The 56,623-nt window shown below is 31.6% G+C and carries 65 protein-coding genes and 1 tRNA gene (1 of these 66 cut by a window edge); 35 read left to right on the plus strand and 31 right to left on the minus strand.

The genetic code is table 11. The features are described from left to right. Both GRQ01_RS00005 and GRQ01_RS00010 read left to right on the plus strand, forming a co-directional pair. Positions 1-299: methyl-accepting chemotaxis protein (locus GRQ01_RS00005; RefSeq protein ID WP_227656217.1), on the plus strand; the 299-nt coding region annotated here is incomplete at its 5' end. A gap of 37 nt (positions 300-336) precedes the next feature. Further along, positions 337-1,050: a class I SAM-dependent methyltransferase gene (locus tag GRQ01_RS00010; RefSeq protein ID WP_158333803.1), complete on the plus strand. Its 714-nt coding sequence runs from the start codon at positions 337-339 to the stop codon at positions 1,048-1,050. Positions 1,051-1,094: 44 nt separating this feature from the next. On the opposite strand, the gene pyrC is transcribed toward GRQ01_RS00010, so the two are convergent. The 4 genes from pyrC to GRQ01_RS00030 are packed head-to-tail and all read right to left on the minus strand — an operon-like array spanning position 1,095 to position 4,225. Further along, a complete protein-coding gene (gene pyrC / locus GRQ01_RS00015; RefSeq protein WP_158333804.1) occupies positions 1,095-2,102 on the minus strand; it encodes a dihydroorotase in 1,008 nt (335 codons plus the stop codon). After that, a complete protein-coding gene (locus tag GRQ01_RS00020) occupies positions 2,092-2,337 on the minus strand; it encodes a replication/maintenance protein RepL (RefSeq protein WP_158333805.1) in 246 nt (81 codons plus the stop codon). The genes pyrC and GRQ01_RS00020 overlap by 11 nt, the downstream gene beginning before the upstream one ends. Next, positions 2,334-2,690: a diacylglycerol kinase gene (locus tag GRQ01_RS00025; RefSeq protein WP_158333806.1), complete on the minus strand. Its 357-nt coding sequence runs from the start codon at positions 2,688-2,690 to the stop codon at positions 2,334-2,336. Before GRQ01_RS00025 ends, GRQ01_RS00020 begins: the two co-directional genes overlap by 4 nt. Next, positions 2,687-4,225 carry a phosphoethanolamine transferase gene (locus GRQ01_RS00030; protein WP_158333807.1) on the minus strand — a complete coding sequence of 513 codons (1,539 nt, stop codon included), beginning with the start codon at positions 4,223-4,225 and terminating at the stop codon, positions 2,687-2,689. The genes GRQ01_RS00025 and GRQ01_RS00030 overlap by 4 nt, the downstream gene beginning before the upstream one ends. 114 nt (positions 4,226-4,339) lie before the next feature. On the opposite strand from GRQ01_RS00030, the gene GRQ01_RS00035 reads away from it, so the two are divergent. Then, the gene (locus tag GRQ01_RS00035; RefSeq protein ID WP_158333808.1) at positions 4,340-5,098 is read left to right on the plus strand and encodes an exodeoxyribonuclease III; all 759 of its coding nucleotides are present in this window, start codon (positions 4,340-4,342) and stop codon (positions 5,096-5,098) included. A gap of 17 nt (positions 5,099-5,115) precedes the next feature. Here GRQ01_RS00035 and GRQ01_RS00040 read toward each other — a convergent pair whose 3' ends face one another. From GRQ01_RS00040 to moaC, 3 genes are read right to left on the minus strand one after another with little or no spacing between them, the layout of a single operon-like run. Next, positions 5,116-6,252, minus strand: coding sequence for a hypothetical protein (locus tag GRQ01_RS00040; protein WP_158333809.1), 1,137 nt, complete (start codon positions 6,250-6,252; stop codon positions 5,116-5,118). A 22-nt stretch (positions 6,253-6,274) separates the two neighbouring features. Then, positions 6,275-6,538 (minus strand): HP0495 family protein, encoded by a 264-nt coding sequence (locus GRQ01_RS00045; protein ID WP_203121080.1) that lies wholly within the window; start codon positions 6,536-6,538, stop codon positions 6,275-6,277. Next, a complete protein-coding gene (moaC, locus tag GRQ01_RS00050) occupies positions 6,516-6,989 on the minus strand; it encodes a cyclic pyranopterin monophosphate synthase MoaC (protein ID WP_158333810.1) in 474 nt (157 codons plus the stop codon). Before moaC ends, GRQ01_RS00045 begins: the two co-directional genes overlap by 23 nt. Before the next feature lie 92 nt (positions 6,990-7,081). Between moaC and GRQ01_RS00055 the strand changes: the two genes are divergently transcribed. Continuing rightward, positions 7,082-7,240, plus strand: a complete 159-nt coding sequence (locus tag GRQ01_RS00055) for a highly acidic protein (RefSeq protein ID WP_158333811.1) — start codon at positions 7,082-7,084, stop codon at positions 7,238-7,240. An 81-nt stretch (positions 7,241-7,321) separates the two neighbouring features. Here GRQ01_RS00055 and cheQ read toward each other — a convergent pair whose 3' ends face one another. The 4 genes from cheQ to rpmI all read right to left on the minus strand — a co-directional run bounded on the left by cheQ (position 7,322) and on the right by rpmI (position 9,651). Continuing rightward, the gene (gene cheQ / locus GRQ01_RS00060) at positions 7,322-7,801 is read right to left on the minus strand and encodes a cheVAW transcriptional regulator CheQ (protein ID WP_203121082.1); all 480 of its coding nucleotides are present in this window, start codon (positions 7,799-7,801) and stop codon (positions 7,322-7,324) included. Positions 7,802-7,823: 22 nt separating this feature from the next. Then, positions 7,824-8,687 carry a cheVAW transcriptional regulator CheP gene (gene cheP, locus GRQ01_RS00065; protein WP_158333813.1) on the minus strand — a complete coding sequence of 288 codons (864 nt, stop codon included), beginning with the start codon at positions 8,685-8,687 and terminating at the stop codon, positions 7,824-7,826. A 324-nt stretch (positions 8,688-9,011) separates the two neighbouring features. After that, a complete protein-coding gene (gene rplT, locus GRQ01_RS00070; RefSeq protein WP_158333814.1) occupies positions 9,012-9,365 on the minus strand; it encodes a 50S ribosomal protein L20 in 354 nt (117 codons plus the stop codon). A gap of 94 nt (positions 9,366-9,459) precedes the next feature. Continuing rightward, complete coding sequence (gene rpmI / locus GRQ01_RS00075) at positions 9,460-9,651, minus strand: 50S ribosomal protein L35 (protein WP_158333815.1); 192 nt, start codon at positions 9,649-9,651, stop codon at positions 9,460-9,462. A 149-nt stretch (positions 9,652-9,800) separates the two neighbouring features. On the opposite strand from rpmI, the gene GRQ01_RS00080 reads away from it, so the two are divergent. The 3 genes from GRQ01_RS00080 (at position 9,801) to GRQ01_RS00090 (ending at position 13,368) form a co-directional block, all read left to right on the plus strand. Next, positions 9,801-10,943: a hypothetical protein gene (locus GRQ01_RS00080; protein WP_158333816.1), complete on the plus strand. Its 1,143-nt coding sequence runs from the start codon at positions 9,801-9,803 to the stop codon at positions 10,941-10,943. Positions 10,944-11,205: 262 nt separating this feature from the next. After that, the gene (locus GRQ01_RS00085; protein WP_203121085.1) at positions 11,206-12,387 is read left to right on the plus strand and encodes a NifS family cysteine desulfurase; all 1,182 of its coding nucleotides are present in this window, start codon (positions 11,206-11,208) and stop codon (positions 12,385-12,387) included. 9 nt (positions 12,388-12,396) lie between these two features. Then, complete coding sequence (locus GRQ01_RS00090) at positions 12,397-13,368, plus strand: iron-sulfur cluster assembly scaffold protein (protein ID WP_158333817.1); 972 nt, start codon at positions 12,397-12,399, stop codon at positions 13,366-13,368. A 17-nt stretch (positions 13,369-13,385) separates the two neighbouring features. On the opposite strand, the gene GRQ01_RS00095 is transcribed toward GRQ01_RS00090, so the two are convergent. Together GRQ01_RS00095 and GRQ01_RS00100 are read right to left on the minus strand one after the other, a co-directional pair. Next, complete coding sequence (locus tag GRQ01_RS00095; protein ID WP_158333818.1) at positions 13,386-15,266, minus strand: mechanosensitive ion channel family protein; 1,881 nt, start codon at positions 15,264-15,266, stop codon at positions 13,386-13,388. Beyond that, positions 15,263-15,898, minus strand: a complete 636-nt coding sequence (locus GRQ01_RS00100) for a carbonic anhydrase (RefSeq protein WP_158333819.1) — start codon at positions 15,896-15,898, stop codon at positions 15,263-15,265. The genes GRQ01_RS00095 and GRQ01_RS00100 overlap by 4 nt, the downstream gene beginning before the upstream one ends. Positions 15,899-16,067: 169 nt before the next feature. Between GRQ01_RS00100 and GRQ01_RS00105 the strand changes: the two genes are divergently transcribed. The 7 genes from GRQ01_RS00105 (at position 16,068) to GRQ01_RS00135 (ending at position 21,201) form a co-directional block, all read left to right on the plus strand. Further along, a complete protein-coding gene (locus GRQ01_RS00105; RefSeq protein ID WP_158333820.1) occupies positions 16,068-16,763 on the plus strand; it encodes a Bax inhibitor-1/YccA family protein in 696 nt (231 codons plus the stop codon). A gap of 100 nt (positions 16,764-16,863) precedes the next feature. Next, positions 16,864-17,211, plus strand: coding sequence for a preprotein translocase subunit SecG (secG, locus tag GRQ01_RS00110; RefSeq protein WP_158333821.1), 348 nt, complete (start codon positions 16,864-16,866; stop codon positions 17,209-17,211). A gap of 10 nt (positions 17,212-17,221) precedes the next feature. Beyond that, the gene (gene frr / locus GRQ01_RS00115; RefSeq protein ID WP_158333822.1) at positions 17,222-17,779 is read left to right on the plus strand and encodes a ribosome recycling factor; all 558 of its coding nucleotides are present in this window, start codon (positions 17,222-17,224) and stop codon (positions 17,777-17,779) included. Between the two features lie 2 nt (positions 17,780-17,781). Then, the gene (gene pyrE / locus GRQ01_RS00120) at positions 17,782-18,390 is read left to right on the plus strand and encodes an orotate phosphoribosyltransferase (RefSeq protein ID WP_158333823.1); all 609 of its coding nucleotides are present in this window, start codon (positions 17,782-17,784) and stop codon (positions 18,388-18,390) included. Continuing rightward, on the plus strand, positions 18,391-18,813 hold the full coding sequence (locus tag GRQ01_RS00125) for an RDD family protein (protein WP_158333824.1): 423 nt from the start codon (positions 18,391-18,393) through the stop codon (positions 18,811-18,813). A gap of 2 nt (positions 18,814-18,815) precedes the next feature. After that, complete coding sequence (locus tag GRQ01_RS00130; protein ID WP_158333825.1) at positions 18,816-19,838, plus strand: ribonucleotide-diphosphate reductase subunit beta; 1,023 nt, start codon at positions 18,816-18,818, stop codon at positions 19,836-19,838. Continuing rightward, complete coding sequence (locus tag GRQ01_RS00135; protein WP_158333826.1) at positions 19,825-21,201, plus strand: nicotinate phosphoribosyltransferase; 1,377 nt, start codon at positions 19,825-19,827, stop codon at positions 21,199-21,201. Before GRQ01_RS00130 ends, GRQ01_RS00135 begins: the two co-directional genes overlap by 14 nt. On the opposite strand, the gene GRQ01_RS00140 is transcribed toward GRQ01_RS00135, so the two are convergent. Further along, positions 21,170-21,718: a gamma carbonic anhydrase family protein gene (locus GRQ01_RS00140; RefSeq protein ID WP_158333827.1), complete on the minus strand. Its 549-nt coding sequence runs from the start codon at positions 21,716-21,718 to the stop codon at positions 21,170-21,172. The genes GRQ01_RS00135 and GRQ01_RS00140 overlap by 32 nt on opposite strands. 90 nt (positions 21,719-21,808) lie before the next feature. On the opposite strand from GRQ01_RS00140, the gene GRQ01_RS00145 reads away from it, so the two are divergent. Then, positions 21,809-22,438, plus strand: coding sequence for a protein-L-isoaspartate(D-aspartate) O-methyltransferase (locus GRQ01_RS00145; RefSeq protein ID WP_158333828.1), 630 nt, complete (start codon positions 21,809-21,811; stop codon positions 22,436-22,438). Between the two features lie 3 nt (positions 22,439-22,441). On the opposite strand, the gene GRQ01_RS00150 is transcribed toward GRQ01_RS00145, so the two are convergent. The 8 genes from GRQ01_RS00150 to uppP all read right to left on the minus strand — a co-directional run bounded on the left by GRQ01_RS00150 (position 22,442) and on the right by uppP (position 30,610). Further along, positions 22,442-23,629 carry an acetylornithine/succinylornithine family transaminase gene (locus GRQ01_RS00150; protein WP_203121088.1) on the minus strand — a complete coding sequence of 396 codons (1,188 nt, stop codon included), beginning with the start codon at positions 23,627-23,629 and terminating at the stop codon, positions 22,442-22,444. Further along, a complete protein-coding gene (gene argB, locus GRQ01_RS00155; RefSeq protein WP_158333831.1) occupies positions 23,626-24,465 on the minus strand; it encodes an acetylglutamate kinase in 840 nt (279 codons plus the stop codon). The genes GRQ01_RS00150 and argB overlap by 4 nt, the downstream gene beginning before the upstream one ends. A gap of 9 nt (positions 24,466-24,474) precedes the next feature. Beyond that, positions 24,475-24,921, minus strand: coding sequence for a GNAT family N-acetyltransferase (locus tag GRQ01_RS00160; protein ID WP_158333833.1), 447 nt, complete (start codon positions 24,919-24,921; stop codon positions 24,475-24,477). 9 nt (positions 24,922-24,930) lie between these two features. Beyond that, complete coding sequence (gene argC / locus GRQ01_RS00165) at positions 24,931-25,959, minus strand: N-acetyl-gamma-glutamyl-phosphate reductase (protein WP_158333834.1); 1,029 nt, start codon at positions 25,957-25,959, stop codon at positions 24,931-24,933. Positions 25,960-26,051: 92 nt separating this feature from the next. Then, entirely contained in the window at positions 26,052-27,140 is a 1,089-nt protein-coding gene (locus GRQ01_RS00170) for a DNA adenine methylase (protein WP_158333837.1), read from the minus strand. A gap of 216 nt (positions 27,141-27,356) precedes the next feature. Continuing rightward, complete coding sequence (gene infC, locus GRQ01_RS00175; RefSeq protein ID WP_158333838.1) at positions 27,357-27,875, minus strand: translation initiation factor IF-3; 519 nt, start codon at positions 27,873-27,875, stop codon at positions 27,357-27,359. Beyond that, complete coding sequence (thrS, locus tag GRQ01_RS00180) at positions 27,872-29,680, minus strand: threonine--tRNA ligase (RefSeq protein WP_158333839.1); 1,809 nt, start codon at positions 29,678-29,680, stop codon at positions 27,872-27,874. Before thrS ends, infC begins: the two co-directional genes overlap by 4 nt. Positions 29,681-29,806: 126 nt before the next feature. Continuing rightward, the gene (gene uppP / locus GRQ01_RS00185; RefSeq protein WP_158333841.1) at positions 29,807-30,610 is read right to left on the minus strand and encodes an undecaprenyl-diphosphatase UppP; all 804 of its coding nucleotides are present in this window, start codon (positions 30,608-30,610) and stop codon (positions 29,807-29,809) included. Between the two features lie 215 nt (positions 30,611-30,825). On the opposite strand from uppP, the gene GRQ01_RS00190 reads away from it, so the two are divergent. The 6 genes from GRQ01_RS00190 to purF all read left to right on the plus strand — a co-directional run bounded on the left by GRQ01_RS00190 (position 30,826) and on the right by purF (position 36,040). Continuing rightward, a complete protein-coding gene (locus GRQ01_RS00190; RefSeq protein ID WP_158333843.1) occupies positions 30,826-31,011 on the plus strand; it encodes a hypothetical protein in 186 nt (61 codons plus the stop codon). A gap of 186 nt (positions 31,012-31,197) precedes the next feature. Further along, positions 31,198-31,539, plus strand: coding sequence for a hypothetical protein (locus GRQ01_RS00195; protein ID WP_158333844.1), 342 nt, complete (start codon positions 31,198-31,200; stop codon positions 31,537-31,539). 98 nt (positions 31,540-31,637) lie between these two features. After that, a complete protein-coding gene (locus tag GRQ01_RS00200) occupies positions 31,638-32,732 on the plus strand; it encodes a hypothetical protein (RefSeq protein WP_158333845.1) in 1,095 nt (364 codons plus the stop codon). Beyond that, the gene (locus tag GRQ01_RS00205) at positions 32,729-33,910 is read left to right on the plus strand and encodes a replication-associated recombination protein A (protein ID WP_158333846.1); all 1,182 of its coding nucleotides are present in this window, start codon (positions 32,729-32,731) and stop codon (positions 33,908-33,910) included. The genes GRQ01_RS00200 and GRQ01_RS00205 overlap by 4 nt, the downstream gene beginning before the upstream one ends. Positions 33,911-33,973: 63 nt before the next feature. After that, positions 33,974-34,702, plus strand: a complete 729-nt coding sequence (gene dapB / locus GRQ01_RS00210) for a 4-hydroxy-tetrahydrodipicolinate reductase (protein WP_158333847.1) — start codon at positions 33,974-33,976, stop codon at positions 34,700-34,702. Then, complete coding sequence (gene purF, locus GRQ01_RS00215) at positions 34,703-36,040, plus strand: amidophosphoribosyltransferase (protein WP_158333848.1); 1,338 nt, start codon at positions 34,703-34,705, stop codon at positions 36,038-36,040. 3 nt (positions 36,041-36,043) lie between these two features. Here the strand turns inward: purF and fliI are convergent, their stop codons facing one another. Together fliI and folE are read right to left on the minus strand one after the other, a co-directional pair. After that, positions 36,044-37,384 (minus strand): flagellar protein export ATPase FliI, encoded by a 1,341-nt coding sequence (gene fliI / locus GRQ01_RS00220; protein ID WP_158333849.1) that lies wholly within the window; start codon positions 37,382-37,384, stop codon positions 36,044-36,046. After that, positions 37,384-37,956, minus strand: coding sequence for a GTP cyclohydrolase I FolE (gene folE / locus GRQ01_RS00225; RefSeq protein ID WP_158333850.1), 573 nt, complete (start codon positions 37,954-37,956; stop codon positions 37,384-37,386). Before folE ends, fliI begins: the two co-directional genes overlap by 1 nt. A 130-nt stretch (positions 37,957-38,086) precedes the next feature. On the opposite strand from folE, the gene tig reads away from it, so the two are divergent. From tig to GRQ01_RS00255, 6 genes are read left to right on the plus strand one after another with little or no spacing between them, the layout of a single operon-like run. Further along, a complete protein-coding gene (gene tig / locus GRQ01_RS00230) occupies positions 38,087-39,412 on the plus strand; it encodes a trigger factor (protein WP_158333851.1) in 1,326 nt (441 codons plus the stop codon). After that, a complete protein-coding gene (clpP, locus tag GRQ01_RS00235; protein ID WP_158333852.1) occupies positions 39,412-39,996 on the plus strand; it encodes an ATP-dependent Clp endopeptidase proteolytic subunit ClpP in 585 nt (194 codons plus the stop codon). Before tig ends, clpP begins: the two co-directional genes overlap by 1 nt. A gap of 34 nt (positions 39,997-40,030) precedes the next feature. After that, on the plus strand, positions 40,031-40,585 hold the full coding sequence (gene def / locus GRQ01_RS00240) for a peptide deformylase (protein ID WP_158333853.1): 555 nt from the start codon (positions 40,031-40,033) through the stop codon (positions 40,583-40,585). Next, positions 40,554-42,059, plus strand: coding sequence for a YifB family Mg chelatase-like AAA ATPase (locus GRQ01_RS00245; protein ID WP_158333854.1), 1,506 nt, complete (start codon positions 40,554-40,556; stop codon positions 42,057-42,059). Before def ends, GRQ01_RS00245 begins: the two co-directional genes overlap by 32 nt. A 52-nt stretch (positions 42,060-42,111) precedes the next feature. Further along, on the plus strand, positions 42,112-42,678 hold the full coding sequence (gene purN / locus GRQ01_RS00250) for a phosphoribosylglycinamide formyltransferase (RefSeq protein ID WP_158333855.1): 567 nt from the start codon (positions 42,112-42,114) through the stop codon (positions 42,676-42,678). A gap of 56 nt (positions 42,679-42,734) precedes the next feature. Then, on the plus strand, positions 42,735-43,454 hold the full coding sequence (locus GRQ01_RS00255; protein ID WP_158333856.1) for a TerC family protein: 720 nt from the start codon (positions 42,735-42,737) through the stop codon (positions 43,452-43,454). A gap of 42 nt (positions 43,455-43,496) precedes the next feature. On the opposite strand, the gene GRQ01_RS00260 is transcribed toward GRQ01_RS00255, so the two are convergent. Both GRQ01_RS00260 and GRQ01_RS00265 read right to left on the minus strand, forming a co-directional pair. After that, positions 43,497-44,861, minus strand: coding sequence for a hemolysin family protein (locus GRQ01_RS00260; protein WP_158333857.1), 1,365 nt, complete (start codon positions 44,859-44,861; stop codon positions 43,497-43,499). A gap of 98 nt (positions 44,862-44,959) precedes the next feature. Next, on the minus strand, positions 44,960-46,159 hold the full coding sequence (locus GRQ01_RS00265; protein WP_158333858.1) for a putative transporter: 1,200 nt from the start codon (positions 46,157-46,159) through the stop codon (positions 44,960-44,962). Positions 46,160-46,383: 224 nt separating this feature from the next. Between GRQ01_RS00265 and GRQ01_RS00270 the strand changes: the two genes are divergently transcribed. The 4 genes from GRQ01_RS00270 to GRQ01_RS00285 are packed head-to-tail and all read left to right on the plus strand — an operon-like array spanning position 46,384 to position 51,136. After that, positions 46,384-47,388: a Fe(3+) ABC transporter substrate-binding protein gene (locus tag GRQ01_RS00270; protein ID WP_158333859.1), complete on the plus strand. Its 1,005-nt coding sequence runs from the start codon at positions 46,384-46,386 to the stop codon at positions 47,386-47,388. Next, positions 47,388-49,004, plus strand: coding sequence for an ABC transporter permease (locus GRQ01_RS00275; protein WP_158333860.1), 1,617 nt, complete (start codon positions 47,388-47,390; stop codon positions 49,002-49,004). The genes GRQ01_RS00270 and GRQ01_RS00275 overlap by 1 nt, the downstream gene beginning before the upstream one ends. Next, positions 48,988-49,896, plus strand: coding sequence for an ABC transporter ATP-binding protein (locus GRQ01_RS00280; protein ID WP_203121097.1), 909 nt, complete (start codon positions 48,988-48,990; stop codon positions 49,894-49,896). The genes GRQ01_RS00275 and GRQ01_RS00280 overlap by 17 nt, the downstream gene beginning before the upstream one ends. Positions 49,897-49,930: 34 nt before the next feature. Then, entirely contained in the window at positions 49,931-51,136 is a 1,206-nt protein-coding gene (locus GRQ01_RS00285) for a saccharopine dehydrogenase family protein (protein ID WP_158333862.1), read from the plus strand. 256 nt (positions 51,137-51,392) lie between these two features. On the opposite strand, the gene GRQ01_RS07590 is transcribed toward GRQ01_RS00285, so the two are convergent. The 5 genes from GRQ01_RS07590 to miaA all read right to left on the minus strand — a co-directional run bounded on the left by GRQ01_RS07590 (position 51,393) and on the right by miaA (position 53,855). Next, positions 51,393-51,605 (minus strand): hypothetical protein, encoded by a 213-nt coding sequence (locus GRQ01_RS07590; RefSeq protein ID WP_227656218.1) that lies wholly within the window; start codon positions 51,603-51,605, stop codon positions 51,393-51,395. A gap of 60 nt (positions 51,606-51,665) precedes the next feature. Beyond that, on the minus strand, positions 51,666-51,824 hold the full coding sequence (locus GRQ01_RS00295; protein ID WP_227656219.1) for a hypothetical protein: 159 nt from the start codon (positions 51,822-51,824) through the stop codon (positions 51,666-51,668). 66 nt (positions 51,825-51,890) lie between these two features. After that, a complete protein-coding gene (gene sodB, locus GRQ01_RS00300; protein WP_158333863.1) occupies positions 51,891-52,544 on the minus strand; it encodes a superoxide dismutase [Fe] in 654 nt (217 codons plus the stop codon). Positions 52,545-52,779: 235 nt separating this feature from the next. Then, positions 52,780-52,854, minus strand: a tRNA-Glu gene (locus tag GRQ01_RS00305). A gap of 137 nt (positions 52,855-52,991) precedes the next feature. Next, complete coding sequence (miaA, locus tag GRQ01_RS00310) at positions 52,992-53,855, minus strand: tRNA (adenosine(37)-N6)-dimethylallyltransferase MiaA (RefSeq protein WP_158333864.1); 864 nt, start codon at positions 53,853-53,855, stop codon at positions 52,992-52,994. 70 nt (positions 53,856-53,925) lie between these two features. On the opposite strand from miaA, the gene mqnP reads away from it, so the two are divergent. The 4 genes in view from mqnP to moaA are tightly spaced (at most 12 nt apart) and all read left to right on the plus strand, a layout consistent with a single transcriptional unit that may run on beyond the window. Then, positions 53,926-54,810, plus strand: coding sequence for a menaquinone biosynthesis prenyltransferase MqnP (gene mqnP, locus GRQ01_RS00315; RefSeq protein WP_158333865.1), 885 nt, complete (start codon positions 53,926-53,928; stop codon positions 54,808-54,810). Then, positions 54,801-55,298, plus strand: coding sequence for a hypothetical protein (locus tag GRQ01_RS00320; protein WP_158333866.1), 498 nt, complete (start codon positions 54,801-54,803; stop codon positions 55,296-55,298). The genes mqnP and GRQ01_RS00320 overlap by 10 nt, the downstream gene beginning before the upstream one ends. Continuing rightward, positions 55,295-55,807, plus strand: a complete 513-nt coding sequence (locus GRQ01_RS00325; RefSeq protein WP_158333867.1) for a hypothetical protein — start codon at positions 55,295-55,297, stop codon at positions 55,805-55,807. The genes GRQ01_RS00320 and GRQ01_RS00325 overlap by 4 nt, the downstream gene beginning before the upstream one ends. A 12-nt stretch (positions 55,808-55,819) precedes the next feature. Next, positions 55,820-56,623 carry the 5' portion of a GTP 3',8-cyclase MoaA gene (moaA, locus tag GRQ01_RS00330; RefSeq protein ID WP_158333868.1) on the plus strand. It continues 159 nt past the right edge of the window, so only the first 804 of its 963 coding nucleotides appear in the window; its start codon is at positions 55,820-55,822; the stop codon falls past the right edge of the window.

Below are 56,623 nucleotides of genomic sequence, written 5' to 3' on the forward strand. Positions count from 1 at the left end.
AACATGGTAGAGGATTTGCTGTTGTGGCTGATGAAGTAAGAAAACTAGCAGAAAGAACTCAAAAGTCTTTATCAGAAATTGAAGCTAATACAAATTTATTAGTTCAATCTATCAATGATATGGCAGAATCTATTAAAGAACAAACTGCAGGTATTACTCAAATCAATGAAAGCGTAGCCCAAATTGATCAAACTACTAAAGACAATGTAGAGATTGCAAATGAATCTGCTATTATTTCTAATACTGTAAGTGATATTGCTAATAATATCTTAGAAGATGTGAAGAAGAAGAGGTTTTAAGACCATTTAAAAACTTGGATATTGTTTGGGAAAATGTATGAATTTATGGAATGAAAAAGCCAAAACCTATACAAGATATCAAGAAAAACTTGACAATATCCAAAAACAAAGTTTTAAAGAATTTTCAAAACTTGGCATAGATTTTTTTCAAAAAAATATCATCGATATAGGTTGTGGTACGGGGATTTGGACCCTACATTTAGCTAAAAAAGCCAAAATGATTTTAGCTTTAGATAGTGCTAATGCTATGCTTGAAATCTTAAAAGAATATGCTAAAAATTTAAAACTTAAAAATATTGTTTGTGAAAATTCAAGCTTTACAACCTGGGCACAAAAAAACCCAAACGCACAATTTGATATTGCCTTTTTAAGCATGTCCCCTGCTTTAAAAGATAAAAAAGATTATGAAAAGTTCTTAAATCTAGCCCAAACAAAAATCTATCTTGCTTGGACTGATCGTAGAAAAAGCGATTTTTTAGATCCTATTTTTAAGCATTTTAATACTCAATTTCAAGGTTTTTACAAAAAAGATTTAGAAAATTACTTATTAGAAAAAAACATCCCTTTCCATAAAGCCATTTTCAATCAAACCCGCAAAATACAAAGAAAACGCGAAGAAGCTATAGAAAATGCTTTATGGCATTTAAAGATGAATGGCATTGTAAGTTCTAAAGAAGAACTTTATTCTTTCATAAACGAAGATGTAATAGAAACCATAAAAGCCAAAATTAAACTCTTAATCATACAATAAAAATGATTTTACAAGCATAAACAAGCTTTTTTATATGAATTTAATCAATACCTTACTTGAAATTTTAAAGTTTTCCCTGCCATATAAGGTACTACTTGATTATACGCATCTTCATACAAATAGGGCACTTGCCATTCTTTTTTTTCTAAAACAAGAATCTTGTCTTTTTCAATTTTAAGATTATGGATTTTACAAGCATTAGCACTAAGGAATTTTTGTAAATTTTCTTGGGAACTATTTTTTTCAAAAAGTTCAGCCAAAACAGGCAAAATCACAGAGGCACTAAACACACCAGCAGCACAGCCACAACATTCTTTATCATTTTTTGGATGAGGCGCGCTATCACTACCAAACATAACCTTATCATAACCACTAAAAGTCAACTCACAAAGGGCTTGTTTATCTTCATAACGCTTAGCAATAGGCTTACAAAAAAGATGAGGATGCATTTTGCCCCCAATAACATCATCTAAAGTGATCATTAAATGATGCAAAGTAATGGTTGCATATAAATTCTCATAATCTTTTAAAAGTTTACATAAAGTCGTAGTAGTAATGTGCTCCATAACAATTTTAAGTTCTGGAAAATGCCTTGCAAGTTTTTCATAAATTTTTGCAAAATTGCTTTCCCTATCCATAACAAAATCATTGGTCTCACCATGTACTAGCAAAGGAATGCCCAAAGCACTCATGGCTTTTAAAGTAGGTTTTAAACTCTCTATATCGAAGCTTACAACCCCCTTGCTTGAATTTGTTGTAACACCGGCAGGATAAAGCTTAATGCCAAAAATTTCATCTTTTGCTTCTTCTAAAAATTTCTCATCATAAGACTTAAAAAAAAGCGTCATTAAAGGATTAAAACTCTCATCCTTGCAAGCATGAAGTATGCGGTTTTTATAAGCTTTTAAACTTTTTAAATCGCAAATAGGAGGCACTAAATTAGGCATAATTACAGCAGCACTAAAGTTTTTAGCACTAAAAGGTGCTATAAGCTGCAACATCTTATCATCTCTTAAATGCAAATGCATATCTAATGGGTTTTTAAGCTTCATTTTTTTCTCCTAATTTTAATTGATAAAAGCCGTTTTTAAGACGTTTGAAAAGTTTTTTTTCTTCTAAAAACTTAAAAGTAGCTATGATAGTAGGTTTACTTTGTTTTAATTCTTTTTCAAGTTCGCTAATTTTTATTAAGATAAAACCATTCTCATCACAATTTTGACACAAAAATTGCAAAAGCTCAAAGCGTTTTTTTCCTAGTATTGCTAGCATTAATTTTTCAAATTTCATAAATACACACTATATAAAGCAAAAGCCCAAACAAAAAAGGCCAAAAACACACTAAAAAGCACCCCTGCACTCGCACAATCCTTAGCAATCTTTGCTTTTTCATGCCACTCATCAATGATTAAATCCACACAAGCTTCAACAGCTGAATTAAAAGCTTCAGCAATTAAAATAAGTATTAAAACACTGATTAAAACCAAATGCGTAGCCATACTCACTGGCAAAAAAAAACTTATAATAAAAACAGGGATAATAATGCTAAGTTCTATTTGGAATGCTCTTTCGTTTTTTAATAAAGTTAAAAAGCCCTCTAAAGCATACTTAGCATTGCTTAAAAAATGATATTTAGGTTTCATGGATTAGCCTTAAGCTTAGGACTTAATAAATCATATTGAGGTTCATAAACCCTTGTTTTAATATCAAAATATCCTAAAAGCGTGCTAAAAAGATTGTCTTGAGAAAGTTTTAAATTTTTATGCAATCTTGCTTGCTTCATTAAATCCTCATCATTACTCCAAAAAATAGCAGGAATATGAAATTGATTTTGCGGAGCTATGACATAAGGCATACCATGCAAATAAATCCCATTTTCCCCTAAACTCTCACCATGATCAGAAAGATAAAGTAAAGAACTTTTATAATCTTTATATTCTTTTAATAATTTAATGATTTGACTTAAAAGATAATCAGTATAAAGCAAAGTATTATCATAAGTATTAATCAAAGCTTCATTATCACATTTTGAAAGCTCGTTTGTATCGCAAGTTGGGGTAAATTTTTTAAATTCAATAGGATAGCGTTTATAATAACTAGGCCCATGAGAACCTTGTAAATGAAGGACTATGATGTTTTGCGTATTTAAATGATTGAGTTTTTCTTTCAAACGAGGGAGTAAAATGGCATCAAAAGTACTAGAGAGTATTTGTTTTTGATCCAATCTATCACAAACCCCTTTACATCCTCCTGAGTTATTATCTATCCATGTAGTATCAACCCCCGTTTTCTTAAGTATATCCATAGCATTTTCTTGAAATTCAAAACTAGAATAATCTTCACGCTTAGAAAAAGAAAACATACAAGGCAAACTCACTGCTGTAGCTGTCGCACAAGAGTAAAAATTATTAAAAAACACAACCTTGTCTTTTTTAGTATAAAAATTAGTATCATTTTTAGCATATCCTCCAAGAGAATAATTAGCCATTCTAGCTGTTTCACCTACAACCAAAATCAATAATTTTTTAGTATTATTATCATCTTTGTAAGCATCCTCTGCTATGATTTTAAACTCAGGCTTAGCCTGCATAAAACGGACAGAATAACGATACACAGAATAAAGAGGATAAAAAGGAATATTATACATTCTTATTTCATTATGATTTCTAAAAAAAGGTATAAAAGTTTTACTTAAAGGAAATAAAATAGCACAAACAACCATTAAAGCCAAAACTATATTAAGAATTTTAATTTTTATATAAGTTTTAAAATCATTATAATAAGTGATCTTAAGCTTAAAAAGCCAAAGAATCAATAATATTATCAAAAAAACCACCAAAATTAATTTAAAATTTAATAAGTCTTTAATTTCTTTAAGATCTGTTTGAACAATATTTTGTATCATATCAGAACTTATAAGCACGCCATAAAAACTGATAAAATAAACACTTAAAAAAGAAGATAAAATAAAAAGCACACAGAAAAATTTAGTAAAAAATCGCACAAAAAGTAAAGAACAAATTGCATGAACCAAAGCAAAATAAGCTATGATAAAAGTAATAGTAATAAAAAGATTGTGATCATTTTTCTCATATACTAAATAAAATAAATTAAAATTTAATAATGTAATCATGAAGGAATTTAAAAAAGTAAACTGCAACCAAGTAATTTTAAACATATCAAACCCCCTTTAAGACTGAATTTTTATTGTATTAAATTTTTTTTAATAGATCATGTATTTAAGTGTTTTTATGCTATGATTTTGCCTTTAATGAAACAATTAAGGAAAATAATGAAATTAATTTCGTGGAATATCAATGGTTTAAGGGCGATTTGTGATAAAAATGGCCTTGATTGGATAAAAGAAGAAAAAATCGATTTTATAGGTTTTCAAGAAATCAAAGCCTATGAAGAAAAATTTCCTAAAAAAATTTATGAATATCCTTTTAAATATATGTATTTTAACTGTGCAAAAAAAGCAGGGTATTCAGGGGTCATGAGTCTTTGTAATTTTGAAAGTGAGGTTAAAAAATGTGAGTTTTTTAACGATGAAGAAGGCAGGGTTTTAGAACACCGCTTTAAAAATATTGTGCTTTTTAATATCTATTTCCCTAATGGACAAAAAGACGAAGAACGCTTAAATTTTAAAATGAAATTTTATGCTGATTTTTTAGCATACTTAAGCAAACTTTTAAAAGATGGTTTTGAAATCATTATTTGCGGTGATGTCAATACTGCTCATAAAGAAATCGATCTTACCCACCCTAAAGCTAATGCAAACACATCAGGATTTTTAGCTATAGAAAGGGCTTGGATTGATGATTTATTAAATTTAGGTTTTATTGATACTTTTAGACAAATTAATGGCGATATCAAAGAAAAATATTCTTGGTGGAGTTATAGAATGAAAGCAAGAGAAAGAAATGTAGGCTGGAGAATTGATTATTTTTTCATTTCTAAAGGCTTAAAAGATAAGCTTAAAAATGCTTTTATAAAAGATGATATTTTCGGTTCAGATCACGCACCTGTAGGCATAGAAATTGATATTTAATATCCCTTTTTGGGATATTATTTTTTCACTAGATTTTTAGCCTTTTTCCAAAGTCTTATTCCTAGCTCTTTTGCTTTTTTTGAATTTAAATCCTTATACCTTTCAGATGCCATTTTTTCAATTTCTAGTAATTCTTGTTTAATGGTGCTTATCTTTTTTTGAGTCAATTTGTTTAAATCATTGATTTTTTGATTTTTCTTAAATTCGTTTAAGGATAAAATAAATTGCTCCCTACTCTCACTTACCATTCTTTTAAATTTTGCAAAAAGATTATCAAGCTCATGGTTTAAAAGATATTCTACAATGTCTTTAGAAGGGTTTTGCTGGTTTTTAATTTCACTTTTTAAAAGACCTATAAATTCATCTTCAATACCTATTAATTCTTTGCTTTTAAGGGTGATATCTTCCTCAAAACTTGTATAATTTAATGAATTTTTAAATTTCTCTATCGCTAAAGAAATACCATCTCTAGTCCCTTTAATCACACCCAAACAAAGATCTTTAGCATAAGCCATAGATGCATTAGCTATTTCAAAAGCTACATTTAAAATAATGCTTGAAATTTTTAAAATACGCTCTTTTTCAAAATCAGTCTCACAAATGGTACTATAGACCAAATTCTTAGCAATTTCTCTGCTGGTTAATTCTATATCTTCAGCCTTTTCTAAAGTAGTTAAAAAAGCACTTTCTGCAGTTTCTTTTAAAATTCCTAAAATCTCTAAATCAAACAAAAATGCATCACTTAAACTTTCATTGATCTCATCTTTAAAATTTGATTGTTGAATGATATTTTCAAAGCTGATAAAACGATCGCTGATTTGATTTTTAAGCAAAGTTTTTTGATGCTCGATTTGCTTGTTTAAAAGCTCTGCTTCATTTATATAGGCATAAAGCTTATTTTGCACATCCTCTACACTGGCTTTAACTAATGCTCTAATGATTTTTGTAGTATTTTCATCATCAAGTAAATTAAGTTTTTTCAATACAGCTAAAAAATCAAGTAAAAGCGAATTTAAGATTTCTTGAGTATGATGCGGATTTTTTAAAACCTGTTTGTAAGCAAGATTAAAACTTAAATCTTCTAATAAATACTTTACTTCATTTTTATCTATATTGATTAAAGAATTTTCAAATATAATTAAAGTATTTTTCATTGACTTTCCTTTGTTTTATTATTTATAATACGAATTTAGCTCTGACTTTTAATTTTTCAAAAATATCTAAACGCTCCTTTTTACTCTCAACATAAACACTTAATAAATAGCTTTGATATTTTGCATTTTTACTTAAATGACTCCGCTCAAAACGGTAGGACTTTTCACCTACAATTTCTTTAAAAATTTCATCTGCTTGATTAGGCACTTCAAAGATCACCTTATAATCCCAAAAAACAGGATAATCAATCTTAGGTTCTTTTTTAAGATCGCACAAATTCACCACTTTTACCTCCTTGTTTACTCTGAAGGATAATATCAGTAATTTTCATTGATTTATCTATAGCTTTAACCATATCATATAAGGTTAAAAGCCCTATACTAACTCCGCTTAAAGCTTCCATTTCAACTCCTGTTTTGCCTTCACATTTTACTGTTACTATAAGTTTAAATGCATACTCCTCACTCAACTCAACGATATCTGTTTCGACCTTAGAAAGCATCAAAGGATGGCACATAGGAATGATTTGGCTTGTTTTTTTAGCTCCCATTATGGCCGCAATAATAGCTGTTTGTAAAACAGGGCCCTTTTTTACGCTATTATTTTTAATCGCCTCAAACGCTTGTGCACTCATATATATCACACCGCTGGCTGTAGCCACTCTTGATGTACTTTGTTTTTGACTTATATCTACCATTTTAGGATGATTTTTCTTATCTAAATGAGTCAATTGCATAGATTCGCCTTTTACAAAATTATAAAAATTATAGCAAAATCAAACAAATTTGAGATAAAATAAACTTTGCAATTTTACTTAAGGAGAAGACAATGTCTTATGAAGAAGATTTCGAAAATGACGATTATGAACAAGATTATGAAAACGAAGATGAAAAATACACCCAAAACCATCATAAACAATACAATTACGATGAAGATGATTATGAGTACAATGATGAGGATGAGGATGATTTTTACGAAATAGATTAAATAATTAAAAATGAGTAAAACAATTAATTAACTTATATTTTAAACAAAAAGCAAGAAAATAATTCATAGCTGGCTTTTACTTCAATAATACCCCACACACATACTCTGAGTGATTTTAATACGTTTTTCAAAAGGCAAAGGACTAAAAAAATGGCATTTTTCTATATAAATATGCAAATGATACTCTAAACCCAAAAAATCATAAAATTTTTTTAAATTCACAAATTTAATCCCACAAATTTCTTTAAACTCCAAAAGCTTATAGATTGAAGAATGATTTTTTTCCACCAAATGCGAAGGAGCCAAACCCGTAAAAGAACAAAAAGCACTAGCTAATATAAAACCCTTTAAATCAGTACACAATTTTAAAGCATCTTGATGTTTTTTTAAAATGCAGTTTTTGTGTAAAAATATGATTCTAGTCCCTTGGTATCTTGCTATTTCAACATTTTTCCAAAATTTATAGGCATTTTTTGAAATCCCTGCAAAACGGTGAAATTCAGCATTTAAAATATAATGATCCAAAAATTCATTAGGAGGCAAAATAAAACTTTTCATCACACAATTAAAATCAAAAAATCTTTCAATCCTCTTTATTTAAATTTTCCTTAGCTCTGCTAGGAAGCTTAGAAAAAAGATTATCAAAACTAAAATGGATGCCTTGAGTCTTTGCTTCTTCAAGCAAAGCAATTGCAGCTTTTACATTAAACACAGAAGAACCTTCATAAGGAGTAAAAAGATGATCAGTAATAGCTAAAGCATAAGCAGATTTTTTAACCTCTTGACGTGCAGCATGAGGTGTGCGAACAAAACAAATAGTTTCAATCAAAATATCATCAAAATTCCAATGATGCAATAAAAATCCTAAAAAAGAAATATGATCTACGCCTAAAAATTCATTCTCTACTAAAGCAATATTAGTACTTTTAGTTTTATTTAAAAAAGCTAAAAAATCTTTGTCTTTTTGATTTTGTATGAGAAAATTAGAAAAAATAACAATTCCAAGTCTTAAAAGCATAGCACAAGGGACTAAAAAATGCGAAAGTTTTTTATCCTCATCATTAAGCCAATTAGTGATAAAAGTCGCTTCTTCATTACAAGTTTTTAAAAAATAAGAAGTGTCTAAACCATAGGGAGAAACATCTATTTTAAAATTATTACGGATAGAATCTGCTGTGACTATATTAATAATATTATTCACCCCAAGCAAAGTAATCATTTGATTTATAGTAGTAATCTCTCTTACAAAACCATAATAAGGAGAATTAGCCAATTGCAAAAGCTTAGCTGTCATTAAAGGATCGCTTGAAATAATTTCAGCCACTTTATGGGTTTGTATATTAGAATTAGCCTCATTAACATATTGTTTTAATTTACTCACAGTATCGGGTAAAGGCGGTAGCACCTCAACACTTTTTAATAAAAGCTCATTCATATCTGCACTCATATTTAATGTATCCTTATCAATAATTTATAAATTTGCAATTATATCGGAATTTTAATTTACTTATTGCAGCTTTTATGCTACAAAATATAACAAAATCCTTATATAGTTAATAAACAGCATTTATACTTAATTAATTTCTAATTAAATAATAATTTTAAATTTATAAAAATAAATTCTAAAGATGAAAATTTATAAGGTTTTTAAAAAATATAATGACTTTAAGAAGAATTTAAACTATATTTTAGCTTTAAAAATTTAAGATTTATGAAAGTTTTATACTTATTTTAAGAATTCCAAGTTTTAAAACCCGAAATTCTTCATAAATTAAAGTGCTTTTTTTACATCTTGTGCGATTTTTGCAAAAGCACTAGGATCATTCATAGCTAAGTCTGCTAGAATTTTTCTATCAAGCTCAATACCTGCTTTCTTAAGTCCATTAATAAATCTTGAATAACTTAAATCATTTAATCTGCAAGCTGCGTTGATACGTATAATCCAAAGACGACGGAAATCTCTTTTTTTACGGCGTCTATCACGGTAAGCATAAACAAGGCTTCTTTCTAATTGTTCCTTTGCTTTTCTAAAGTGCTTACGGCGTCCGCTATAAAAACCACGCGCTAATTTTAGAATTTTTTTATGTCTACGGCGTCTGACAACACCTGTTTTTACTCTTGCCATTTTTATTTCCTTTCATAAAGTGGCGTCCAAAATGGAGCTTGCCCTTATAAATTTATCTTAAAAGGGGAGTTTTGAATGACTTTTTGTCAAAAACTTAAATTCCTAACATTTTTTCAACAGCTTTTACATTTGTAGAATGCACATATTTGCTTGTACGAAGATCACGCATTCTTTTAGCAGGCTTTTTAGTCAAAATATGGCTTCTAAAAGCAGAACCTCTTTTGATTTTATTTTTACCTACTTTAAAGCGTTTTGTCGCACTTTTGACACTTTTCATCTTTGGCATTACGCTTTCCTTATGGATAATTTAAATTTTTTAAAAATTAAAGAATTTTAATAGTATCAAATTTTTTCTAATTTTTGACTGAATTTAAGATTAGAAAATTGGCACAACTTTTGCTTACTCAATCAAGTAATATTTTAGAAAGATGTAAAATGACTATTAATTTGACCAATCCTTATGAGAATTTAAGCTTAAATCACACTTTGAAGAATAATTGTGTTTTCAATGTCACACAAAATAATACAATTTTTAATCTCAATGAACAAAAATATCACCATAATACCACTTATGCAAGTGAATTTGGCTTTAGAATCAATGAAGAAGGATTTTTTGACAAAGATTTAAATAAAATAGCCTACATACCCCAAACTTATGATATCCATATTAAAAGCATTAGAATGATAGCCAAAGAGCTTGCAAGACAAGATGAAAATTTAAAATACAATAAAATAGATTTGCCTTATCTTTTAAACAGTTATTATAGTTCATTAAAATCTATCAATTTAGAATTTTATCAAGAGGATAATGCCTATTTAAATCGCGATCTTATTTCAAAACTTTTAGCAGGTTTTTCAAGCGATAATGGAGAATTTTTAGGTCCTATTGCAAGGATTTACGAAAATCAAGAAGAAATGGATTTTGCATTAAGCAATATTACGAATTTAAATACTTTAATGCTAGATAATAAAATCATTAATTTTCATTTTGATAAAGCTATAAAAAATACCTCAACTAATACCATTTTAAAACCCTATCTTAATCAAAACGCCGAGGTTTCAAAAGCAGGACTTTTAATGAATTTTATTTACCACGATATAAAAACACAAAATGACAAAGAATTTAATAGTTTTATAAAAGCTAGCAATTTAGATCTTAAAGCCCATCAAAATTTACAAAAAATTCTCAAAGGCGAAATTAATATAGAAGATTATATCAAAGAAAATAACGAGAAAAAAATGAGTTTTGATCTTTATCTTTATGTTAATGGCATTGATAAAAAAACAAGCACTCAAGACAAATTATCTATATTTTTTCAGCAGTATATAAATTATCAAAAAGATATGGATTTAAAACAAATAATGGATTCAAGTTCTATTTTTGAAATGTATATCGAAGAAAATCGCAATGATTTTGATTTTCTTAAAAAAGAATACCAAAGCCAAAGTCAAGATAAAAAAAGATTAAAAAAAGCCGATCAAATACGTCTTGATTCTATGGAGTTTTTTTTAGATCACAGGCAAAAACAAGCAAATGTAAATAAAATTTTGACTTCTTATTTGTCAGTCATGGCTTAAAATATTTTAAAAACACAAAAACTTTAAAAATCATTTTTACTATTATAAATGAAATTTTATGTAAAAAATTAATTTCCTAAAAACTGCTAATCTATAGTAAAAATAAAATTTTTCGATATTTATAGTTAAAGATTTTATCTTTATAGTATTTTATTTTGGTATAATTTTTAACCTAATTTTTATAAATTTTTGTTATTATCCATTTTAGATTAAAGATAAAAAATATCCTAATTAAAATTAAGGATAAATTAAGGATTTTAAAGTGAAAGTATATTTAGATAACAACGCAACAACCATGCTTGATCCCAATGCTTATGAATTAATGTTACCTTTTTTAAAAGAAATGTATGGAAATCCAAACAGTCTACATCAATGGGGAAGCATGACACATCCAGCTTTAAGACAAGCTTTAGACAAACTTTATGCAGGACTTGGAGCAAGCGATTTAGATGATATAGTTATAACTTCATGCGCAACTGAAAGCATCAACTGGGTGCTTAAAGGAGTATATTTTGATCATATTTTAAATAAAGAACGCAATGAAGTCATCATTTCTAGCGTAGAACACCCTGCAGTAGTTGCTGGGGCAAATTTCTTAAAAAGCCTTGGCGTAAAGGTTATTGAACTTCCTGTTAATGATGAAGGAATTTCTACAGTAGAAGATTTACGTCAAGTTATTAGCGATAAAACAGCACTTGTTAGTGTAATGTGGGCTAATAACGAAACTGGAATGATTTTTGATATCAAATCCATGGCCGAACTCGCTCATGAATCAGGCGCGCTTTTTCATACAGATGCTACCCAAGCTGTTGGAAAGATCAAAGTAAATTTAAATCAAACGGGGGTGGATTTTGCCTCATTTTCAGCTCATAAATTCCACGGACCTAAAGGTATAGGAGGACTTTTTATCAAAAAAGGCATACAACTAACCCCACTTTTGCATGGTGGAGAACACATGGGCGGCAGAAGAAGCGGGACTTTAAACGTACCTTATATAGTAGCTATGGGGGAAGCTTTACGCATTGCTAATACCATGCTTGATTTTGAGGATTCTCATATACGACGTTTAAGAGATAAATTAGAAGATAAAATCTTAGCCTTACCAGATACTACAGTAGTAGGAAAAAGAGAACACCGCGTACCTAATACGATTTTAGCAAGCATTAAAGGCGTTGAAGGCGAAGCCATGCTTTGGGATTTAAATAAAAATGGCATAGCAGCAAGTACAGGATCAGCCTGTGCAAGCGAGGATTTAGAAAGCAATCCTATCATGGAGGCTATTGGTGCGGAAAATGACTTAGCCCATACAGCTTTAAGACTTTCTTTATCACGTTTTAATACCGAAGAAGAAATTGATTATGCTGCAAAACAAATCGAAAATGCAGTAAAAAGATTAAGAGCGATTTCTTGCACTTATGCTTACAATCCAAATAATTATAAATAAGGATAAAAAATGGGAAAAAATAGTTTAATTGGTGGTTCAATTTGGGATGAGTACTCACAAAAAGTTCAAGATAGAATGAATAATCCCAAACACATGGGAGAATTTAATGAAGAAGACGCTAAAGCAAAAAATGCAAAATTAATCGTAGCAGATTTTGGTGCTGAAAGCTGCGGGGATGCAGTAAGGCTTTTTTGGCTTGTGGATGAAAAAACAGATAAAATTATCGATGCTAAATTTAAAAGCTTTGGCTGCGGAACAGCTATAGCAAGTAGTGATACCATGGTGGATCTTTGCATAGGAAAAACTGTAGATGAAGCTGTAAAAATTACTAATTTAGATGTAGAATTTGCCATGCGCGATGATCCTCAAACCCCAGCCGTACCGCCTCAAAAAATGCATTGTTCTGTGATGGCTTATGATGTTATTAAGCAAGCTGCTGCACATTATAAGGGTGTTAATCCTGAGGATTTTGAAGATCAAATTATGGTTTGTGAGTGTGCTAGAGTAAGCCTTGGCACGATTAAAGAAGTGATTAAACTCAATGATTTGCACACTGTAGAAGAAATCACTCAATATACTAAAGCAGGAGCATTTTGCAAATCCTGTGTCAAACCAGGTGGACATGAAAAAAGAGAGTATTATCTTGTAGATATCTTAGCCCAAACTAGAGCTGAAATGGATAAAGAAAAGCTTAAAAACGCAATGAAAAACGACCTAGCTTTTGATGAAATGACCTTAGTAGGACAATTAAAAGCTGTTGAAAGTGTTTTAGATAGTGAAATTCGTCCTATGCTTCATAATGATGGGGGAGATTTAGAGGTTATTGACATACAAAAAGCCCAAGGGGGAGCTATTGATGTATATATCCGTTATCTTGGAGCTTGTAGCGGTTGTTCTAGTGGAAGCGGAGCAACACTTCATGCTATTGAAACAATCTTGCAAGAAGAATTAAGCCCTAATATCCGCGTTATGCCTGTTTAAAATAGCAAGTAAGCTTGCTATTTGTCTTTTTTACGCAAATGAAGAGGAGGTAAATTCTCTATATAAATACTACGGCTTGGGAAAGCAAAACTCAAGCCATTTTTTTCTATTATACGCATAAACTCAAGCATCAAACTTTCTCTAGCTTCTCTAAAAGCTTTTCCATCCACTTCTTTAGTATAAAAATAAAGCTCTATATTAATACTACTATCAGCAAATTCACTCAAAGCCACATAGCAAGCATTCTTATAACCTTCTAAATCATTAATAGAAACTAAATTCTGGCGATATTTTGTTGTATGATCGCCGTATTTTAACGCACTGTCTTCATCATGAGCCACTAAAGGACTAGTATGCAAAAACTCTTTAAGATCTTTTATGCATCGTTCTAATTTTTCAGGTGTTGCATCATAACCAACACCAAGATACATTTTCACATGACGTCCCATGCGTCTTTTACTCCAATTTTTAATATTTGCACCCATGATAGTAGAATTAGGCAAAAATACCAAAGAATTATCAAAAGTCCTAATCGTAGTCTTTCTAAGTCCTGTCTCCACAACAGTACCTTCAATACCTGAAACTTCTACCCAATCTCCTTGATTGAAACTATTATCAAAAAGTAAAAGTATAGAGGCAAAGAAATTTGCAATAATATCCTTTGCTGCTAAAGCCACAGCCAATCCCCCTATACCTAAAGATGCGATAATAGCAGAGATATTAAAACCAAGCTGGGCTAAAATATAAAGCAAAGCAATGACCACGATAACAAAATATAAAATTTTAATAATCAAATTTACAACTTCTTTTTTCCCACTTTTTTGTGCAAGCTTAGAAACCAAAACCACACCATAACCATCAAGCATTCTTAAAACAAGCCATGCAATCAAAATAGCATAAATGATATAAAATAAATTACTTAAATCAATACTCAAAGGCACTGGATAGCTTGCTATAGTAAGACAAAGCGAAGCAGCATAAACAAGAAGGAAAAAACCCACAGGTCTTCTAATATTTTCAATAAAAATAACCTTAATATCATCTATATCATTTTTATTTCTATAAAGAAGTCGTACAAGGAAAAAATACACTATATTAGAAAAAAAACGTCTTAAAGACACAAAAAATACCAAAACTAAGGCAGAAATTACTATTTTACCTACATTTAAAAAGGCAATATCAACTTTTTCATTGATGTGATCGATCCAAACTTGAAGTTCAAGCAATGAAAAAAGGTAATTACTCTCAAGCAAATGTGCATTTATACGCAAATATTTAAGAATTTCAGAATAAGAATCTAAAGCATTATCGATATATTTTTCTTTCGCAGAAATTTTTTCTAATTCCTCAGGATTTGTAATCTTGTTTTTAAAACTCTCTAAATTAGTATTAGAAAGAATTTGCAATTTCTCCATGGTTTTATCAATAGCAGCAATTAAATCCTCTCCACTTGCTGCATTTTTAAAAAGCTTTTCTATTTCAAACAAACAAGAATAAAAAGTTTGCACAATATTTAAATAAACAAGATTTAAAGTTGTATCTGTATAAATATAAGCCTTATCAATATTCTTTTTTTGTGTATCAAGCAATTGCTGTTTGATTTGCAAAAACCTATTTACAGCCTCTTGATTAATTTTTTGCCCTACTATAATATTAGGTATTTTGCTTAAAATAGTCTTTTTATTTTTTTCAAGTTCCATTAAAATTCCATTAAAAGTACTTGAATTTTGATCATCGTTTTTTGTGAATTCTTTAATTTGGTTATTAAGATCAATATACTTTTCAACAAGAATATAAACCCCTTCATCCTTTTTACTCGCATTAGCATCAATCAATCTTAATTCTTGCGCTTGAAGACATAAAACAAACAAACACAAAGCTAAAATAATCTTTTTCATTGAATTTTCCTATTTTGAATTAAAGTAAAAATTTTTGTTTTAAAATCATACTCATAAATCTCACCCGTTTGGATGATATAATACCAAGCATGCACCTCAAGCTTTCTTTGATCTAAGGCTTCTTGTACACCTGGATAAGTCAGTATATTTTGCAAAGAATTGACTAAATTCAATTTTTCTGTAAGCCATGAACGCATAGCTAAATCATCTTTTGCGAAAATCATCACATCTTTTTTTATAGGATCTAATAAAGTCAACCATCTTTTTACATTAGGGATCTCGCTTAATTCCTCATCAGAATAATAAAGTGCATTACAACCCCCACAATTGCTATGACCACAAACAACAATATTTCTAATATGCAAAGAATTTAAAGCATATTCAATAGCCGAAGTCGTCGCTAAATAATCCTCCCCAACACGATAAGGCGGAACTATATTTGCAATATTACGTATTACAAAAAGCTCTCCTGGACCTGTATTAGTAATCAAATTAGGAATCACTCTAGAATCAGAACAACCTATAAAAAGAGTATGAGGATTTTGAGTGTTTTTTAAACTTTCAAAAAGCTTTTCATGTTCTTTAAAATCCTCTTGCATGAATTTAAGTGCACCACTAATAAGATTTTGCATAAACCAACCTGAAACTAATATATCTTCAAATTATAACAAAATTTCAGCAAAGATTTTTGCTTCAACACAGATATTATATTACTATATAAATTAACTTTTTATTTAGTATAATGTGCTAAATTCTAGATATAAAGATTTAAAATCTATAATCTTAATTAAAGGAGTATACATGAGTCTTTATAATAGAGACTATTCAAGATCAAAAGAATTTGAAAATACACGATCAAGTGAACTTAGTATTTTCATTAAACAAACTTATCAACTTTTTGCCGCTTCGTTATTAGCGGCAACAGTAGGTGCTTATGTAGGGATTTTTGCCTTAGCATCGTTGTTTATACAATCACAAGCAAGTTTTTGGATACTTTTTGCTGTTGAAATTGGACTTTTATTTGCTTTACAATGGAAAAAAAGAGAGGCTCCTTTAAATTTAATTTTACTCTTTGGTTTTACCTTTTGCTCAGGTTTAACACTAACGCCTTTACTTATTTCTATTTTAGCCTTACCCGCTGGTGGGGTAATTATCGCTCAAGCCTTTGCTTTAACTACTCTAGCCTTTGCAGGACTTAGTATTTTTGCTATAAACACCAAAAAAGACTTCACCTTAATGGGAAAAGCTTTATTTATAGTCTTAATCGTAGTTGTAGCCGCATCCTTACTAAATCTTTTTTTTCAAAGCGGTATAATTAATCTAGCAATATCAGCACTTGCTGCTATATTATTTTCATTTTATATTCTTTATGATACACAAAACATCATCCGCGGAAATTACGAAACCCCAATCGAAGGTGCAGTGGCACTTTATCTTGATTTTATAAATCTTTTTGTATCTTTGCTTAATATTTTAAGAAGCTTTAATAGCAGATAAAATTTGTGGGATTTTTCCCACAAAATCTTAAAAATTTAAAACTTTTCAAGTTTTATTGAGTTAAAATAATTAAGTTAAAATCAAATCTTAGGAAATTCTAATGATCACTCTTTTAATCGTTTTACAATTTATTATCGTTGTAATCATTTGCATAGCAGTCTTGCTTCAAAAAAGTTCAAATATAGGGCTTGGGGCATACAGCGGAAGCAATGAAAGCTTATTTGGTGCTAAAGGGCCGGCTGGGTTTTTGGCCAAATTTACTTTTATTATGGGAATTTTACTTATTGCTAATACTATTAGCTTAGGGTATTTATACAATAAAGCCAACAAAGATTCTTTAGCTGAAAAAATCCAAACACAAAGCAACACTACCATTCCAAGTGCTCCTGCTAATTCCATCGCTCCAAGCGCACCACAACTTCCAAGCGATATTAATTTAAGTAAATAAGGATACAACAATGCTAAATGAAATTTTTAACAAACAAAAAGCCCAAAGCGAAAAAGCCTTAGAAGGTTTGAAAAAAGACTTCACAACCTTACGCACAGGCAAGGTAAACACCCGCATCTTAGATCATATTAGTATTGATTATTATGGTACTAAAACCCCTTTAAACCAAATAGCAACAGTATTAGCAAATGATGCTTCAACCCTAAGCATCACCCCATGGGAAAAATCTTTATTAAAGACCATAGAAAGTGCTGTTGCAGCAGCAAATATCGGCGTAAACCCTAATAATGATGGCGAAAGCATCAAGCTTTTTTTCCCTCCTATGACAAAAGAACAAAGGGAAGAAAATGTAAAGCAAGCCAAAGCTATGGGCGAAAAAACAAAAATATCCATAAGAAACATACGCAAAGACGCTAATGATGCAATTAAAAAATTAGAAAAAAACAAAACAATCAGCGAAGATGAAGCAAAAAAAGCTTATGATGAAGTGCAAAAGCTTACAGACGCTTATACTGTAAAAATCGATGAAAGTGTAAAAAGCAAAGAAACAGAACTTTTAAAGGTTTAAGAATGAATTTAGAACAAATTTATAAAGATTGTGGTGCTTACTTAGAAGGGCATTTTTTATTAAGCTCAGGTAAACACTCACAATTTTATCTTCAAAGCGCTAAGGTTTTAGAAAATCCTAAAACAGCTCAAAAGCTTTGCGATGAACTTGCCAAACTCATAACAAATCATGGTATAGAATTTCATAGTATTTGTTCACCAGCCTTAGGAGGGATTTTAGCAGGCTATGAACTTGCAAGATCTACTAATAAGCGTTTTATTTTCACTGAAAGAGTCAATGCTAATATGACTTTAAGACGCGGTTTTGAAGTCAAAAAGAATGAAAAATTTATTATTTGTGAAGATATCATCACCACAGGTACTAGTGCATTAGAATGTGCAAAAATCATCCAAAGTCTAGGTGGTATTGTCATGGGCTTTGCAGCTTTAGCAAATCGTGGATTTTGTGCTGTTGAAAATTTAAAAACTTCAGCAAAAGAGAATGCAAAATTACCACAAATTTTACCCTTTTTTGCCTTAGGAAATTTTAATTTTGAAATTTATGATGAGTCAGCTTGTCCTCTTTGCAAAAAAGGAAGCAAAGCTATCAAACCAGGAAGCCGCGGGAATTAAATGAAAAATCAAGCAAATATTGCCTCTAGATGGCTAAGATTTAGGGCTTTACTTGTGGATATTTTTCTTATTTATATTCCTATTTTATATTTATTTTATTTTTTGTTAGGATCTAAAGAGGCTTTTTTAAACAATCATTTTATCATCGCTTTATGCACTTTTTTATTTGGCTTTATTCAAGCTATTTTTTTAACAAAAAAGAGTCAAAGCCCAGGGCTTAAAGCGTATGATTTATATCTTATTGATATAAAAACAAGAAAAAAGCTGAGTTTTCTTAGGATTTTACTAAGATATATTATATTTATTATAAGTTTTGGCTTATTTTTTGGCTTATTTATAAGCTTTTTAAGAAAAGACAAACTTAACTTACATGATATTTTAACTCAAAGCTGTATAATTATTAAAGTATTAAAGAAAGGTTAAAAATGCAAAGAAAAAGAATTTACAATCCAAGCTCAAATGAGATTTTAGGAGATCGTAAAATATTTAATGGAAATCCCCATGGAATTTTAAACTTTACCAAAGCAAAATACACTTGGGCCTTAAAACTATGGGACTTAATGGAGGCAAACACTTGGTTTCCCAAGGAAGTAGACACTACAAAAGACGCTCTAGATTATCGCTGCAATCTTACTGCAGAAGAAAAAAGAATGTATGATCTTGTTTGGTCTCAGCTTATTTCTATGGACAGTTTTCAAACTAATAATCTAGCAGACAATATCAATCCTTACATCACTGCTCCTGAAATCAATGCTGTTTTAGCACGTCAAGCTTACGAAGAAGCTAATCACTCCAAATCTTATGCGGTAATGGTAGAAGCCATTTGTGATAATACAGATTTAATTTATGAAATGGAAAAACACGATGAAACCTTACGCGAAAAAAACGACTTCATTTCAAGTATTTATGAAGAATTAGCCGGAGATGTGGATGATAATAAGCTTCTTTTAGCTATGGTGGCTAACCAAATTTTAGAAGGGGTTTATTTTTACAGTGGCTTTACAGCCATTTACGCCCTTGCTAGAGCAGGAAAAATGCTAGGTTCTGCCCAAATGATTCGCTTCATTCAAAGGGATGAAATCACCCATCTTTTACTTTTTCAAAACATGATCAATTCAGTGCGCAAGGAAAGACCTGATTTATTCCATGATGAAAATATCAATAAAATTTATGATATGTTTAAAAAAGCTGGAGAACTTGAAATCAAATGGGGTAAATACATCACCCAAAATCAAATCATGGGTTTTACTGATGATATTATTGAAGAATACATCCATTATCTTGTAGATCAAAGGCTTAGTGCTATCAATCTTGATAGAATATATAATGCAAAGCATCCTATTAAATGGGTGGATGATTTTTCAAAATTCAATGATCAAAAAAGCAATTTCTTTGAAAGCAAGGTCACAAACTATTCTAAAGGTAGTATAAGCTTTGATGATTTCTAAAACTTCTTTAGCCTTACTTTGTGATTTTTATGAATTTACAATGTCTCAAGGCTATTGGAAAAATGGCAAAAAGGATCAAATTTGCTATTTTGATATATTTTTTAGGAAAATTCCTGATTGTGGATCTTTTGCTATTTTTGCAGGTTTAGAAGATGTTTTAGACTATATAGAAAATCTAAGTTTTGATAAAGAAAATATACAATTCCTAAGAAAGCAAAAAATTTTTAGCGAAGAATTTTTAGACTTTCTTAGCGATTTTAAATTCCAAGGCGAAATTTATGCTATGCACGAAGGTGAAGTGATCTTTCCTAATGAACCCTTACTTTGCGTCAAAGCCCCGGCCATACAAGCGCAACTTTTAGAAACTTTTTTGCTTTTAAGCTTAAACCACCAAAGTCTCATAGCCACGAAAGCAAACCGCATAGTACGTGCAGCAAAACAAAGCAAGGTTTTAGAATTCGGATCGCGTAGAGCACAAGGAAGCGAAGCAGCCCTCAAAGGATCAAGAGCATCTTTTATAGGCGGGTGCAGTGCAAGCGCTTGCACTTTAGCAGGGAAAATTTATAATATTCCTGTTAATGGCACTATGGCACACTCTTGGGTGCAGATGTTTGAAAATGAACTTGAAGCTTTTAAAGCTTATGCGAAAATTTATCCCAAAAATCCCATTTTTTTAATCGATACTTATGATTGTTTAAAAAGCGGGCTTAAAAATGCCATTAAAGTTTTTAAAGAATTAAATATCAAAGATGGTGGGGTAAGGATTGACTCAGGGGATTTATTAAATTTAAGCCTTAAAATCAGGCAAGAACTTGACAAAGCAAAACTGCATAAGTGCAAAATCATAGCTTCAAATTCTTTAGACGAACACTCCATACAAAATTTAAAAAAGCAAAACGCCCCCATTGATGTTTTTGGCGTAGGCGAAAGACTCATCACTGCTTCAAGCGATCCTATTTTTAGCTGTGTTTATAAACTCGTAGCCTTAGAAGATCAAGGAGTGATAAAACCTAAAATCAAAATCAGCGAAAATAATGAAAAATCAACCGTACCTCATTTTAAAAAGCTTTTTAGAGTGTATGATAAAAAAACCAAAAAAATACTTTTTGATGAACTTTATATTTTCGATGAAAAAGCCATTGATGATCAAAAACTAGAACGTAAAGAACTCTTAGAACTCGTTTATAAAGAAAAAAGACTCCTTAAAAAACGATCCTTGCATGAAATTCAAAACTACGCCCAAGAACAAATCGCCAAACTTGATGAGAAGTTTTTAAATCTTAATGAATTTATTAAATTTGAAGTCAAACTCTCACCAAAGCTACAAGCACTCACTCATGATCTTTTAAAAATTCGTTTTTAAATTCCACATAGTTTAAAGCCGACTCTTTTAAAAACTTTATTTCTTCAGGTCTTAACTCGCGTATGAGTTTAGCAGGATTTCCTAGTATTAAAGAACGCGGAGGGAATTTTTTGCTCTTTGTCACCACACTTCCAGCCCCTACAATGCTATCTTCTTCTATAATAACCCCATCCATTATAACAGCATTCATACCCACTAAAACACGATTTTTTATAGTGCAAGCATGGATAACACAATTGTGCCCTATAGTCACATCATCACCTATAATAGTAGGAAAACCCGCATCTTTTAAACTACCATCTTCATCAAATTCCCTATGCCAAACATGCACAGTGCTAAGATCTTGGATATTAGTCCTTGAACCAATCTTTATAAAATTAACATCCCCTCTTAAAACACAATTAAACCAAATACTGCTTTCATCCCCTATTTCTACTTCTCCTATGATCTTACACCCTTGTGCAAGAAAAACATTCTCACCTAATTTTGGAAAGTGATTTTTAAATTTTATAAGCATTTTTTTCCTTTTTATTCTAGTATAGCTAAGTTTAACTCTATTTTAACTTTTTTAGCTACAATTTTTCTTTAATATTAAAGAGGAAAGAGAATGAATGCATTTGAAAAAAAGCGTTGTCAAAGTATGGCTGAAGAAATTTCACAAAAAATCTTTATCAATGAAGAACTTTTTAATGCTTTTTGTCAGATCCCGCGCGAAATTTTTTCTCCTTTAAAGGCCCATGCTTATCGCCTTGATGCTTTGCCCTTAGCTAATTCTCAATGGATAAGCTCCCCACTAACCGTAGCTAAAATGACCATGGCTTTAAATTTTAAAGACGCTGATAGTGTTTTAGAAATAGGCTGTGGAAGTGGATATCAAGCAGCCATTTTAAGCAGGGTAATAAGACGCGTTTTTACCATAGAACGCATAGAAAATTTAGCCAAAAAAGCCGCCCAAACTTTTAGAGAATTAAATCTTTTTAACATCAATGTCAAATTCGAAGATGGGCAAAATGGCTGGAAAAACTACGCACCTTATGATAGGATTTTGTTTTCTGCTTATACAACACAAATTCCTGAAATCTTACTTGATCAATTAAGCCATGGGGGGATTTTAGTCGCTCCTATTTTACATAATGGCAAACAATTCATCACGCGACTTACCAAAAACGGCACCCATTTACAAAAAGAAATACTAGAAGAATGCTTGTTCGTACCCATAGTAGATGGCAAAGAATAAGCCTTAAAAACTTTTAAAGCTCATTCTTAAACTCTCATGCATTTGATCAATATGAGTTTTTTCTATAATTAAAGGCGGCAAAAACCTTAAATCATTCTTCCCACAACTTATAAGCAAAAGCGAATTTTCTTGACATTTTTTAATCACTTCAGCCACTTTTATGCTTTTATCAAGGCTAAGTCCTTGCATCAAACCTAGGCCTTTGCGTTGCTTACAAAAGCTAAATTCTTTTATCAATTCTTCTAAGCTTTTTTCTAAATAAGGCGTAAGCTTACAAACATTCTCTAAGATTTTCTCCTCTTTAAAAATATCAAAAACCGCATTAATCCCCGCACAAACTAAAGGATTGCCCCCATAAGTGCTACCATGATCGCCTAATTCTAAAGACCTTTGGGCTACTTTTTTACTCACTACAAAGGCTCCTGCACTCAATCCACAGCCCAAAGCCTTAGCCGAAGTCATAATATCAGGCAAAACCTGTGCATGCTCATAGGCAAAAAACTTCCCACTCCTACCCATGCCGCATTGAATTTCATCTGAGATCAATAATATATCTTTTTCATCACAAAGCTTTCTTAAAGCCTGATAAAAGCCCTTATGTGCTACATTTATTCCGCCTTCTCCTTGCACGCTTTCTAAAACAATGGCACAAGTTTTTTCAGTAATTAATCTTTTTACGCTTGATAAGTCATTGTATTTAGCAAATTTCACCCCACAAATCAAAGGCCTAAAAGGCTTTTGATATTTTTCATTAGCTGTTAAAGACAAAGCACCCAAACTACGCCCATGAAAAGAGTGCTTAAATGCTATAAAAGTCCCGCCCTTAATGCCTTTATTAAAAGCATATTTTCTAGCCACTTTCATAGCTCCTTCTATACTCTCTGTGCCTGAATTGGTAAAAAATACCTGATCTAAAGCACTAGCCTTGGCTAGATTTTTAGCCGCTTTAGCGATGTTTTGATTATAATATAAATTGCTTGTATGTATAATTTTGTCTAATTGAAGCTTGATTTTAGCATTAAACTTAGAATGATTATACCCTAAAGCACACACCCCTATACCACTTGAAAAATCTAAATATTTCTTGCCCTTATTGTCAAAAAGATAAACCCCATCTCCATGCTCTAAAACTATATCAAAACGCTTATAAGTTGGGATAATATGGCTGTATTCTTTATAGTCCATGATCACCCCACTAAAGTACCTATGCCCTCATCGGTAAAAAACTCAAGCAATAAAGCATGCTTCACACGTCCATCTAAAATATGCACTTTTTTAACCCCATTTTCGCACGCATCAATGCAAGATTTTAGCTTCACATGCATACCGCCTTGGATTTTATCTACTAAAAGCTTGCCTTGATCTATAGAAATTTTAGAAATTAAAGAATTTTTATCCTCAAAATCTTCATAAACTCCCTGGGTATCTGTTAAAAAAACAAGCTTTTCCACCTTTAAAGCCTTAGCAATAGCACAAGCTGTATCGTCTGCATTGATATTATAAGTATTAAAACCCTCATCCATTCCAATAGGCGCAATAACAGGCAAAAAATCCTTTTCCAAAAGTCCTTCTAAAACACTACAATCAACCCTTTCTATCTTGCCTACAAAACCCAAATTTTCATTTTCTTTCACGCATTGTAAAAGCCCTCCATCTTTACCACAAAGACCTATGGCTTTAACGCCTAAATTTTGCAGGCTATGGACTAAATTTTTATTAATATAATTTAACACCATACTAGCTACTGAAGTAGTATGCTCATCACTAATTCTAAGTCCGTTTTTAAATTCGCTTTTTACTCCGAGTTTCTCACACATATTAGAGATATCCCTACCCCCACCATGCACAATAATAGGCTTTAAACCCACGAGTTTTAAAAGGGCTATATCTTGCATCACACAATGTTTTAATTCTTCATTTTCCATTGCCGATCCCCCATATTTAATCAAAACAATTTTACAACTAAACTTACGTATATAAGGCAAAGCTTCGATTAAGACTTGGGCTTTTTCTAAATACTTTTGCATCATATACTCCTAGGCATTAAAGTGGGTTTGATTGTCTGTATTTAAGCTAAGATCGTAATAATTAGCATCTTCTCTTAAAGTAAAGCCATAATGCTTCCAAAACCCATTGCCCAAATCATTGCTTTTAAAGGCAATAAGGGCGATTTTATTGATCTTTTGTGCTTTTAAAGCTTCAAGGCAAAATTGCGTCATCTTATGCGCTATACCCTTTTTTCTATGATTTTTGTGCACACACACATGATAAAACCCTCCCGTGCGTCCATCATGCCCACAAAGTATACTGCCTATAATTTTTTCATCTATAAGTGCTACTACACTAAGATTGGGGTTTTTATCCAAAAATCGTTCTATATTTTCTTTACTATCATCTATACTTCTCATTCCAAAGCCCTTTATTTCAGACCAAAGCTTATAAACGGCTTGATAATCGCTTTTTTGCATTGCTCTAATTAGCATTTTTATCCTTTACAAATTTGCAAAGAATTTAAGTCCTTCATCTTCATCAAAATCAAACATTAAATTCATATTTTGAACAGCTTGTCCTGCTGCACCTTTAATTAAATTATCAATCGCACCTAGTACTATAATACGATTAGTGCGTTTATCTATACTAAAATTAATATCCACAAAATTGCTTGATTTAACCCACCGAGTCTGTGGAAACGACTGCGGCGGTAAAAGCCTTATGAATTTAGCGTTTTGATAATGTTTGGCGTAAATATCGCGTATGTCTTGTTCTTCTACATTGCTTTTTAAATGCGCATAAGCAGTGATTAAAATACCTCTTTGCATAGGTATGAGATGGGGAGTAAATTGCAAGGTGATTTTTTCTCCTGCTGCATAGGCTAAATGCTCTTCAATTTCAGGCGTATGACGATGCGAGGCTAAACTATAAGCTTTGATATTTTCATTAACCTCACAAAAAAGATTATTAATTGTTGTGCTTTTTCCTGCACCACTCACCCCGCTTTTTGCATCAATAAACACACTATTAAAATCAATAATCTTTTCTTTAAAAAGAGGATAAAGGCTTAGTATAGAACAAGTCGTATAACAACCCGGATTTGCAATGAAATTTGCCTTTTTTATTTCTTCTTTATAAAGCTCACAAAGCCCATAAACAGCATCTTGCAATAATCTTACATTAGGATGGGTAAAATCATACCAAAGTTCATAATCTTTAGGGTTTTTAAGACGAAAATCAGCACTTAAATCAATCACTTTCATCCTTTTTAACAAAGCCTGACTTACAATTTTAGCACTTAAATTATGCGGAGTAGCCAAAAACAAAAGATCAAGTTCAAGCTCTTCTAAAGCCTTATTTTCAAAGCACAGATTTAAAGCTAAATGAGGATAAAGCTCTTGATAATTCCGTCCTGCATTTAAGCGAGATCCTAAATAAACAATTTTCACCTTAGGATGATTAAACAAAATACGCACAAGCTCACTTCCTGTATAACCACTCGCGCCTAAAATTCCGACCTTTATTTCCATCATTTATCCTAAAACCCTAAAAATTAACATGAGTTTAATTTTAATGAAATTTATTTCAAAAGGGCTTAAAATCGAAAATATTTTTAAAAAATTCACTTAATAAGGACGTAAAGTTGCTCATGGATGTGGATATTGCGATTTTTAAGATTGCGTGAAGCTCTAAAAGTGGGGTATTTTTGCTCTAAAACATGGCATTTACCTAAACCTTGCAAACGCTTTAAAAAATTTTCTTTCTTAATAAAGCCTTCACAATTATAAGAAAGCAAAACCACCCTTGCTTTTAAATCACTAATAAGCTCAAATAAAGCCTCTTCAGCGAATTTCATCTTATTAAAAGCACTACGATTCCAAGCTCTTGGTATGCCGCTCACCTTAGAAATTTCTTCAGGCTTTTGATAATTTGCTATTAAATTCAGCATAAAATAATTAGAACTATAAGGGTGTTGATTATAAGGAGGATCAAGATAAGCTAGATCGATTTGATCAAGCTCTTTTGCAAGCAAATTAGCATCCTTTTGCATGACTTCAAATTCACAAGAAAAATTCGAAAAAATAGGCATTTTAAGCTCTATATCACCCTTGATACGTTTTAAGGCATTTTGTGCTTGCCCGCCAAATTTACCTATCCCATCCCTACCCTTATAAAAACCCTTAAAAACCCCACTAGTATTAGAATGCACGCTTGCTTCATAAATCAAAGGCGCGATGAAAAAATGCTTCAATCTTTGAGGAATTTGCTTTTCAATCTTTTGCCTCATAGTATCAAGATACAAGGCATTTTTAACTGTATAAAAAACCCTCTCATTTTTCTTAATACAATTATCATTTTTTGGCGCATAAAGCTCACTGATAAAACCCTTTTGAAAGTCTAGATTTTGTATTAAATCCCTATGGTGTTTTTTTAGAATTTCAAAAAGATTTTCATCCTTATTAGCAAGATAACACTCATTAATCAACCTAGAATAATCTTCCAAATCATTAGCGATGATAAAATCAGCATGTGCCTTAGCAAAGCGACTAACTATACCTGAACCGCTAAAAACATCGCAAAAGCTGATTTTATCCTTATTTAATTCTTTTTTAGCGATTTGAAAGCCTTTATTTAAAAATTCCAAAAGAGATCGTTTATTCCCAAGATAAGTGATGATTTGTTCTTTTAAAAAAGAGGGGTTTTCTCTCATAATTTTTCCATGAAAAAATATAATATTTTAAAGAAAACTTCATAAACGCCCGATATTTTATCAAGTTTTCATTTTCTTTTTAAAATACATGTTAATAACTAAAAAATAATCAGAATTACTATTGCTAGATTTAAAATAGCTTATTTACACACAACTAACTTTACTAGATCATTTCATCTATAAAGTTTATATAGCTTGATATTTTAAAGCATTATATCAAGCCTTTTTAGGCGTTACTAGCATATTGACATAACGCCCTTCGAAATTGGGCTCTTTATCACGGCTTGCCTCATTTTCTATCATAGTCCAAATTTTTTCAAGCAAAACCACCCCCGCTTCAGGGCTTGCCATCTCGCGTCCTTTTAAAAACACACGGAATTTCACATGCTTACCCTGTTCTAAAAATTCCAAAGCATGCTTTACTTTATAATTGATATCATTTTGAGCGATTTTTATAGAAAGCTTAATTTCTTTTATATCGATCACCTTTTGCTTTTTCTTAGCTTCTTTTTGTTTTTTTTCCTGTTGATAACGGAATTTACCATAGTCCATGATCTTACAAACAGGCGGTTTAGCCTCCGCAGCTATCATGACAAGATCAAGACCCAAGCGATTTGCAATCTCTAAAGCCTCATCGCTACTGATGATGCCATAAACCTTGCCATCATCGCCCACACATCTGATTTCTTCCGCTTTGATTTCTTCATTAAGCAATACTTCTTTTTCTTTACTCAAAAATGTACCTCACTCATTTTCTCCTTGATTAAATTAATAAACTCATCTAAGCTGAGATTTTTTTGCTCTTTCATTCTCCTATCTCTTAAAGCAACACTACGCTTTGCCACCTCCTCATCACCCAAAACCAAAATCATAGGCAATTTTTGCTTTTCAGCACTGCGAATTTTTTTGCTTAAACTCTCATTTTTCTCATACACCTCACTATCGATATTAAGTTCTAGCAAAATTTTTTGTATTTCTTTAGCATAAGCGATATGAGAATGAGAAATAGGCACTATACCCACCCCAATAGGCGCAATAAAAAAAGGAAATTCCCCCGCACAATGCTCTGTTAAAATTCCTATAAATCTTTCAAAAGATCCTAAAATAGCCCTATGAAGCATCACAGGTTGTTTTTTCTCATTATCAGCATCGGTGTATTCGAGTTTAAAGCGTTCAGGAAGATTAAAATCCACTTGTATGGTCCCACACTGCCATTTTCTTTTCAAAGCATCAGTGATTTTAATATCGATTTTTGGACCATAAAACGCCCCACCACCTTCATCGATACCGTATTTTAAGCCTTGCTCATCTAAAGCCTCTTTCAAAGCCTTAGTCGCCATATCCCAAATCGCATCATCGCCTATGGCTTTAGCCGGCTTGGTTGAAATCTCCATCTCATAGCTAAAATCAAATAATTTCATCAAATTATCCACAAAGCTCAAAATCTCTAAAACCTGCTCTTTAATCTGACTTGGCATACAAAAAATATGCGCATCATCTTGGGTGAACTCCCTCACCCTAAAAAGACCGTGCAAAACACCGCTTTTTTCATGCCTATGCACCACACCGTACTCAAAAAACTTCAAAGGCAAATCACGATAGCTTCGCACATCACTTTGATAGATTTTAATATGCCCCACACAATTCATAGGCTTAATGCCATATTCTTGATCATCAATTTGTGTAAAATACATATTTTCTTTATAATTAGTATAATGCCCGCTAATCTTCCATGCATCTGTTTTTAAAAGCTCAGGCCCACGCACAGGTTCATACCCACGCAAACGATGGATTTTATAAAGCATCTGCTCAAGCTTAGATCTTAATCTTGCTCCATTACTTAACCAAATAGGAAGCCCTCCTCCTATCTCCTCATCAAAGCTAAAAAGCTTAAGCTCTGCCCCAAGCTTTCTATGATCGCGTTTTTTAGCTTCTTCTATCATGGCTAAATGCTCTTGCAAGCTTTCTTTATCTGCAAAAGCCGTGCCATAGATCCTAGTAAGCATTTCTCTTTTCTCATCCCCGCCTAAATACGCCCCTGCCACACGGGTAAGTTTAAAAAAACGCAAAAACTTAGTATTTGGCACATGAGGCCCGCGGCACAAATCCTCAAATTCACCCTGTCTATAGATACTCACCGCACCATCAGGGATACGAAGCAAAACCTCCTGCTTCAAATCATCATCTTTAAATTTCTCTAAAGCTTCTTTTTTAGTGATTTCGTATTTTGAAATTTCTAGCTTTACCTGTGCAAATTCTTTCATCTTTTTTTCGATTTTTGCTAAATCCTCTTCGCCTATCTTGCTCCCTACACGAAAATCATAATAAAACCCATCCTCTATCACAGGCCCTACGAAAAACTCAGCCTCAGGATACAAGCTCTTAATCGCTTGGGCCATCAAATGCGCACAAGAATGACGTATAAGCTCTAAGCTTTCTTTAGAATTATCAAAATAAATTGCTTTTAAATTCGCCCCATTAAAACTTTGAGTATCGATTATCTTCCCATCGTCTAAATAGGCAATGATTTCTTTTTCCATATTTTACCTTTATTTGCTCACTAACTCTGTGAGTGTTTATAAATCTCTAATTTTAACTTTCTAAGACTTAATTATCTTTGAATTTCAGCTTATTTTTAAAAATATTAGAATAAATTTAATATTTATTTATAAGTCAAACTCACTCCCAGCATTTAAAATCCCACTATAATAAAGATAAAAAAACACCATCCCCAAAACAATACGATAAACCCCAAAAGGAATGAAATCAAACCTAGAAACAAATCTCAAAAAAAACTTAATCACAAAAACCGCCACCACAAAAGCCGTCACAAACCCTATCCCCATAGCAATCAAAGAATTAGCATTTTCAAAAAGCTCAGGCTCTTTATAAACACTATAAGCCGTAGCAATGAACATAGTAGGAACAGCAAGTAAAAAGCTAAATTCTGTGGCTGTTTTTCTATTAAGCCCAAGCAAAAGTCCTCCTATAATACTAGCCCCACTTCGCGAAGTACCAGGGATCATAGCCAAAGCTTGAAAAACCCCTATACAAAAAGCCTGTTTAAAACTAATCTTTTCTAAAACATCAACGCGATATTGCTTACCCTTATGCATAAGCTCAATAAGGATAAAAACCACACCCCCAAAAATCAACATAAAAACAACCACCCAGCCATTAAACAAAGCATTTAAATACTTAGCCACAAAAAGCCCTATAAGCCCCGTAGGGAAAAACCCGCAAAAGAGTTTAAACCAAATATCAAAACCACAAAAAAGCTTACGCCAAAATACAAAAACCACAGCCAAAATCGACCCCAATTGTATGACAATCAAAAAGCTTTTCCAAAATTCATCTATACTAATACCCAAAATAGTAGTGCCCAAAATCATATGCCCTGTCGAAGAAATAGGCAAAAACTCGCTCAATCCTTCAATAACCCCAAGTATAAAAGCATAAAAATTCTCCATTCACCATCCTTAAACAAACTTTCTTAAAAACACATTATAACAAAAGCGATTAAATCAAACCCTCACGTACTTTTTATTCTTATAAAAAGCCTAAAACACCAAACTAGCAAAAATCCTAAGCTTCTAATTTGTGAACTTTTAACCTCCTTTTAAAACAATATATTTTATCATTACATAATTATTTTTATATTTTATCTTACTTTAAAGGAACACTTATGAAAGCTTGCAATACTCTAGCATATTGTGGTCCACTAATTTGTGCCATAGCACAAGAACTTAGTAAGGATATGGTAGCTAAGGATAGGGCTAGTTTTTTAGAATTTGGTTTTTTTGATTTTAAATTCTTTGAAGTTAAATTCTTTGATCTTAAATTATTTGTTTTTTTAAATCAGAGTATTTAGATTTTAAATACCCCCCCCCCAGAGAGTATTGCAAGCTTTCATAAGTGTTCCTTTAAAGTAAGATAAAATATAAAAATAATTATGTAATGATAAAATATATTGTTTTAAAAGGAGGTTAATAAGCACTTCACTTTCGCTTCACTTAAAGATTTTATAATATCAATACTTTTAACAAGGAGGAAAATCATGAAAAAACACATCTTTATAGTATGGGCGGTTTTGGCTAGTTCGATGCTTTTTGCACACAGTGTGAAAATTCAAGGTACTATCGCACAAATTTATGATAATAATAAAACCTTGCTCATTGACTCTATATACGGGGGACAGATGGCTATTAAGGTGCTGCCTAATACTGAGATAGAAATGGATGATTGTGGTATTTTTGGCACGGATAAAGAAGGTAGTTTTAAAGACTTAAAAGAAGGCAATTTCTTAGAAAGCAAAATCTCTTATGGAAATTCTAGCACTCCTAATAGCATTCCTGTAGCTAGAAAAATCGAAGTTCAATGCTATAAAAAGGCCTATTAATAATCATCCCTTTAAATAGGGATGAGATAAGTATAGAATTTAAACTCTTTTTCAATAAGCACTTTATAAAATAACATCATGAGTTTATAAGGCCTGTGATGAAAAAATGGATTGTTGTTTTATTGATATTAAGCATTATTGTTTATGTATTTTACATGAGATATACTCATGAGGTTTTTTTTAATAAATTGACTCAAAATCAAGATTATTTTGAAGAAGTGGAATTTCAAAAAGGCTTTTTAGTATCTCAAGCAAGCTTTATACTTAAAAACAAATCCTATCCTAAAATAAGATTGCAAGCAAGGCTTAAACTGTATAATCATCCTTTTTCAAAACAGGGTATAAAAGGAGAACTTAGGAGTGATTATGGTGTGTTTAAAAAGGATTTATTAGCCCGCTTTAGCATAGATAAAATAGAAGATGATAATGTGGTGGTGTTTTTAGAATTTGAAAATATTAATTTAGAAGATCAAGGGGGCAATACCACACTCAATGGTGCAAAAGCACAAGTGCTATTAAATAAAAATCTAGAAGTTAAAAACATAAAAATTCATTTTAAAAATATGGTTTTTTCTCAATTTTACACTCAGTTTAGCTTAGAAAATTTAAACTATGTGCAAGATTTTGATATTTTTCAAAAATGGTATGAATTTGATCTTTTAAACCCGGGTAAACAAGAAATCAGCTTTGATCATCTTAGCTTTAATCACAATAAAATCAATTCTTTTCACAGTCAAAATGACTTAAAAATAAAACAAAATAGCTTAGATATAAAGATACAAGGAAGATCTAATGAAATTGATATTTATTTAAAAGACTTGCTGGATCAAAATTTGAATTTTGAAAAAAGTCGTTTTAATATCCGTATTTATAAGGATTTGGAATTTGATATTTTGCATTTTTTTGAAAAAAATCTTGAATTTAAGATAGAGGATTTAGATTTTGAAAAAAATAATCAAAAAATCAAAACTCAAGGCGATATTAAGATCAAAAACAAAACTTATGAAGCTAAATTACAAATTAGCACTTTGAACAAACCTGATGATATTTTCCCTTGGACTAAAAGCTATGGCGGGATCAATCAATATTTTGTTAAACAAAATCACGCTTTTGTACTCCACGTGCTTTATGATAATAAAGCTAGATTAAAACTCAATGGCAAGGAATTTAGCAATAAAGGAAAAGATAAATGAATCTTGCTTTAAGCTTTCGTCCTCAAAATTTCAGTGATATTGTAGGTCAGGGCGAACTTGTAGGAATCTTTAAAAAATTCATTAGCATGCAAAAACTCCCCCATAGTATTTTCTTTGGGATAGCAGGATGTGGAAAAACTAGTTTTGCTAGGGTGGTGGCTAAGGAGTTTGGCTTGGATTTTTATGAGTTTGATGGGGGAAATTTCAAGCTTGAAGAACTTAGAAAGATTTTAGATCATTATAAAGAGAGTCTTTATAAGCCTTTAATTTTCATCGATGAAATCCATCGTCTTAGCAAAACCCAGCAAGAAATGCTTTTAATCCCTATGGAGAATTATCGTTTGATTTTAATCGGTGCAAGTACGCAAAATCCTTATTTTGCACTAAGTTCAGGTATAAGAAGCCGCTCGATGCTTTTTGAATTTAAGGCTTTAAAGCCACAAGATCTTGAAATCTTGCTTGTGCGTGTGCAAGAAAAAATAAATTTTAGCATAGATGAAGATGCAAAAGCGTTTTTACTCAAAAGTGCGGATGCAAGGGCTATGCTTAATTGGCTCGAATTTGCCCTGGTTTTAGATCCAAAGCACATTGATCTTGTAAATCTTAAAAAACTACGCAATAGCGTAAACACTCAAGGCGTAAGCTCAAAAGACAATCACTACTTACTCATTAGTGCTATGATAAAAAGCCTGCGTGGGAGTGATGTTGATGGGGCGCTTTATTATCTTGCAAGATTGATTGATGAGGGAGAAAGTGCTGATTTTATCGCTAGGCGTTTGGTGATTTTTGCAAGTGAGGATATAGGGAATGCAGATACGAAGGCTTTAAATCTAGCCCTTTGCACCCTAGAAGGGGTGAAAAATATAGGCTATCCTGAAGCAAGCATCCTGCTAGGACAATGTGCGATCTATCTTGCAAGTGCGATAAAATCAAATGCAAGCTATAAAGCTATCAAAGAGGCCTTAGCCTATGTGAAAAATAACGAAGCCTTGGACGTACCAAATCATTTAAACAATCATCATCAAGAAAGGCAAAATTATCTTTATCCACATGATTTTGGAGACTGGGTAGAACAAAAATACCTTAGTAAAGATTTGAAATTTTATCATAGTAAGGGCTTGGGAGAGGAGGCAAGATTGCTAGAAAATTTAAAGAAATTAAAAAATCATAAAGCTTAATTTTCTTATTTAAAATTTACAAAATACATGCTAAAATCAAAATTTATTTTCTTAAGGAAGAACATGGTAAAAATAGGAATTTATGGTGCTAAAGGACGCATGGGAAAACAAATCCAAGAGTGCTTAAAGGATGAAAAAGCCGCACAACTTGGCGGGCTTTATGATAGAGATGGGAATATAGAAGAGTTTTTTGAACAAAGTGATGTGATTATTGATTTTTCATCTTCTGAGGGCACCCATAGGCTTTTAAACTACGCAAGAACTATGCCTAAAGCCTTAGTCATTGGCACTACAGGACTTGAAGAAAAAACCTTGCATTTGATGCAAAATGCGAGTGAGGTTATGCCTGTTTTTTACGCGAGTAATATGTCTTTAGGCGTAGCGGTTTTAAACTACCTCACAAGCAAGGCAAGTGCTATGCTGAGTAATTTTGACATAGAGATTTTAGAAATGCACCACCGCTATAAAAAAGATGCCCCTAGTGGGACGGCTTTAAGCTTAGGCGTAAGCGCGGCACAGGCTAGAAAACTAGATCTTAAAAAGCTTAAAATCACCCAAAGAGATGGCATGATAGGAGAAAGAAGTAAGGATGAGATTGCTATCATGAGTCTTAGAGGTGGGGATATAATAGGACGCCATACTGTGGGGTTTTACGAAGAAGGGGAGTTTTTAGAACTTCATCATAGTGCTACTTCAAGATCGACCTTTGCTAAAGGGGCTATTAAAATCGCTATTTGGCTTAAAAAACAAGAAGCAAAAATGTATAGTATGAATGATTTTTTAGGAATTTAAATGTGTGCAGTTGTAGGAGTGATTAATTCAAAAAACGCTAGTGCTTATGCGTATTATGCGCTTTTTGCCATGCAACACCGCGGGCAAGAAGCAAGCGGGATTAGCGTGAGTGATGGTAAAAATATCAAAACCATCAAAGCCAAAGGTGAGGTAAATCAAATCTTTAACCCTGATAATTTAAAAAGCTTAGAAGGTGAAATCGCCATAGGGCATAATCGCTACTCTACTGCAGGCAATTCAAGCTTAAATGATGCACAACCTATAGCGGTTAATTCTGTTTTTGGTGATATTGCCCTAGCTCATAATGGGAATTTGGTAAATAAAGAAGAAGTAAGATTAAAACTCATTCAAGATGGCACTATTTTTCAAACCAACACCGACACAGAAAACCTCATACACCTCATCGCAAGAAGCAAGAAAGAAAGCTTAAAAGACAGATTTATTGAAAGTTTGCAAGAATGCAAGGGGGCTTATTGTTTTGTTCTAGCAAGCAAGGATAGGCTTTATGTCGCAAGAGATCCTTATGGAGTGCGTCCTTTGTCTTTAGGGCGTTTAAAAGATGGGGGCTATATCATTGCTAGTGAAACTTGTGCTTTTGATCTCATAGAAGCAGAATTTATACGCGATGTCAAACCAGGAGAAATGCTCATTTTCACACAAGGCCAAGAAGAATTTCAAAGCATAGAACTTCCTTGTAAAAACCCTAGAATTTGTGCTTTTGAGTATATTTATTTTGCTAGGCCTGATAGCATAGTAGAGGGCAAAAGCGTTTATGAAGTGCGCAAAAAAATGGGAGAAGCCTTGGCTAAAAAATTCACTTATAAGGCTGATTTTGTCGTACCTATACCAGATAGTGGAGTGAGTGCGGCTATAGGCTTTGCACAGTATTTAAAAATCCCTCTTGAAATGGCTATAGTAAGAAACCACTATGTAGGAAGAACCTTTATAGAACCTACTCAAGAACTTAGAAATTTAAAAGTCAAACTCAAGCTTAATCCCATGCATAAGGTTTTAAAAAACAAAGATATTGTTGTCATTGATGATAGCTTAGTACGCGGGACGACTTCTAAAAAAATCATTTCTTTGCTGCGTGCTGCAGGAGCTAATAAAATCCATCTTGCCATAGCTTGCCCTGAGATTAAATTCCCTGATATTTATGGCATTGATACACCTACTTTTGAAGAACTCATCAGCGCTAATAAAAGTGCTAAAGAAGTGTGTGAGTACGTCGATGCTGATACGCTTAGCTTTTTAAATATAGAAGAATTGACTCAAAGTATAGGGGATGAGAGGGAATATTCTTTGCTTAGTTTTAATGGGGATTATTTCATCAAATAAAGCTTAGCCTTGCTGTATTGCTAAGCCAGGTTCGCTTGGAGTGTCTATTTGGCTTAAGAATTTTAGGCTTTGTTCAAAACTAAAGCTTTCTTCAGGATTTTGTGCTAGAAATTGCTGCATGAATTCTTTTTTAGAAATGGCTTCATCAAGCTCTTTATCGCTTCCTTTTTGATAAGCGCCTATACGAAGTAAGACTTCATTTTCTTTCAATAAAGAATTTAAGCGTTTGAATTTCCTAGCCCAGAATTTGTGTTCAGGGCTTATAATATCATTCATCACCCTTGAAGCAGAATTTTGTATATTAATAGGAGGATAAATTCCAAAGTCTGTAAGTTCACGGCTTAAAACAATGTGCCCATCTAAAATAGATCGGCTTTGATCAGCTATGGGATCACTCATATCATCCCCATCAACTAGCACGGTAAAAAAAGCGGTAATAGTACCCTTGCCTTCTTCTTTGCCCGCTCTTTCCATGAGTTGGGGCAAGAGGCTTAAAACACTTGGGGGATAGCCTTTAGTCGTAGGGGGTTCACCTAGGGCAAGGCCTATTTCTCTTTGTGCCATGGCAAAACGCGTCACACTATCCATGATAAAAAGCACATCTTTGCCCTGCTCTTTAAAATATTCTGCCACACTCATAGCACAAAAAGCCCCATATTTACGCATTAAAGCACTATCATCACTTGTAGCTACTACAAGGACTGTATCATCAAGCTTGCCGCCTAAGTTTTTTTGTATGAATTCAGGAATTTCACGCCCACGCTCTCCTATGAGTGCAACTACTTTTACAGGGGCTTTAGAATTTTTAACTATCATGCCGATAAGGGTAGATTTACCCACCCCACTGCCTGCAAAAATTCCTAGCTTTTGCCCCACACCACAAGTTAATAAAGCATCGATGCTTTTAACCCCTACAGGAAAGATCTCTTCTATAATGCCTCTTTTCATCGCATCAATAGGAGAACGCATGATGGGCATATATTTACTTACTTGTATAGGGGCTTTGCCATCTTTAGGACGCATGAAAGGATCAACCACACGCCCTAAAAGCTCATCACTAAGACCTATTTGCATGCCAGCATCGCTGATAAAGGCCTTATCGCCTACTTTAAACCCTTCTATGAAAGAAAAAGGACTAAGATAACTAAAATGTTCTTTAAGCTCTACTACCATGGCTAGGGTGCTTAAAGCAGGATTTTCTTTAGAGACAAGCTTAATGATATCGCCTACGCTTGTTTTAAGACCACGAATTTCTATATTAGTAGAAGAAATTTTAGTGATTTCGCCAAAAAGCGCATTTAAGTTTTCTTTGCCCAGTTGGGATCTAAGCTTTTGTAAATTCATCAAAAACAAACTTGTCTTGGGGAATTGATAAGTTCAAAAAATTCTTTACGTGTTTTTTCGTTTTTTAAAAAAAGCCCACGCAAAGCCGAAGTAGAAGTGGTACAATTCATCTTCTCTACCCCGCGCATTTGCACACACATATGACGCGCTTGGATGACAACACCCACGCCTTTTGCCTTAACATTTTCCATTAAAGATTGGGCAATTTGCTCGGTGAGTTGCTCTTGGATTTGCAATCTTCTAGCATATATTTCTACAAGACGGGGGATTTTGCTTAAGCCAACTACCTTTTTATCAGGGATATAAGCTACATGCACCCGGCCAAAAAAAGGCAAAAGATGATGCTCACAAAGACTGTAAAATTCTATATCACGCACTAAAACCATTTCATTATTTGAACTCTCAAACAAAGCTTCATTGAAAACTTCTTTAACATCTTTTTTATAACCACTAGTGAAAAATTCATAAGCTTTAAAAACGCGATTAGGAGTTTTTATCAAACCTTGACGATTAGGATCTTCGCCTATAATTTCAAGCATAGTTTTCACACAATTTTCAAATTGTTTTTGCAATTTTTTCTCCGATATATTGTAATTTTGAGTTATTATTATAATTTTATCATAAATTGCTTTAAAATTTTATGCAAGTAATAAGGAAAAATTTGTTATTATCGAAGCAAAATTTATTTTTAAGGAAAATATTATGAAAGTAAAAGCAAGGCAACTAGACTCTGTTAATGCAACTGCTAGTGTAAAAATTCCTTCAGGAATGATTAAAAACGAAGTAGAAAATTTAGCAAAAAAAGCTTCTAAAAATGTAAAAATGGATGGTTTTAGACCAGGGAAAGTTCCTGTTGCTGCCGTACTTAAAAGATATGAAAAAGAATTGATAAAAGATGCAGAACAAAATCTTTTTAAATCTGCTGTTGATAATATTTTAAAAGAATTAAAAAAAGAAGCCAAAGAGCTTGTGGGTGAACCTTATTTTGAAAAACTTGATCGCACAAAAGAAGAAATCATAGCACAATTAGCGCTTTCTTTCAAACCTGAAATCAAGCTTGAAGGATATGAAAAGCTTATCCCTGAGTATCAAACCCCTAAAGTCACTAAAAAAGAAATCGATGAAAAAAAAGAAGAATTATTAAAACGCTTTGCCACCCCTCAAATGCTTAAAACCAAAAGGGCTTTAAAAGAAGGTGATCTTGCGAAATTTGATTTTGAAGGCTTTATAGACGATAAAGTTTTTGAAGGGGGTAAAGCACAAAATTATACTTTACAAATTGGTTCTAAACAATTCATCCCAGGTTTTGAAGAAGCTATGGTAGGAATGAAAATAGGCGAAGAAAAAGACATAAAAGTAAGCTTTCCTAAAGAATACGGTGCAGCGCATTTGGCCGGAAAAAATGCGGTATTTAAAGTAAAATTGCACGAGATTGAAGAACTTCAAATCCCTAAGCTTGATGAAGAATTGCTTAAAAAACTTTTGCCTAATGAAGAAAAAGCAAGCATTGAACTTCTAGAAGAAAGGCTTAAAGAGCAAATTAGAAGCGAAAAGCTTTTTAAACTTGTCAATGATGAGTTAAAAGGTAAATTTGCTGATGCTTTGATAGAAAAATTCGATTTTGATTTACCACGCGGTATAGTAGAGCAAGAAACAGATGTACAGTTTAAAACAGCTTTTAATACTTTTAGCCAAGAAGAAATCGAACAAATTAAAGCAAGCAAGGAAAAATACCAAGAAAAACGCGATTCTTTCAAAGAAGAAGCACAAAAAAGTGTAAAGCTTACCTTTATCATCGATGAACTTGCAAAACTTCGAAAAATTGAAGTCAATGATCAAGAATTGGTTCAAGCCATTTATTTTGAAGCTTACCGCTATGGTATCAATCCTAAAGAACATTTAGAGAATTACAGAAAACAAGGGGCCTTACCTGCGGTAAAAATGGCTTTAATCGAAGAAAAACTTTTTAATGATATTTTTATGTCAAAAAATGAAAAAACAAATAAAAAAGAGAAAGAAGATAAATAATGTTTATTCCTTATGTTATTGAAAAATCAAGTCGCGGAGAAAGAAGCTATGATATTTACTCGCGTCTTTTAAAAGATAGAATTATTATGTTAAGCGGGGAAATTCATGATGAGCTTGCTGCTTCTATTGTGGCACAACTGCTTTTTTTAGAAGCTGAAGATCCTCAAAAAGACATTTATCTTTATATCAATTCTCCAGGAGGTGTTATCACAAGTGGATTTAGCATCTATGATACTATGAATTATATCAAACCTGATGTTTGTACTATTTGCATAGGTCAGGCTGCTTCTATGGGCGCATTTTTGCTAAGCTGTGGCACACCAGGGAAACGTTTTGCTTTGCCCAATTCACGCATTATGATCCATCAACCTTTAGGTGGAGCAAGAGGCCAGGCAACGGACATTGAAATTCAAGCAAAAGAAATTTTAAGGCTTAAAATCATACTCAATGATATTTTAGCTCAAAATACAAAGCAAAAAGTCGCTAAAATCTCCAAAGATACAGAAAGAGATTTTTTCATGTCCGCACAAGAAGCCAAAGAATATGGGTTAATCGATAAAATTTTAGAAAAAAATTTTAAATGATTTTTTCTAAAATTGTTTAAAATAAAGGCTTTTTATGGTTAGACAAATTATTACTTATCCTAATCCTAGACTTTTTTTAAATTCTGAACCTGTAAAAGAATTTGACTCTTCTTTACACACTCTATTAGATGATATGTATGAAACTATGATAGCAGATAATGGAGTAGGTTTAGCTGCTATTCAAGTTGATGTTCCTTTGCGTGCTTTGCTTGTCAATATTCTTGATGAAAATGATGAGCAAAAAAAAGAAGATTTATTAGAGATTATCAATCCTGAAATCATCCCTTTAAGCGAAGAAATGATCACCTGTATGGAAGGGTGCTTGAGTGTGCCTGATTTTTTCGAAGAAGTTAAACGCTACAATCATATTTTATTAAAATACCAAGATCGTTTTGGGAACTTTAAAGAACTTCAAGCACAAGGGTTTTTAGCTGTAGCAATTCAGCATGAAAACGATCATTTAGATGGGCATTTATTCATAGAAAGAATTTCTTTTGCAAAACGCCAAAAATTTGACAAAGAATTTAAGAAAAAGAAAAAAACCTCAAATAAAAAAAATGAAAAAGCTAAAGTATATAAGCTTTCATGAAAACTTAGACATTATAGAAGTAGAATCTACTTTTACTAGAGGTCTGCCTAATTTAAGCATAGTAGGGCTTGCAAATATAGCGATTAAAGAAAGTATTGAACGCATTAAATCAACGCTTTTAAGCTGCGATTTTACCTTCCCTGCAAAAAAAATCACTATCAATCTTAGCCCTTCAGGCATTCCTAAAAAAGGATCGCATTTTGACTTGGCTATTGCCTTGCTTATTCTTTTGCAAAATGAAGTATTGGATGATTTTTTTGTAGTAGGAGAATTAGGGCTTGATGGAAGCATTAAAAGCACTAATGAGCTTTTTTCTTTACTTTTATTCCTTTCTGCTAAGATTAAAAAAGCCAAAATCATCATGCCAAAAAGCATAGCACAAAAAACTTCAATGATACCTAATTTAGAAGTCTATGGGCTTGAGAATTTAAATGAAGCTATAGAATTTTTCAAAGAAAAAAATTATGAAAAATTCCACTTTTGTCATGATCATCCTTTATTTGCCAATCCTTTAAAAATAGAAGAAGAAATCTTTTTACAAAATACAGAATTTAAACTAGATTTTAAAGATATCAAAGGGCAAGAAAAAGCCAAAATAGCTTGCATGATCGCAGCACTTGGCATGCATAATATTTTATTTGAAGGCAGTCCAGGAAGTGGTAAAAACATGTGTGCTAAGCGTCTTGTTTACATCATGCCGCCACAAAGTCTTAATGAGGTTTTAATACAAAATGCTTATATGTCTTTAAACGCAAAAGATTGTGAATTCACTAAAATCCGAGCATTTCGTCATCCTCATCATACTTCTACAAGGGCAAGCATTTTTGGTGGAAGGACAAAAAACGCCAAAATTGGTGAAATCGCCTTGGCTAATGGTGGGGTATTGTTCTTTGATGAGTTTCCTCATTTTAATAAACAAATCATAAAAAGCTTAAGAGAACCCTTAGAAGATCATCAAATTCATATTTCAAGAGTTAATTCTAAAACCACTTATGAGACCAAATTCGCTTTTATAGCTGCACAAAATCCTTGTCCTTGTGGCAATTTATTCTCTAGAAATTTATCTTGTGTTTGTACAGAAAATAAGATTAAAAAATACAAAAACCACATTTCAGCACCTATTATGGATAGGATTGATCTTTATGTAGCTATGGATGAAATCACTAAAGATGATAAAAGCAGTATGAGTTCTAAACAAATGAGTGAAAAAATTCTCCAAGCTTTTATCTTTGGTAAAAAAAGGGGCCAAAAAGAATTCAATGGCAAATTAAAAGATGAAGATTTACAACGCTTTTGCACTCTAGAAAAGGATGCTAAAGATATTTTAGATTTAGCCATTTCGCGCTACCATTTGTCTTTAAGATCACTTAATAAAATCTTAAAAGTTTCAAGAAGCATAGCGGATTTAGATCAAAGTTTACTTATCAATAAAAACCATATTTTAGAGGCCTTAGGGTTTAGAATGAAAGATTAATAAAATAATTCTAAAGTCCAAAAATAGGAAAATAAATTTAAAAAGGATAAAAATGCTTGTAAAATTAGCCGTGCTTTTTAGTGGAAATGGAAGCAATTTAGAAAATATCTTAGAAAAACTTCATCAAAAAACTATAGCAAAAAATAGCTATGAAGTGGTGCTGTGTCTTTGCAATAACAAAGAGGCCTTAGGCATACAAAGGGCAAAAAAATACAATCTTAAAAGCATTATTATCGATCATAAAAATTATAAAACACGCGAGGAATTTGATGAAGTTTTAGTACAAAAAATACAAGAAAGCAAAGCAGATCTTACAATTTTAGCAGGCTTTATGAGGATTTTAAGCCCTGTGTTTACAAAACAAATTAAAGCTATTAATTTGCATCCTTCTTTGCTTCCTTTATTTAAAGGAACAAACGCTATAAAGCAAAGCTATCAAAGCGATATGAAAGTCGCAGGAGTGAGTGTGCACTGGGTCAGTGAAGAACTAGATGGAGGAGAGATTATCACTCAAAAAGCTTTTGAAAAACACAATTTAAGTTTTGAACAATTTGAAGAAAAAATTCACGCCTTAGAACACGAAATTTTGCCTTTAAGTGTGGTGAAGATTTTTTCATAATTACAATATTTGCTTTAAAACTATAAAATTATTTTTTAATTTTACTAAGGAATGCAATGTTTGAATGGATTTTTTCTCTTGATTCTTGGATTACTTTAATTACTCTTAGTGTGCTTGAAATCATCCTAGGAATTGATAATATCATTTTTCTAGCTATTTTAGTAAGTAAATTGCCTCCACAATACCGCGATAAAGGACGTATTTTAGGGCTAGGTTTTGCCATGCTTACTAGGATTTTACTGCTTTTGTGTCTTTTTTGGGTGATGAAGCTTACAACTCCTTTATTTAGTGTATTTAAGAATGAAATTTCGGGCAGGGATTTGGTACTTTTATTAGGCGGGTTGTTTTTGATAATAAAATCTATCAAAGAAATCAAAGAACAAATCTCTCATCAAGAAGAAGATAAAACACATTTTAAAGCCGCTAACAAACTCTGGATAGTAGTGGCTCAAATCGCTGTGATAGATATCGTTTTCTCACTTGATAGCGTTATTACAGCTGTGGGTATAGCTCAAGATGTGAGTATAATGATTATAGCTGTGATTATAGCTGTGATTATAATGCTTTTTGCTTCTAAAGCCATATCAGATTTCATAGAAAAATATCCAAGCATTAAAATTTTAGCCCTGGCTTTTTTAGTCTTAATAGGTTTAGTTTTAGTAGCAGAAAGCTTTGATTTTCATATACAAAAAGCTTATATTTATACAGCTATGGCCTTTGCCTTAATAGTTCAAATCCTAAATATTTTAGATGAAAAAAACAAAGAAAAGTCATAAATAATTGCAAAAAATAAGCGTGTTTAGTCAAATAAACACGGCTTATTCTTCTTCATCCTTAGGTGTTTTTTTAACCACCTTAACACATTCTATAGAATTGCCATCCATTTTTTTAACCTCATAATAACAAAGCGCATCTTCAATGCGATCACCCACCACAGGCAAACGACCCAAAAGATTAAAGACATAACCCCCTATGGTTACTTGCTCTAAATCTTCATCATAGCTTATTAAAAGCATTTCTTCGACAGTTTTTATATCACAACGCCCTTGGAATTGATAAATATTATCAGCAAGCTTTTTATAGCTGTCTTCTTCATGCTCGCTTTTAATCTCACCTATGATTTCTTCCATGATATCTTCCATGGTCAAAATCCCAGCAGTCCCGCCGTATTCATCAACAACTAAAGCTGTATGGGATCGCTCCTTATTCATCATCACAAGTACTTTAGAAATGCTGATATTTTCAGGAACTAAGATTAAAGGCTTGACAAAAGCATCTAAATTCTCTTTTTTATCGCCTAGCTCATTTTGTATAATGTCGCGTATGTGTATCATGCCTAAAATAGTATCTTTAGAATCATCTATATAAGGAAAACGTGTGTGCTTATACTCACAAATGATTTGCATGTTTTCTTTATAGCTTTTTTGTTTATTAAGGCAAGCCATATCTTTTCTAGGAGTCATAATCTCTTTTGCAACTGTATCTGAAAAATCCACTGCATTGCGTATAATTTCGGTTTCAAACTCATCTAAAACCCCGCCTTTTTGGCTTTCACTTGCTATAATTTTAATTTCTTCTTCGCTATGGGTTAATTCGCTTTCTTTAGCAGGTTTTATCCCAACAAGTTTTAAACTCATAGCCGCTAAAAAATCAAAAATTTTAATACAAGGCAAAAAGAACATCCAAAACCCATGAAGAGGTCTAGCTATGAAAAGCACAACCTTATCCGCAGTCGCAATAGCAATGCTTTTAGGCACAAGCTCACCTAAAACCACATGCAAAAGGGTGATAATACTAAAAGCAATGATAAAAGCTATAGTATGGATCAATACAGCATTAAAACCAAGATTGACAAGAGGAATGGCTAGCATTTTTGCTATAGCAGGTTCACCTATCCAACCCAAAGCAAGAGAACTTAAAGTAATACCTAATTGACAAGCACTAAGATAAGTATCAAGCCTTGAAGTGATTTCTAAAGCCTTTTTAGCACCTGGTTTTTTTTCTTTTACCATTTCTTCAAGCTTAGAACGGCGTACTTTAACAATACTAAATTCAGATAAAACAAAAAAGCCATTTAAAAACACTAAAGTTAGTGCGACAATAATCATAAATATAGAATATCCTGCATCAAAAGATGCTGTAGGTAAAGTTTGGTTTAAATCCAAAGCTTGACTGGGGTCCAACGAAACTCCTTAAAAATCATAAATTATTAAAATTATTATACACAATTAAAAGTAAATTTAGTATTTTAAAATCTAGCTTATGCATTTTATATAAAAATTTAAGCTTTATAAGTGATGTTTTGCTCAAATTCTTTTAAACGCTTATATATGCTTCTAAGCTGGGTGATCGTTGTCCAATTTGTAATAAAAACACTAAAAGAACTTCTTACTTGATCAAAAGCATTATTAATTTGCATCACCACACCAAGTCCAATAAGACCTGTAAAAAGTCCTGGTGCCATGATTAAAAAAGGAACGATAACTATCATTTGTTCAAATAAAATAAGCCAAATATTAAAATACCCATAGTGTAAAAACAAACGCTTATAATTAAACTTAAGCCCTATAAAAAGCTCTATCATGGTTTCATTTTTAGCATATTTTTTACGATTATCTTCTGCATAAACAAGTTCTTTTCTAAAAGCGGCTTCAGCTTTTTGATTATTATACTCAAGTCCTGGGAGTTTAATCCCTACAAACCAAGATATAATCAAACCTCCCAAAGAAATTAAAAGTGCAACATAAACAAGCAAACCCTCGATATTTTTTAAAAAATAAAAACTAGAATTTTCACTTAAATTAGCAAACAAAGCCTTGCTTACAAGATCACTTAAAGTCCATAAAATCGGTATAAATGCTACAAGAGTCATTAAAGCTTTTATAAAGCTAAGCCCTAAACTTTCAACAATCTTAGAAAAATTATAAGTGTCTTCTTGAATTCTTTGAGAACTTCCTTCTATATTGTCATCTTTATTTTTCCAATATTTTAAATATTCAAAAGTCATTGCCTCACGCCATTTAAAAGCATAAACACTAGCAAAATAAATATTTATAGTAGCGATTAAAACATAAGGAATGGCTATGGCTAAAAATACTAAAATCAAAGCATAAAAATCCTCTACAGAATAATTAGGCTTTTCTATCATAGCCCTAGAATGAAAAAAATATTCTAATAAATTTTGATAATAATAAAGCGCACCTTTATTAATAAAATTAGCTTTTTGAAAATTTTGCTCGGCTTTTTGATTGGCTTGTTCAATTAAACTCGCATCATTTTTGGCATTGCTTTGAGATTGTGAAGTGGTATTAGAATCTGAAATTTCTATTTTTGGTTTTTGCAAGACATTATAAAAATCACTATACCATGAGTTGATTGCGACATTAAGACTGGTTTGGATAAAAAGAAAAAAAAGCAATAAAAAAAATCCTAAATAAGCCCATAGAGCCCATTTTTTACTCGCAAAAAAGGAAGAAAACATAATATTTACCTTAAAAATTTTTGAAAAATCAAGATTGTATAAATTATTATATCAAAATAAATTTTATAAGTTGATCTTATGAAAATATTTTATATTAAAAGACTTAATAATAATAAAATCATTTATCATTAGAATTAAAATGGGATAATTAGTCTGATATTTACTTTTTAATATTAATATTTCTTATCAAAAAAATATCTCTTTTAAAAAGGAAGTTAATACTGATGAAAAAAGTCTTTTCTATATTTTTATTAGGTGTTTCCCTATTAGGTGCCACAGAGCTTAACATTTATTCAGCAAGGCATTATGATACTGATTTTGAAATTATCAAAAAATTCGAAGAAAAAACAGGTATTAAAGTCAACCATACTCAAGCTAAGGCCTCAGAACTCATCAAAAGACTTTCGCTTGAAGGTTCTAATTCCCCTGCTGATATTTTCATCACTGCTGATATTTCTAATCTCGCAGAAGCTAAGAATTCAGGCATTTTAGCACCTGTTCATTCCCAGTATTTAGAAGATATCATACCCAAACATTTAAGAGATAAAGATAAAGAATGGTTTGCCATAAGCAAAAGAGCAAGAATCATTGCTTATAATAAAAACGCAAATACAGACATTAGCAAAATGAAAAATTACGAAGATTTAGCCAAGCCTGAATTTAAAGGACAAATTGTTATGAGAAGTGCTACAGCACCTTATAGCAAAACTCTTTTAGCTTCTATTATAGTCAATGATGGAAGCAAAAAGGCTAAAGCATGGGCTAAAGGCTTACTTAATAACCTTGCCACAAATCCAAAAGGCGGCGATAGAGATCAAGCCAGACAAGTTTTTGCAGGTGAGGCTAAATTTGCTATTATGAATACTTACTACATAGAACTTTTAAAAAATTCTAAAAATCCTAAAGATGTAGAAGTTGGGAATTCTTTAGGTATTATTTTCCCTAATCAAGATAATAGAGGAACGCATATAAATATCAGTGGTATTGCTATGACAAAATCAAGCAAAAATCAAGAAGCGGCTAAAAAATTTATGGAATTTATGCTAACTCCTGAAATTCAAAAAATCCTCACAGACAGCAATTATGAATTCCCTATAAGAAATGATATAGAATTAAGTCAAACTGTGAAAAATTTTGGTGCTTTTAAAGAAGATCAAATCCCTGTTGATGAAATAGCACAAAATATCAAAGAAGCAATTAAAATTTATGATCAAATTGGTTTTAGGTAATGTATAAAAACTTAAAATACTATAAAATAGGGGCAATTTTACTTGCCCTTTTGCTCGCTTTACCTGTTTTTGGTATTTTTGCTGAACTTTTTTATATTATTTTTCAAAATTTTGATACAAATAATTCAATGGCTTTTTTACCTATCAAAGAAAATCTCAATCATTTTTTTGATTATTTATTTTTAAAATTCATCAAAGATACTTTTATAATTGGGGTTGGGGTATTGTTCTTGAGCTTGATTTTAGGAGTTAGCTCTGCTTATTTGATTGCAAATTATGATTTTTATTTTTGCAAAATTTTAGAAAAATTACTCATTTTACCCTTGGCCATACCAGCTTATATTTTGGCTTTTGTTTATGTAGGAATTATGGATTTTCAAGGTTTTTTCCATGAAAATTTTGGTTTTAGGATTAATTTTTTCAATCATTATGGAACGATTTTTGTCTTAGGAATTTCTTTATATCCTTATATTTATTTATTTGCTAAAACAGCCTTTAAAAGTGAGGCTATAGAAGCTTATGAAGTGGCCAAAATTATGCATTATTCTGAATTTAAGATTTTTACGCGCGTAGCACTTTTAAGCGCTAGGCCTGCTATTTTTTCAGGATCTTTACTAGTGTTAATGGAAACTTTAAGTGATTATGGAGCTTCGGCTTATTTAGGCATAGATACTTTTTCAGCAGGGATTTTTAAACTTTGGTATGATTTAAACGATTCTTATTCTTCTACTGTTTTATCAGGAATTTTAATGCTTTTTGTTTTTTTGATAATATATATAGATTATTATTATAAAAATAAATATCATTATAGTTTCAATCAGAATTTAATTCTTTTTATCAAAAAAAGAAAACTAAGCTATACTAAACAAATTTTAGCTTGTTTTTATTGTTTTATAATAGCTTTATTAGGATTTATTTTACCTTTTATTTGGCTTGTTTATTGGGGTTTAAAAGACTTCAAACTTTTTGAATTAGAATTTTATACAATCAGCTTTCAAACCATAATTCTAGCTTTAATCACAGCTTTTATTACTACTTGTTTGGCTTATTTTTTAATGTTTAGCTCAAGGATTATGAAAAATCATTTTCTTAATTTATTTATTTTAAAAGTCAGTTCTTTAGGCTATTCTATACCTGCTGCTGTTTTAGGGATCAGCATGATAATACTTTTTATATTCTTAGATAAAATTTTCCACATGACTTTATTGGGAAATTCTTTATTTGTTCTTGTTTTTGCTTATGTTATCCGTTTTTTGGCCAGTGCGATTTATTCTTTAGAAGGCGGATATAATAAAATTCATTTAAACATAGATGAGGCGAGTTTGAATTTAAGACCTAATTATCTTATTTTATTTTCAAAAATCCACACACCTTTAATGAAACATTTTTTATTTTTAGCTTTTATTATTGTATTTATCGATACTATTAAAGAACTTCCTTTAAGCAGAATTCTAGCCCCTTTTGGCTTTGAAACCTTAAGCGTTAAAGCCTTTTGGTTTGCAAGTGATGAAAGAATCTATGATGCTGCCTTACCATCATTGCTTATAGTTTTGCTTTCTTTAATCGTTGTTGTGTGGATAGATAAAATCACAAGGAAAGATAATGCTAGAAATTAAGAATTTATCTAAAAATTTTGGCAAAATACAAGCTTTAAAAAATATCAATCTTCATATCAAAGAAGGGGAGTTTTTAAGCATTCTAGGAGGGAGTGGAAGCGGAAAAAGCACACTTTTAAGAATCATTGCACAACTTGAACAAGCAAGCTCTTATGAAGTATTTTCTTGCAAAAGCGAAGTGGCAATGATGTTTCAAAACTATGCTTTATTCCCTCATTTAAATGTTGAAAAAAACATACTTTTTGCACTTTATGATAAAAAGGATAAAAAACAAATTTTAGATCATTTATTAAAAACCTTTGAAATTGAAGATTTACGATATAAAAAAATCGATGAAATTTCAGGAGGCCAAGCCCAAAGAGTTGCTTTTGCTAGGGCTATAGCAAGAGGATATAAGCTTTTGCTTTTAGATGAACCTTTTTCTAATTTGGATCAAAGTTTAAAACAAGATTTAAGAAGAGAATTAAAAAAACTCATACAAAGTCAAAAAATCACAGCCATCATGGTAACCCATGATATAGAAGATGCTTATTCTATGTCCGATCAAATCGCTTTTTTAGATAAGGGAGAAATTCTAGCCCATGGCAATCCTAAAGATCTTTATTTTAAGCCTAGTTTAGAAAGTGCTAAAATTTTGCCTAATTTAAATATCATAGAAAAAAATCTGGATTTAGAAGATGAATTTTTTAAATGGATAGCGTCAAAAAACTATACTTTTGGTTATGCAGAACTTACAATAGGCAGTCGTTTTGAAGCTCAAATCATACAAAAGGAATTTTTGGGGGCCTTTTATAGGGTAAAATTAAGATATAAAAATATAGATTTTTTTATTTTATTGAGTTCAAATTATCATTTAAAAGAAAAAATACATTTTGATATTATCAATTTTTAGCTAAAATTCCTAAAAATTGTTCAAGGATCATTTCATGAAAAATCTTTTAATCATAGGTGCAGGCGGGGTAAGCCGTGTGGCTACAGTTAAATGTGCAATGAATAGCCATACTTTTACTCACATCACTCTAGCTAGCAGAACAAAAAGCAAATGCGATGAAATCGCCTCTTTTATCAAAGAACGCTTAGGCGTAGAGATTGACACAGCACAAATTGATGCTGATGATAAAGATGCGGTAGTAAAGCTTATTAAAAAAACTGGGGCTGAAATTTTGCTTAATGTAGCATTGCCTTATCAAGATTTAACCTTAATGGATGCTTGTATAGAGACTAAAATCCACTACATAGATACAGCAAATTACGAACACCCTAGCCTAGCACAATTTGAGTATAAAGAACAATGGGCAAGAAATGATAAATTCAAAGAAGCAGGAATTTTAGGGCTTTTAGGCAGTGGATTTGACCCGGGCGTGACTAATGTTTTTTGTGCTTATGCCCAACAGAATTTATTTGATGAAATTTTTTATATAGATATTTTAGATTGCAATGCTGGGGATCATGGCTATGCTTTTGCAACAAATTTCAATCCTGAAATCAATTTGCGCGAAGTTTCAGCCAAAGGACGCTATTGGGAAAATGGCAAATGGATACAAACTGAGCCTATGGAAATTAAGATGGAATGGGATTACCCTGAAATAGGCATCAAAGACAGCTATTTGCTTTATCATGAAGAACTTGAAAGTCTGGTAAAAAATATCAAAGGCCTTAAAAGAATACGCTTTTTCATGACCTTTGGACAAAGCTATCTCACCCATATGAAATGCCTTGAAAATGTAGGAATGCTAGGAATTAAACCTATAATGCATCAAGGCAGAGAAATCATTCCTATTGAATTTTTAAAAACCTTGCTTCCTGATCCTGCAAGCTTAGGAGTGCGTACTAAGGGCTATACTAATATAGGTTGTGTGATACGTGGGATTAAAGAGGGTAAAGATAAACAAATTTACATTTATAATGTCTGTGATCACCAAGCATGCTATAAAGAAACAGGTGCACAAGCTGTAAGCTATACCACAGGTGTTCCTGCTATGATAGGGGCAAAACTCATCGCCAAAGGAATATGGAAAGGCCAAGGTGTATTTAATATGGAGGAATTTGATGCTAAGCCTTTTATGGAGGAATTAAACTCACAAGGGCTTGCTTGGAAAATCATCGAAATGACTCCAAGCTTAGGAGAGTAAGTTTAAAACTTACTTTTGCCCTATATAAATAAAATGCTCTACACTCCCTTCAAAATTATAAAGATTGATCAACTCATAATCACCCCAAAATAAGGGTTAAAAGGTTTAAAATCTTCTTTTAATTGCTCTATATCCTTTAGCAAAACGTATATAAGAAGACCCGCTTAATCTACCGCTTGGGCATGCTTTTACCTCGCGTAATCCATTTTCCATAAGCTGTCCTCTTTCATACATACTATAAAACCCTTATCACTCATCATGGTTGCAAATATAATAGCCCCATCATTACATAAATCATAAATTCTTGCATTGTTTCTTTAAAAGCTTGTTTTGTAAGATAATATAAGCTTTGATTTGCAAATATAAAATCCATTTTTACATCAAATAGATTTTTAAAACTAGAATTAGGTTCAATGATATGAAAATTCTTAGATTCTATTAAAGGATCTTTTTGCCAAGCATCTTTCAAACTAGAAACTATATCAATACCATAAGGTTCTATTCTCCTTTACTTACATGATTAAAATACTTAGAATGCACTACCAAAATCAAGTAATTTACCTTTGGTTTTATGAAGTTTAAATTTTAAGATTCTTTCATAAAATCTTATAACATGACCATCAGGATATTGTAATCCATAACCTTCTTTATCATATTTTTGAGTGTAAACAGATAAAGAATTATCCATTTTTGCCCTTTTTATGTAGAATTTGACACTAAAGTCAGATAAATTCTAACACAAAAAGGGTTAAAATCATTTTATAGGATGAAGTTCATTAGCATAGAAACTTACAGAATTCATGCCTTCTTTCAAAGCCCATTCATAAGCCTTTGCAACAAAATCCCAATTAATATGTGCATAAAATTTTTCCAAATAAACAGGACGCGCATTACGATGATCAACATAATAAGCATGTTCCCAAACATCCACAACAAGCAAAGGAACTTTATCTTCAGTGATAGGAGTTGCTGCGTTTGAAGTGCCTACAAATTCTAATTTTTGATTTTTAGTATTATAAACTAACCAAAACCAACCTGATCCAAAAACCCCTGTTGCACCTTTGATAAATTCTGCTTTGAAATTATCTAAAGAACCAAATTCTTTTTCTAAAGCCCCTTTTAAATTTGCATCTATGCAATCACCACAACCACAGCCTAAATTTGGTTTAATACAGTCAAAATAAAAATCATGATTATAAACTTGAGCTGCATTATTAAATATCCCAGCACTTGAAGTTTTAATAATACTTATAAGATCTTTATTGGCAAATTCAGTATCTTTTATAAGATTATTTAAATTTGTCACATAGGTATTGTGATGTTTCCCATGATGATAATTAAAAGTTTCAGCACTCAAAAAATCACCAAAAGCACTAGTATCATAAGGCAATTTTCTCAACTCAAACATAGTATTCTCCTTTGTTTTTAATTTAGTATTATAAATCTTACCATAAATAAAATTAAAAAGAGTAAAAATATCTTAAAACAATAAAAAGCAATTTATTTAACAAAATATATATTTAATATTGCTTAAATATTAAATATAATGCAATCTCATAAAAATCTTTCAATCACTTTGTAAAATAAAGGTAGTCAAATAAGAAATACAAAAAAGAATTAAATAATTTAAAAATAAATCATGATGGTGACCCATACGAGACTCGAACTCGTGTTACCGCCGTGAAAGGGCGATGTCCTAACCGCTAGACGAATGGGCCAATTAAGTATAAAAAATAAAAATGAGATTATACGTTTTTCTTTCTTAAAATTTCATTAAATACTGCAGTTATTTTCAAGCTAAGCATCTTGATTTTCATTCTCATGAAGTTGTAATTAAAGCTTGAAAAGCATGATTTTAACTTATAAATTTCATCTTTAGAAATTGTAAAGCCTTATGAAATTCCAAAGGCTTTGCTTGGAATTTTTTATTAAAGGTTCTTTGTCTTTTGGCAAGCTGTGCTGTATGTATGGTGATTAAATTTTCAAGCTCATTTAAAGAAATAATGCCTTTTAAATAATCTTTGCATTCTTTTAAGCCTATGGAATTTAAGGCTTTAAGATTATTATCAAAATTTGAAAAAAGCATTTTTGCTTCATCTATAAGACCTTTATTTAACATTTCTTTTGTCCTGATTTGAATACGCTTTTTTAATTCTTCTTTATCCCATACAAGCTCATAAATTTCAATATCCTTAAGCACTCCGCTTTTTTGTGTCCTTTTTAAAAACTCGCTAGGAAGCTCTCCTGTTTGCTCATAAATGCTTAGCCATTTTTTTAATCTATAAGTATCATTTTTTTCAATTTTATAATGCGGATCAATGCGGCACAAAAGAGTATAAATTTCATCATTACTTAAAGGGCTTTTTATATCTGAGATCTTTTGGCTTAAACCCTCTATCATAGTTTTTAAATAAAACCCTGTCCCACCTACTATAATCAAAGCTAAATTGCTAGCTTGTGCAAATTCTTTTGCTTTTTGATATTCTTCTATAAATAAAGCAACATTAAAATGCTTACTCACGCTTAATAAATTGACTCCAAAATATTTCAAATTAAGAAGTTCATCATAAGAGGGCTTAGCATTAGCGATATTAATCTCTTTATAAACACAAAGACTATCAAGACTTAAAACAACAGCATTAAATTCTTTTGCCAAAGTATTGGCTATATAGCTTTTCCCGCTTGCTGTTGTTCCTATGAGTGCTATTTCAAAAAACATTTCGATACATTTATCCTAAAATTTATAAAATTTTAGTAAAATCATAACAAAAAATTTTTAAAGTAGAGAAATGAATGCATTTTGGATAAAAATTAAAAATATTTTAGATCTTGTTGTATTTAAACATTCCATTTTTGCTTTGCCTTTTTTATTTTCATCCATGATAGTGGCTTCAAAGCTTACTTATGATAGTGCTTGGTTTGGCTTTAAAGCTCTGATTTTAGGCGTGATTTGTGCTGTGAGTGCAAGGAATTTTGCCATGGCTACAAACCGTTTAATGGATGAAGATATAGATAAAAACAATCCACGTTGTGCTAATCGTCCTAATATCACTGGAAAAATAGGACGCAAGAATATTTGGGCATTTATCATACTCAATGCAATTATTTTTATCCTATGCTCTTATTTTATCAATAACTTAGCCTTTTATTTGTCTTTTCCTGTACTTTTTATCCTAGCTCTTTATTCTGCTTTTAAACGCTTTAGTTCTTTAGCACATTTGGTTTTAGGATTTTGCCTAGGGCTTACACCCATTGCAGGAAGCATTATAATTATGGGAAAAATTCATATTTATAGTGTGATTTTATGTCTGGGCGTAAGCTTTTGGACAGCTGGGTTTGACTTGCTTTATTCTTTACAAGATATGGAGTATGATAAAAAAGTAGGACTTCATTCTATACCCGCTCAATTTGGCTTTAAAACAAGCTTATTGATTGCGGCTTTTTGCCATGTATTAGCAGTGTTGTTTTGGCTGCTTTTTGTATGGGAAGTGTGGGGCATAGCCCTAGGAAAAATCGCACTCATTGGAGTGATCATTAGTGGTATTATTTTAGCCTTTGAACACAAAATTGTTCATAAGAATTTCTCTCACATTGATAAGGCTTTCTTTACTTTAAATGGCTATTTAAGCATTATATTTTTTATTTTTATTTGGGTTGATTTAATATGGAATTGACATTTTTTAAAGCAGGTTTTAAAGCTTACTTAGAGTGCTGTGAAACACAAAATAGCCTTTTTTTGCAAGAATATCTTAAACTCGGTGCCCTTTGTCAAATTTCAAAATGGAAAAAACTCGCCTTGCGTATTGATTTTAATGAAGGTGAAAAAATCATTTTTGATTTGCTTTTAAGCTTAAAAGAAGACATTTTAAGACTTGAAAATTCTTTAGATAAAAGCAAAGAACTTTTAGAACTCAAACAAAAAGGCACGGTAGAATCTTTAAATTTTGAATATTTAAATTTTTTAGATCCTATTTTAGAAAAAGACAAAAAATATTATTTAAGATTTGATTTAAATAATCAAACCATAGCCATTTTCATCCAAGCACAAAGCGATAAATTAGCTAAAATCATTCAAATCAAACCTGAAGATAAAATAGCTTTTGACGCTTTTGTTGTCCAAATTCAAAGAGAAATGATAAGAAATAAGAAGGAGCAAAAATGAGTGATGATATACTTTATTGGGTATTTATAATCATAGCTTTAATTGCAATGCTAGCTTATATTAATATCAAAGAAAAAGAAAATAATGCAAAAATCATAAAACTTCAAAATGCCATAGAAGAGATCACTAAAGAACTTCATTATTTCCAAAAAGAATCAGACTTTAAGGATGATAAAGAAAACGAAGATTATAAAACTACTCTTTTAAAAGAAGAGATGAAAATCGAACTTGATAAACAAATAAGTGCAAAAATCACTCCTGTATTAAAAACCTTAAAAACCATGAAGCACATCATAGAAGATTTTCAAAATGAACAACAAAACCGTCTTTTGAATTTAGAACAAAAAGCCCAAAGCATGATCAAACTAACCCCTAATTTTGAAACCGAAGAACAAAAGATAGAAAATCTCTTTAAAGAAGGCAAAAGCATAGAACAAATAGCCAAAGATTTACGCATTGGCATTGGTAATGTCGAACTTGTTTTAAAATTTAAAAAACTGATAAAATAGAAAGGAAAGCAAATGCTAATAGATCAATTTGGTAGAAAAATAAATTATCTTAGAATTTCAGTTACGCAAAAATGTAATTTTCGCTGCCTTTATTGCATGCCAAAAATCCCTTTTGATTATCAACCCAAAGAAAATCTATTAAGCTTTGAAGAACTTTTTTTATTTGTTAAAGCAAGCATTGATAAAGGTATTGAAAAAATCCGCATCACCGGAGGGGAACCTTTATTACGCAAAGATTTAAGTGCTTTTATAAAAATGATTAGCGATTATAAAAAAGACATTGATCTTGCTATAACTACCAATGGATTTTTGCTTAAAGACTTTGCTAAAGATCTTAAAAATGCAGGACTTAAACGCCTTAATATTTCACTAGATACTCTAGATAGCAAAAAAGCTAAAATCCTTGCACAAAAAGATGTCTTAGATAGTGTTTTAGCAGGGATTAACGAGGCTTTAAATAGAGGTTTAAAAGTAAAACTCAATACCGTAGCCCTTAAAAATTTAAACGATAAAGAATTAATAGCACTTTTAGAATTTGCAAAATCAAAAAACACCCAAATTCGCTTTATAGAATTTATGGAAAACACTCACGCTTATGGGAAATTACAAGGCTTAAAAAGAGATGAAATTTTACAAATTTTAAGCCAAAAATATCAAATCAAACTCATTAAAAAAGACGAAAAAGCACCCGTAAGCATCTATAGTGCGGATGGTTATGAATTTGGAATTATAGATCCACACACTCATGAGTTTTGCAATTCTTGCAATCGTATACGCTTAAGTGCTGAAGGATTATTAATACCTTGTCTTTACTTT

Source organism: Campylobacter bilis, assembly GCF_016806695.1.
GTDB lineage: Bacteria > Campylobacterota > Campylobacteria > Campylobacterales > Campylobacteraceae > Campylobacter_D > Campylobacter_D bilis.

Coding starts and splice junctions, on each gene's coding strand:
- GRQ01_RS00010 (WP_158333803.1), top strand. CDS start 337: ATGAATTTATGGAATGAAAAAGCCAAAACCTATACAAGATATCAAGAA.
- pyrC (WP_158333804.1), bottom strand. CDS start 2,102: ATGAAGCTTAAAAACCCATTAGATATGCATTTGCATTTAAGAGATGAT.
- GRQ01_RS00020 (WP_158333805.1), bottom strand. CDS start 2,337: ATGAAATTTGAAAAATTAATGCTAGCAATACTAGGAAAAAAACGCTTT.
- GRQ01_RS00025 (WP_158333806.1), bottom strand. CDS start 2,690: ATGAAACCTAAATATCATTTTTTAAGCAATGCTAAGTATGCTTTAGAG.
- GRQ01_RS00030 (WP_158333807.1), bottom strand. CDS start 4,225: ATGTTTAAAATTACTTGGTTGCAGTTTACTTTTTTAAATTCCTTCATG.
- GRQ01_RS00035 (WP_158333808.1), top strand. CDS start 4,340: ATGAAATTAATTTCGTGGAATATCAATGGTTTAAGGGCGATTTGTGAT.
- GRQ01_RS00040 (WP_158333809.1), bottom strand. CDS start 6,252: ATGAAAAATACTTTAATTATATTTGAAAATTCTTTAATCAATATAGAT.
- moaC (WP_158333810.1), bottom strand. CDS start 6,989: ATGCAATTGACTCATTTAGATAAGAAAAATCATCCTAAAATGGTAGAT.
- GRQ01_RS00055 (WP_158333811.1), top strand. CDS start 7,082: ATGTCTTATGAAGAAGATTTCGAAAATGACGATTATGAACAAGATTAT.
- cheP (WP_158333813.1), bottom strand. CDS start 8,687: ATGAGTGCAGATATGAATGAGCTTTTATTAAAAAGTGTTGAGGTGCTA.
- rplT (WP_158333814.1), bottom strand. CDS start 9,365: ATGGCAAGAGTAAAAACAGGTGTTGTCAGACGCCGTAGACATAAAAAA.
- rpmI (WP_158333815.1), bottom strand. CDS start 9,651: ATGCCAAAGATGAAAAGTGTCAAAAGTGCGACAAAACGCTTTAAAGTA.
- GRQ01_RS00080 (WP_158333816.1), top strand. CDS start 9,801: ATGACTATTAATTTGACCAATCCTTATGAGAATTTAAGCTTAAATCAC.
- GRQ01_RS00090 (WP_158333817.1), top strand. CDS start 12,397: ATGGGAAAAAATAGTTTAATTGGTGGTTCAATTTGGGATGAGTACTCA.
- GRQ01_RS00095 (WP_158333818.1), bottom strand. CDS start 15,266: ATGAAAAAGATTATTTTAGCTTTGTGTTTGTTTGTTTTATGTCTTCAA.
- GRQ01_RS00100 (WP_158333819.1), bottom strand. CDS start 15,898: ATGCAAAATCTTATTAGTGGTGCACTTAAATTCATGCAAGAGGATTTT.
- GRQ01_RS00105 (WP_158333820.1), top strand. CDS start 16,068: ATGAGTCTTTATAATAGAGACTATTCAAGATCAAAAGAATTTGAAAAT.
- secG (WP_158333821.1), top strand. CDS start 16,864: ATGATCACTCTTTTAATCGTTTTACAATTTATTATCGTTGTAATCATT.
- frr (WP_158333822.1), top strand. CDS start 17,222: ATGCTAAATGAAATTTTTAACAAACAAAAAGCCCAAAGCGAAAAAGCC.
- pyrE (WP_158333823.1), top strand. CDS start 17,782: ATGAATTTAGAACAAATTTATAAAGATTGTGGTGCTTACTTAGAAGGG.
- GRQ01_RS00125 (WP_158333824.1), top strand. CDS start 18,391: ATGAAAAATCAAGCAAATATTGCCTCTAGATGGCTAAGATTTAGGGCT.
- GRQ01_RS00130 (WP_158333825.1), top strand. CDS start 18,816: ATGCAAAGAAAAAGAATTTACAATCCAAGCTCAAATGAGATTTTAGGA.
- GRQ01_RS00140 (WP_158333827.1), bottom strand. CDS start 21,718: ATGCTTATAAAATTTAAAAATCACTTTCCAAAATTAGGTGAGAATGTT.
- GRQ01_RS00145 (WP_158333828.1), top strand. CDS start 21,809: ATGAATGCATTTGAAAAAAAGCGTTGTCAAAGTATGGCTGAAGAAATT.
- argB (WP_158333831.1), bottom strand. CDS start 24,465: ATGCAAAAGTATTTAGAAAAAGCCCAAGTCTTAATCGAAGCTTTGCCT.
- GRQ01_RS00160 (WP_158333833.1), bottom strand. CDS start 24,921: ATGCTAATTAGAGCAATGCAAAAAAGCGATTATCAAGCCGTTTATAAG.
- argC (WP_158333834.1), bottom strand. CDS start 25,959: ATGGAAATAAAGGTCGGAATTTTAGGCGCGAGTGGTTATACAGGAAGT.
- GRQ01_RS00170 (WP_158333837.1), bottom strand. CDS start 27,140: ATGAGAGAAAACCCCTCTTTTTTAAAAGAACAAATCATCACTTATCTT.
- thrS (WP_158333839.1), bottom strand. CDS start 29,680: ATGGAAAAAGAAATCATTGCCTATTTAGACGATGGGAAGATAATCGAT.
- uppP (WP_158333841.1), bottom strand. CDS start 30,610: ATGGAGAATTTTTATGCTTTTATACTTGGGGTTATTGAAGGATTGAGC.
- GRQ01_RS00190 (WP_158333843.1), top strand. CDS start 30,826: ATGAAAGCTTGCAATACTCTAGCATATTGTGGTCCACTAATTTGTGCC.
- GRQ01_RS00195 (WP_158333844.1), top strand. CDS start 31,198: ATGAAAAAACACATCTTTATAGTATGGGCGGTTTTGGCTAGTTCGATG.
- GRQ01_RS00200 (WP_158333845.1), top strand. CDS start 31,638: ATGAAAAAATGGATTGTTGTTTTATTGATATTAAGCATTATTGTTTAT.
- GRQ01_RS00205 (WP_158333846.1), top strand. CDS start 32,729: ATGAATCTTGCTTTAAGCTTTCGTCCTCAAAATTTCAGTGATATTGTA.
- dapB (WP_158333847.1), top strand. CDS start 33,974: ATGGTAAAAATAGGAATTTATGGTGCTAAAGGACGCATGGGAAAACAA.
- purF (WP_158333848.1), top strand. CDS start 34,703: ATGTGTGCAGTTGTAGGAGTGATTAATTCAAAAAACGCTAGTGCTTAT.
- fliI (WP_158333849.1), bottom strand. CDS start 37,384: ATGAATTTACAAAAGCTTAGATCCCAACTGGGCAAAGAAAACTTAAAT.
- tig (WP_158333851.1), top strand. CDS start 38,087: ATGAAAGTAAAAGCAAGGCAACTAGACTCTGTTAATGCAACTGCTAGT.
- clpP (WP_158333852.1), top strand. CDS start 39,412: ATGTTTATTCCTTATGTTATTGAAAAATCAAGTCGCGGAGAAAGAAGC.
- def (WP_158333853.1), top strand. CDS start 40,031: ATGGTTAGACAAATTATTACTTATCCTAATCCTAGACTTTTTTTAAAT.
- GRQ01_RS00245 (WP_158333854.1), top strand. CDS start 40,554: ATGAAAAAGCTAAAGTATATAAGCTTTCATGAAAACTTAGACATTATA.
- purN (WP_158333855.1), top strand. CDS start 42,112: ATGCTTGTAAAATTAGCCGTGCTTTTTAGTGGAAATGGAAGCAATTTA.
- GRQ01_RS00255 (WP_158333856.1), top strand. CDS start 42,735: ATGTTTGAATGGATTTTTTCTCTTGATTCTTGGATTACTTTAATTACT.
- GRQ01_RS00265 (WP_158333858.1), bottom strand. CDS start 46,159: ATGTTTTCTTCCTTTTTTGCGAGTAAAAAATGGGCTCTATGGGCTTAT.
- GRQ01_RS00270 (WP_158333859.1), top strand. CDS start 46,384: ATGAAAAAAGTCTTTTCTATATTTTTATTAGGTGTTTCCCTATTAGGT.
- GRQ01_RS00275 (WP_158333860.1), top strand. CDS start 47,388: ATGTATAAAAACTTAAAATACTATAAAATAGGGGCAATTTTACTTGCC.
- GRQ01_RS00285 (WP_158333862.1), top strand. CDS start 49,931: ATGAAAAATCTTTTAATCATAGGTGCAGGCGGGGTAAGCCGTGTGGCT.
- GRQ01_RS00295 (WP_227656219.1), bottom strand. CDS start 51,824: ATGGATAATTCTTTATCTGTTTACACTCAAAAATATGATAAAGAAGGT.
- sodB (WP_158333863.1), bottom strand. CDS start 52,544: ATGTTTGAGTTGAGAAAATTGCCTTATGATACTAGTGCTTTTGGTGAT.
- miaA (WP_158333864.1), bottom strand. CDS start 53,855: ATGTTTTTTGAAATAGCACTCATAGGAACAACAGCAAGCGGGAAAAGC.
- mqnP (WP_158333865.1), top strand. CDS start 53,926: ATGAATGCATTTTGGATAAAAATTAAAAATATTTTAGATCTTGTTGTA.
- GRQ01_RS00320 (WP_158333866.1), top strand. CDS start 54,801: ATGGAATTGACATTTTTTAAAGCAGGTTTTAAAGCTTACTTAGAGTGC.
- GRQ01_RS00325 (WP_158333867.1), top strand. CDS start 55,295: ATGAGTGATGATATACTTTATTGGGTATTTATAATCATAGCTTTAATT.